Source organism: Halopseudomonas sp. Lyrl_26 (assembly GCF_051948695.1).
GTDB lineage: Bacteria > Pseudomonadota > Gammaproteobacteria > Pseudomonadales > Pseudomonadaceae > Halopseudomonas > Halopseudomonas formosensis.
Map to the genome: position 1 here is coordinate 228716 of NZ_JAYJLH010000004.1, position 57164 is coordinate 285879.

General features: G+C 64.4%; 55 protein-coding genes. 12 read left to right on the plus strand and 43 right to left on the minus strand.

What is annotated here, in order from left to right; translation table 11 throughout:
* Positions 1-3: 3 nt before the first annotated feature.
* The 5 genes from VF673_RS07965 to VF673_RS07985 all read left to right on the plus strand — a co-directional run bounded on the left by VF673_RS07965 (position 4) and on the right by VF673_RS07985 (position 3526).
* Positions 4-777 carry an OmpA family protein gene (locus VF673_RS07965; RefSeq protein WP_440291531.1) on the plus strand — a complete coding sequence of 258 codons (774 nt, stop codon included), beginning with the start codon at positions 4-6 and terminating at the stop codon, positions 775-777.
* Positions 778-798: 21 nt separating this feature from the next.
* Positions 799-1125, plus strand: coding sequence for a YgaP-like transmembrane domain (locus VF673_RS07970; protein ID WP_440291532.1), 327 nt, complete (start codon positions 799-801; stop codon positions 1123-1125).
* Positions 1126-1191: 66 nt separating this feature from the next.
* Complete coding sequence (gene dapE, locus VF673_RS07975) at positions 1192-2331, plus strand: succinyl-diaminopimelate desuccinylase (RefSeq protein ID WP_440291533.1); 1140 nt, start codon at positions 1192-1194, stop codon at positions 2329-2331.
* On the plus strand, positions 2331-3131 hold the full coding sequence (locus tag VF673_RS07980) for a putative RNA methyltransferase (protein WP_440291534.1): 801 nt from the start codon (positions 2331-2333) through the stop codon (positions 3129-3131). Before dapE ends, VF673_RS07980 begins: the two co-directional genes overlap by 1 nt.
* 11 nt (positions 3132-3142) lie before the next feature.
* Positions 3143-3526, plus strand: coding sequence for a hypothetical protein (locus VF673_RS07985; protein WP_440291535.1), 384 nt, complete (start codon positions 3143-3145; stop codon positions 3524-3526).
* A gap of 6 nt (positions 3527-3532) precedes the next feature.
* On the opposite strand, the gene VF673_RS07990 is transcribed toward VF673_RS07985, so the two are convergent.
* The 6 genes from VF673_RS07990 to VF673_RS08015 form a co-directional block, all read right to left on the minus strand.
* Entirely contained in the window at positions 3533-3829 is a 297-nt protein-coding gene (locus VF673_RS07990) for a hypothetical protein (RefSeq protein ID WP_143084127.1), read from the minus strand.
* Positions 3826-4035, minus strand: a complete 210-nt coding sequence (locus tag VF673_RS07995) for a cold-shock protein (RefSeq protein WP_090536201.1) — start codon at positions 4033-4035, stop codon at positions 3826-3828. Before VF673_RS07995 ends, VF673_RS07990 begins: the two co-directional genes overlap by 4 nt.
* Positions 4036-4329: 294 nt before the next feature.
* Positions 4330-5313: a DUF4340 domain-containing protein gene (locus VF673_RS08000; protein WP_440291536.1), complete on the minus strand. Its 984-nt coding sequence runs from the start codon at positions 5311-5313 to the stop codon at positions 4330-4332.
* Positions 5314-5323: 10 nt separating this feature from the next.
* Positions 5324-7168 carry a GldG family protein gene (locus VF673_RS08005; protein WP_440291537.1) on the minus strand — a complete coding sequence of 615 codons (1845 nt, stop codon included), beginning with the start codon at positions 7166-7168 and terminating at the stop codon, positions 5324-5326.
* A gap of 17 nt (positions 7169-7185) precedes the next feature.
* On the minus strand, positions 7186-7920 hold the full coding sequence (locus VF673_RS08010; RefSeq protein WP_090536195.1) for an ABC transporter permease subunit: 735 nt from the start codon (positions 7918-7920) through the stop codon (positions 7186-7188).
* Positions 7917-8846 (minus strand): ABC transporter ATP-binding protein, encoded by a 930-nt coding sequence (locus VF673_RS08015; RefSeq protein WP_440291538.1) that lies wholly within the window; start codon positions 8844-8846, stop codon positions 7917-7919. Before VF673_RS08015 ends, VF673_RS08010 begins: the two co-directional genes overlap by 4 nt.
* A 295-nt stretch (positions 8847-9141) precedes the next feature.
* On the opposite strand from VF673_RS08015, the gene plsB reads away from it, so the two are divergent.
* A complete protein-coding gene (gene plsB, locus VF673_RS08020) occupies positions 9142-11610 on the plus strand; it encodes a glycerol-3-phosphate 1-O-acyltransferase PlsB (protein ID WP_440291539.1) in 2469 nt (822 codons plus the stop codon).
* 19 nt (positions 11611-11629) lie between these two features.
* On the opposite strand, the gene VF673_RS08025 is transcribed toward plsB, so the two are convergent.
* The 10 genes from VF673_RS08025 to cysM all read right to left on the minus strand — a co-directional run bounded on the left by VF673_RS08025 (position 11630) and on the right by cysM (position 21668).
* Positions 11630-12457 carry a metal-dependent hydrolase gene (locus VF673_RS08025; protein ID WP_440291540.1) on the minus strand — a complete coding sequence of 276 codons (828 nt, stop codon included), beginning with the start codon at positions 12455-12457 and terminating at the stop codon, positions 11630-11632.
* A gap of 79 nt (positions 12458-12536) precedes the next feature.
* Positions 12537-13328 (minus strand): class I SAM-dependent methyltransferase, encoded by a 792-nt coding sequence (locus VF673_RS08030; RefSeq protein ID WP_320330938.1) that lies wholly within the window; start codon positions 13326-13328, stop codon positions 12537-12539.
* 54 nt (positions 13329-13382) lie between these two features.
* Positions 13383-14270, minus strand: coding sequence for a DUF72 domain-containing protein (locus VF673_RS08035; protein WP_235818538.1), 888 nt, complete (start codon positions 14268-14270; stop codon positions 13383-13385).
* A gap of 16 nt (positions 14271-14286) precedes the next feature.
* Positions 14287-14580, minus strand: coding sequence for a hypothetical protein (locus VF673_RS08040; RefSeq protein ID WP_090536185.1), 294 nt, complete (start codon positions 14578-14580; stop codon positions 14287-14289).
* Positions 14581-14662: 82 nt separating this feature from the next.
* Positions 14663-15334, minus strand: coding sequence for a tRNA (adenosine(37)-N6)-threonylcarbamoyltransferase complex dimerization subunit type 1 TsaB (tsaB, locus tag VF673_RS08045; RefSeq protein WP_440291541.1), 672 nt, complete (start codon positions 15332-15334; stop codon positions 14663-14665).
* A 93-nt stretch (positions 15335-15427) separates the two neighbouring features.
* Positions 15428-16075, minus strand: a complete 648-nt coding sequence (gene adk, locus VF673_RS08050; RefSeq protein ID WP_440291542.1) for an adenylate kinase — start codon at positions 16073-16075, stop codon at positions 15428-15430.
* Positions 16076-16352: 277 nt separating this feature from the next.
* On the minus strand, positions 16353-17171 hold the full coding sequence (mazG, locus tag VF673_RS08055; protein ID WP_440291543.1) for a nucleoside triphosphate pyrophosphohydrolase: 819 nt from the start codon (positions 17169-17171) through the stop codon (positions 16353-16355).
* Complete coding sequence (gene relA / locus VF673_RS08060) at positions 17168-19414, minus strand: GTP diphosphokinase (protein WP_440291544.1); 2247 nt, start codon at positions 19412-19414, stop codon at positions 17168-17170. The genes mazG and relA overlap by 4 nt, the downstream gene beginning before the upstream one ends.
* A complete protein-coding gene (rlmD, locus tag VF673_RS08065) occupies positions 19414-20769 on the minus strand; it encodes a 23S rRNA (uracil(1939)-C(5))-methyltransferase RlmD (RefSeq protein ID WP_440291545.1) in 1356 nt (451 codons plus the stop codon). Before rlmD ends, relA begins: the two co-directional genes overlap by 1 nt.
* On the minus strand, positions 20766-21668 hold the full coding sequence (gene cysM, locus VF673_RS08070; protein ID WP_440291546.1) for a cysteine synthase CysM: 903 nt from the start codon (positions 21666-21668) through the stop codon (positions 20766-20768). The genes rlmD and cysM overlap by 4 nt, the downstream gene beginning before the upstream one ends.
* Before the next feature lie 105 nt (positions 21669-21773).
* Here cysM and VF673_RS08075 point away from each other — a divergent pair, with 105 nt between their 5' ends.
* Positions 21774-24581, plus strand: a complete 2808-nt coding sequence (locus tag VF673_RS08075) for a response regulator (RefSeq protein WP_440291547.1) — start codon at positions 21774-21776, stop codon at positions 24579-24581.
* On the opposite strand, the gene acpS is transcribed toward VF673_RS08075, so the two are convergent.
* The 13 genes from acpS to rpoE form a co-directional block, all read right to left on the minus strand.
* Positions 24570-24944 (minus strand): holo-ACP synthase, encoded by a 375-nt coding sequence (gene acpS / locus VF673_RS08080; protein ID WP_440291548.1) that lies wholly within the window; start codon positions 24942-24944, stop codon positions 24570-24572. The genes VF673_RS08075 and acpS overlap by 12 nt on opposite strands.
* Positions 24945-24946: 2 nt before the next feature.
* Positions 24947-25690 carry a pyridoxine 5'-phosphate synthase gene (pdxJ, locus tag VF673_RS08085; protein WP_090536173.1) on the minus strand — a complete coding sequence of 248 codons (744 nt, stop codon included), beginning with the start codon at positions 25688-25690 and terminating at the stop codon, positions 24947-24949.
* Entirely contained in the window at positions 25687-26406 is a 720-nt protein-coding gene (gene recO / locus VF673_RS08090; RefSeq protein WP_440291549.1) for a DNA repair protein RecO, read from the minus strand. Before recO ends, pdxJ begins: the two co-directional genes overlap by 4 nt.
* Before the next feature lie 2 nt (positions 26407-26408).
* Positions 26409-27308 (minus strand): GTPase Era, encoded by a 900-nt coding sequence (gene era, locus VF673_RS08095; RefSeq protein WP_320330928.1) that lies wholly within the window; start codon positions 27306-27308, stop codon positions 26409-26411.
* A complete protein-coding gene (gene rnc / locus VF673_RS08100) occupies positions 27305-27991 on the minus strand; it encodes a ribonuclease III (protein WP_090536167.1) in 687 nt (228 codons plus the stop codon). Before rnc ends, era begins: the two co-directional genes overlap by 4 nt.
* Positions 27988-28344 (minus strand): DUF4845 domain-containing protein, encoded by a 357-nt coding sequence (locus VF673_RS08105; RefSeq protein WP_440291550.1) that lies wholly within the window; start codon positions 28342-28344, stop codon positions 27988-27990. Before VF673_RS08105 ends, rnc begins: the two co-directional genes overlap by 4 nt.
* 85 nt (positions 28345-28429) lie before the next feature.
* Entirely contained in the window at positions 28430-29308 is an 879-nt protein-coding gene (gene lepB / locus VF673_RS08110; RefSeq protein ID WP_440291551.1) for a signal peptidase I, read from the minus strand.
* A 28-nt stretch (positions 29309-29336) separates the two neighbouring features.
* Positions 29337-31136, minus strand: a complete 1800-nt coding sequence (gene lepA, locus VF673_RS08115) for a translation elongation factor 4 (protein ID WP_440291552.1) — start codon at positions 31134-31136, stop codon at positions 29337-29339.
* Positions 31137-31293: 157 nt separating this feature from the next.
* Positions 31294-32718 (minus strand): DegQ family serine endoprotease, encoded by a 1425-nt coding sequence (locus VF673_RS08120; RefSeq protein ID WP_090536159.1) that lies wholly within the window; start codon positions 32716-32718, stop codon positions 31294-31296.
* A 7-nt stretch (positions 32719-32725) separates the two neighbouring features.
* Positions 32726-33208, minus strand: a complete 483-nt coding sequence (locus VF673_RS08125) for a SoxR reducing system RseC family protein (protein WP_440291553.1) — start codon at positions 33206-33208, stop codon at positions 32726-32728.
* Entirely contained in the window at positions 33205-34167 is a 963-nt protein-coding gene (locus VF673_RS08130; RefSeq protein WP_440291554.1) for a MucB/RseB C-terminal domain-containing protein, read from the minus strand. The genes VF673_RS08125 and VF673_RS08130 overlap by 4 nt, the downstream gene beginning before the upstream one ends.
* On the minus strand, positions 34167-34787 hold the full coding sequence (locus tag VF673_RS08135; RefSeq protein WP_440291555.1) for a sigma-E factor negative regulatory protein: 621 nt from the start codon (positions 34785-34787) through the stop codon (positions 34167-34169). The genes VF673_RS08130 and VF673_RS08135 overlap by 1 nt, the downstream gene beginning before the upstream one ends.
* Before the next feature lie 51 nt (positions 34788-34838).
* On the minus strand, positions 34839-35414 hold the full coding sequence (gene rpoE / locus VF673_RS08140; protein ID WP_090536860.1) for an RNA polymerase sigma factor RpoE: 576 nt from the start codon (positions 35412-35414) through the stop codon (positions 34839-34841).
* Between the two features lie 316 nt (positions 35415-35730).
* On the opposite strand from rpoE, the gene nadB reads away from it, so the two are divergent.
* Positions 35731-37344, plus strand: a complete 1614-nt coding sequence (gene nadB, locus VF673_RS08145) for an L-aspartate oxidase (RefSeq protein WP_440291556.1) — start codon at positions 35731-35733, stop codon at positions 37342-37344.
* On the opposite strand, the gene VF673_RS08150 is transcribed toward nadB, so the two are convergent.
* Both VF673_RS08150 and VF673_RS08155 read right to left on the minus strand, forming a co-directional pair.
* The gene (locus tag VF673_RS08150) at positions 37313-37765 is read right to left on the minus strand and encodes a hypothetical protein (RefSeq protein WP_090536150.1); all 453 of its coding nucleotides are present in this window, start codon (positions 37763-37765) and stop codon (positions 37313-37315) included. The genes nadB and VF673_RS08150 overlap by 32 nt on opposite strands.
* Positions 37749-38003, minus strand: a complete 255-nt coding sequence (locus tag VF673_RS08155) for a succinate dehydrogenase assembly factor 2 (protein WP_273124789.1) — start codon at positions 38001-38003, stop codon at positions 37749-37751. Before VF673_RS08155 ends, VF673_RS08150 begins: the two co-directional genes overlap by 17 nt.
* A 142-nt stretch (positions 38004-38145) precedes the next feature.
* Between VF673_RS08155 and ygfZ the strand changes: the two genes are divergently transcribed.
* The 3 genes from ygfZ (at position 38146) to VF673_RS08170 (ending at position 41111) form a co-directional block, all read left to right on the plus strand.
* Positions 38146-39132: a CAF17-like 4Fe-4S cluster assembly/insertion protein YgfZ gene (gene ygfZ, locus VF673_RS08160; protein WP_440291557.1), complete on the plus strand. Its 987-nt coding sequence runs from the start codon at positions 38146-38148 to the stop codon at positions 39130-39132.
* A 15-nt stretch (positions 39133-39147) separates the two neighbouring features.
* A complete protein-coding gene (locus VF673_RS08165; protein ID WP_440291558.1) occupies positions 39148-39981 on the plus strand; it encodes an HDOD domain-containing protein in 834 nt (277 codons plus the stop codon).
* Positions 39982-40046: 65 nt separating this feature from the next.
* Positions 40047-41111 carry an NAD(P)H-dependent flavin oxidoreductase gene (locus VF673_RS08170; RefSeq protein WP_440291559.1) on the plus strand — a complete coding sequence of 355 codons (1065 nt, stop codon included), beginning with the start codon at positions 40047-40049 and terminating at the stop codon, positions 41109-41111.
* A gap of 9 nt (positions 41112-41120) precedes the next feature.
* On the opposite strand, the gene ung is transcribed toward VF673_RS08170, so the two are convergent.
* The 12 genes from ung to VF673_RS08230 form a co-directional block, all read right to left on the minus strand.
* On the minus strand, positions 41121-41807 hold the full coding sequence (ung, locus tag VF673_RS08175) for a uracil-DNA glycosylase (protein ID WP_440291560.1): 687 nt from the start codon (positions 41805-41807) through the stop codon (positions 41121-41123).
* A complete protein-coding gene (locus tag VF673_RS08180) occupies positions 41804-42142 on the minus strand; it encodes a hypothetical protein (RefSeq protein WP_090536140.1) in 339 nt (112 codons plus the stop codon). Before VF673_RS08180 ends, ung begins: the two co-directional genes overlap by 4 nt.
* A 23-nt stretch (positions 42143-42165) precedes the next feature.
* Positions 42166-43449 carry a flavohemoglobin expression-modulating QEGLA motif protein gene (locus VF673_RS08185; RefSeq protein ID WP_440291561.1) on the minus strand — a complete coding sequence of 428 codons (1284 nt, stop codon included), beginning with the start codon at positions 43447-43449 and terminating at the stop codon, positions 42166-42168.
* A gap of 29 nt (positions 43450-43478) precedes the next feature.
* Positions 43479-44978 (minus strand): lysine--tRNA ligase, encoded by a 1500-nt coding sequence (gene lysS, locus VF673_RS08190; RefSeq protein ID WP_440291562.1) that lies wholly within the window; start codon positions 44976-44978, stop codon positions 43479-43481.
* Between the two features lie 57 nt (positions 44979-45035).
* A protein-coding gene (prfB, locus tag VF673_RS08195) for a peptide chain release factor 2 (protein WP_143084126.1) occupies positions 45036-46131 on the minus strand; the annotation gives its coding sequence in 2 pieces (ribosomal slippage) (positions 45036-46058 and positions 46060-46131; 1095 coding nt in all).
* A 289-nt stretch (positions 46132-46420) separates the two neighbouring features.
* Positions 46421-48139 (minus strand): single-stranded-DNA-specific exonuclease RecJ, encoded by a 1719-nt coding sequence (recJ, locus tag VF673_RS08200; protein ID WP_440291563.1) that lies wholly within the window; start codon positions 48137-48139, stop codon positions 46421-46423.
* Between the two features lie 6 nt (positions 48140-48145).
* Positions 48146-48685: a YaeQ family protein gene (locus tag VF673_RS08205; protein ID WP_440291564.1), complete on the minus strand. Its 540-nt coding sequence runs from the start codon at positions 48683-48685 to the stop codon at positions 48146-48148.
* A 67-nt stretch (positions 48686-48752) separates the two neighbouring features.
* Entirely contained in the window at positions 48753-49241 is a 489-nt protein-coding gene (locus VF673_RS08210) for an MgtC/SapB family protein (protein ID WP_273128027.1), read from the minus strand.
* Positions 49201-51426, minus strand: a complete 2226-nt coding sequence (gene mdoH / locus VF673_RS08215) for a glucans biosynthesis glucosyltransferase MdoH (RefSeq protein WP_440291565.1) — start codon at positions 51424-51426, stop codon at positions 49201-49203. Before mdoH ends, VF673_RS08210 begins: the two co-directional genes overlap by 41 nt.
* Positions 51426-51686 (minus strand): hypothetical protein, encoded by a 261-nt coding sequence (locus VF673_RS08220; protein ID WP_090536127.1) that lies wholly within the window; start codon positions 51684-51686, stop codon positions 51426-51428. Before VF673_RS08220 ends, mdoH begins: the two co-directional genes overlap by 1 nt.
* Positions 51687-51694: 8 nt before the next feature.
* Positions 51695-53239, minus strand: a complete 1545-nt coding sequence (locus VF673_RS08225; RefSeq protein WP_440291566.1) for a glucan biosynthesis protein G — start codon at positions 53237-53239, stop codon at positions 51695-51697.
* Positions 53240-53456: 217 nt separating this feature from the next.
* Positions 53457-54623, minus strand: a complete 1167-nt coding sequence (locus VF673_RS08230; protein WP_440291567.1) for a helix-turn-helix domain-containing protein — start codon at positions 54621-54623, stop codon at positions 53457-53459.
* On the opposite strand from VF673_RS08230, the gene VF673_RS08235 reads away from it, so the two are divergent.
* On the plus strand, positions 54615-57164 hold a 2550-nt coding region (locus tag VF673_RS08235; protein ID WP_440291568.1), incomplete at its 3' end, for a two-partner secretion domain-containing protein. The genes VF673_RS08230 and VF673_RS08235 overlap by 9 nt on opposite strands.

Below are 57164 nucleotides of genomic sequence, written 5' to 3' on the forward strand. Positions count from 1 at the left end.
ACCATGCGTACTCATCTGACCTTACCCGCCTGCCTGGCCGCCGGCGTGCTGCTCACGGCCTGTGCTTCCAACAAACCCAACCCCCAGCTGGAACAGGTCCGCGCCCAGGTCACCGAACTGCAGAACCATCCCAAGGCCCAGCAGTTTGCGGCCATCGAGACCGAGGAGGCGAAGAAGGCCCTCGGACAGGCGGATTTCGCCTTCAAGGAAGGCGCCAAGGAGCCTGAGGTATCGCACCTGGCCTACCTGACCGAGCGCCGCGTGGAGCTGGCCCGCCAAACCATTGCCCTGCGCACCGCCGAGCAGGAGCTGGAAGGGGTGTCCGAGGAACGCGCCCGCACCCGCCTCGAGGCCCGTGACGAGCAGATCCGCCAGCTCCAGGAACAGCTCAACGCCAAGCAGACCGAGCGTGGCTCGGTGGTGACCTTCGGCAATGTGCTGTTCGATCTGGACAAGGCCGACCTGAAACCCGCGGCCCACAGCGAAGTGCGCAAACTGGCGCAGTTCCTGGAAGAGCACCCGGAGCGCAAGGTGCTGATCGAGGGCTTTACCGACAGTACCGGCTCTGACTCCTACAACCTGCAGCTGTCCCAGGCCCGGGCCGATTCGGTCCGCCATGCCCTGGTCCAGGCGGGGGTGGATGCCAGCCGTATTCAGACCGTGGGACTGGGCAAGGCCCACCCGGTGTCGGACAACAACAGTCCCGCTTCCCGCGCGATGAACCGCCGGGTCGAGGTAACCATTTCCCATGACGACACCAATGTGCCGCGCCGTTGAATCTGACAAGAGGAATCTGACATGCAACATTCATCGCAGAACGTCACCAGTATGGAGCGCAAGCTGTCGATCGCCGGTGGTCTCGGCCTGCTCGCCTGCGGCCTGCGGCATGGTGGCGTAGGTGGCCTGCTGGCGCTGGCCGCCGGTGGCATGGCCCTGTACCGCGGCCTGACCGGACACTGTGAGCTGAAGGAGCGGCTGTGCGAGCGGCACAGCGGCGATGATATCGCCCGCTATGCCCACATGCCCATGGACTCGGAGGTTCGCAGCCCGGACTTCCGCAATCCGGAAACCGGCCTCCCCGACAGCACCCCCATGGGCCACGAGCGCAAGCCCGACACCCCCTGATCGGGTCCGTCACGGCCGGCCACATCTGCTATCATGTGCGCCGATTCCAGATCTGGCCGGCCCCCCATGAGCACATCGCATTCCGACACCCTGACCCTCGCCTGCGAGCTGATTGCCCGCGACTCCACTACCCCGGATGATGCCGGCTGCCAGCAGCTGATGGGCCAGCGCCTGGCCGACTGCGGCTTCACGCTCGAACCCATGCGCTTTGGTGGCGTGGACAACCTCTGGGCTCGCCGTGGTCACGATGGTCCGGTGTTGTGCTTTGCCGGTCATACCGACGTGGTACCCGCCGGGCCGGGCAGCCAGTGGGACACGTCACCCTTCACGCCGGAAATACGCGACGGCATGCTGTATGGCCGCGGCGCGGCGGACATGAAAGGCAGCCTGGCCGCCATGGTGGTAGCGGTAGAGCGCTTCGTTGCGGACTACCCCGCTCATCGCGGCTCCATCGCCTTCCTGATCACCAGCGATGAGGAAGGGCCTGCAGTGGACGGTACCGTACGGGTGGTGGAGACGCTCAGAGAGCGTGGCGAGCAGGTCGACTGGTGCATCGTCGGCGAACCCTCCAGTACCGCACTGGTCGGCGACGTGGTGAAGAATGGCCGGCGCGGCTCGTTGAATGCGCGTCTGCTCATCCGTGGCAAGCAGGGCCATGTCGCCTACCCGCACCTGGCCCGCAATCCCATTCACCTGGCCGCCCCGGCACTGGCCGAGCTGGCCGCCGAGGTCTGGGACCAGGGCAACGAGTTCTTCCCGCCGACCAGCTTCCAGATTTCCAATATCCATTCCGGTACCGGCGCCACCAATGTGGTTCCCGGTGAACTGGAGGCACTGATCAACTTCCGCTTCTCCACCGAATCCACCGTGGATGGCCTGCAGGAGCGGGTGCGCGGTCTTCTCGAGCGCCATGGACTGGACTACCAGCTGGAATGGAACCTGTCGGGCCTGCCCTTCCTCACCGAGCCGGGTGATCTGCTCGACGGCGTACGCGCGGCGATACGCGAGGTGACCGGCCGGGAAACCCAGCCCTCGACCTCAGGCGGGACCTCGGATGGCCGTTTCATCGCCACCCTGGGTACCCAGGTAGTGGAACTGGGGCCGGTCAACGCGACCATCCACCAGGTCAACGAACATGTCAGCGTGGCGGATCTGGATACCCTGACCGAGATCTACTACGCGACGCTGCGCCGGTTGCTTGCCTGATGCCTCAACTGATCTGCCCGCACTGCCATCTGCCGCTGACCGCCAGCGATCGGACCTGGTCCTGCAGCAATGGCCACAGCTATGACCAGGCCCGCCAGGGCTATCTGAACCTGCTGCTGGTGCAGCACAAGAACAGTCGCCAGCCCGGCGATACCCCGACCATGCTGGCGCACCGTCAGGCCTTCCTCGACGGCGGCTACTACCAGCCGGTCAGCGACCGGGTCAACGAGCTGCTGGGGACCGAAGACCCCCGCTCCATTCTGGACATGGGTTGTGGCGAGGGTTACTACACCGACCGCCTGGCCCGCGCCATCCCCACCGCCGACTGCGCCGGGCTGGACATCAGCAAGGAAGCCATCACCAAGGCCTGCCGGCGCAACCGCGGGATCCGCTGGCTGGTGGGTTCCAGCGCCCGCCTGCCGGTTGCCGACGCCAGCGTCGATGCGGCCCTGTGCATATTCAGTCCCTGGTCCTGGCAGGAGTGCCTGCGCGTGCTGCGCCCCGGCGGGCGACTGCTGCTGGTCGGCCCCCATGCCGATCACCTGCTGAGCCTGCGCCAGCAACTGTATGACAGTGTGCATGACACCCCGGAACTGATCCGGAACTTGCCCCCCGAACTGCAGATCGTCGATGATCAGGTACTGCGCTACCCCCTGGAGCTGTCCGCCGAGGCACTGGCCGACCTGATCGGCATGACGCCGCATGGCTGGCGCAGCCGGCCGGAGCGCCAGCAGGCCCTGCTGGAGAGCGGCCTGAGCGGCCTGGAGGTGGTAATGCGTCTGGTCTTGTTGCAACGCTGAGAGGAATCCCTGTGCGCCAACCGGATATCGAGATCTACGTGAAGGAAGACTTCCTCGACGAGCTGACCAGCTGGCTGGAACAGCAGATCGGCCCGCTGCAGCTGGGCGAGTGGAAGGGCAATACCCGGCGCGGCACCCTGCAGGCGGCGCCGCCGGTTCCGCTGATGCTGGTGCGTCGCGCCGCCGGCCGCTGGGCCAGCATCTGGTTCGACAGCGATGCCACCCCCTGGGCCACTGACCTGGAGTGCGCCCGGGCCGTGGCTGCCGGCATCCAGCGGGAAGTGCGCTGTTCGGTGGGCGGCTGGGAGGAGGAACAGGGCGAGGCCGATGCCGACCGCTGGATGAAGGTGACGATCGAGGGCGAGGAAGAATTCATCTGGGCCCAGAAACCCTGATTGGAGTCAGTGCCGGGGCAGTAACCGGTCCGAGCCGATCAGCAGCTCGACCTCACCGGCATCAGGTGGGTAGCAGCGGTGAGCACCGAACTCCCTGGCCAGATCCGCCAGTGCCGGCGTGAAGAATACCGTGGTGTCGCAGTGCAGCCCCTCGAGGCGATGACGCAGGAATACGGCGGTATCCGGTGTGACCACCGGGTACCGCCGTACAAAGGCCTGCCGGATGGCGTCCAATGGCTGAGCGGCCTGCAGGCCGTCCCCCAGTGAACAGCAATACCAGCGTGCCGGGTCGTCAGCACTCAAAGTGCTGCCACGTCCTCGGCCTGCAACCCTTTCTGGCCCTGGGTCACGTTGAACTCGACCTTCTGCCCTTCCACCAGAGTGCGGTGCCCTTCGCCACGAATGGCGCGGAAGTGCACGAACACATCCGGACCCGACTCACGCTGAATGAAGCCAAAGCCCTTGGCATCGTTGAACCATTTAACCGTACCGGTTTGCCGATCAGACATTACCACCTTCTCCACATCACAAATGATTCCCCACCGCCCGGAAAGCCGGAGCGGCGATAGCGACACTCCGTGCAACGTCCATTGGATACCCGGTGCGAAACCTGATGCGGCATTGCGCCCGGCATGGGGAGCGCTGCCGGCAAGCCGGTCATACGCCCCACCTGGAATAATGTTTATAGAGGCCGTGCTTCGATTCTAGCCAAAGTGCGTGCGGCTGCAAGAGGGGGCGATGTGCATTTGCCATCGGATACCCGGTGGCCGGACCATGACCGGCCGGCCATCGGGGCAAGGATGTCAGTCGGATTCGCCGCTGCGCAGCAGGTCCTGACGACGACGGGTGAGATTTTCCATATCGGCCACACCGACCTGGTAGGCCCAGCGCGAATCAGCGTTGACCTGCAGCTCGCTGTCCGCCTCGGCGGCGGTATAGCTGTCGATCAGCAACCAGTAACGCCCCTCGAGGTTGTACAGGCTGGCCTGCAGTTCGCTGCCGGCCCAGGTATCGACCTGCATCTGCAGCATGGGCTCGGGCAGCGCCAGTTCCTCGCGCAGCGCCACGTTCTGCGCACGCAGGTTCACCAGCGCCAGCACCATGCTGTTGATCTGGCGCTCGTTGCCGCCCTGCTCCACATCCGCGCCTTCAAGCTGGAGGTTGTACTCCCCCTCGGCTGCCTTGGACAGCTCCAGGGTTTCGCCGTCGGCGTGCTGCCAGCGGGCCCGGGACACCAGGGTCAGGGGCATGTCCACCACCTGCAGTGACAGCCAGTCCTGCGGGTTGACCGACATGCCGAAGGGGCGGTTGATCAGCAGCACCTGATCGCTGCCGACAAAGCGTACCAGCTGGCCATTGCCGACCCGATTGCCATAGATCACGCCGAAGTCCTCGCCGGCGGCATGCAGTTGCACCTGCAGCGGCGGATGGCTGGCGTCGTCGGTAGCCAGTCCCAGGCGGGCGTGGTGATCGGGGTTGCTGGTCTTCTCCTCGATCACTCGGGCGCCACGCAGGGCATGCAGCAGAGCTGCCAGGCGTTCCTTCTGTACCGGGAAGCCGGCATGGCTGAGCACGCCCCAGTTCCCGTCCAGCAGGGCCAGCTCGACACTGGACTCGCCCTTGCTCAGGGTGATCCGCTCCAGCCCGGCCAGTTGCTGCTGCTGTTCAGGCGACAGCAGCTCGCGGCTGGCCAGCTCGTCGATACGTTCGCTGCTGCGCATCTGCAACGCTACCGCTGTCAGCGCCAGTATCACCAAGACCGCAACGATCAGAATCCTGTTTCGCATCTCCGTCCTCCTAGACAGTACGGCGGCGCATCCGGCCCAGCAGCCACCACAGCAGCACCGCCAGGGTCAGCAGCGCCGGAACCAGTGCAATGTTGATCACCTTCAGCCAGGTGCCCAGACGCTCGATATCCGCGTTCAGCTGGTAGCGCACGTCCCGCAGCTGCTTGCGGATCTCCAGCTTCTGATCGAGGAAGCGCTGGATCTCCTGCTCCTGCTCGGCACTGAGCTCGGTCAGCTGGGTCGGATCCTGGTTCTGCTGCAGCTCGATCAGGCGCTGTTCGGTCTGCTCCAGCTGCTGTTGCAGGCGCATCTCGCTTTCGCGGAAACGGCTTTCAGCCTGGCGCTGCAGATCCTCGACCACGGTGAACGGACGGCTGAAGTTGCCCCGCGACCGCACGCTGATCAGCGCCTCGGAACCGGACAGGTTGTCCAGCGCATTGATCAGGAAGCCACCGTTGTCCGCCCAGGGCTGGGGAATGCGCTGACCGAAGAAGTCCTGCACCTGTACCCACATGCGGTCGGTCAGCAGGTCGGTATCGGCAACCAGCACCACGTTGATGTTGTCCGCCTCGGTCAGCTCGGGCTCGCGCCCTTCCAGCCCCTCGGGGAAGGCGGTACTGGCCGGGCCCTGCAGCCGGGCGGCGAAATGGTGGATCTGCTCGTCGGCGCGGAAGCCCTGCAGCAGGGTCTCCGGATCCTCCAGACGGGTGAAGCGGCTGCCGGGGGTCAGCGCACTGTGGCGGCTGCTGGACAGCAGCGGCTCGAACCGGGTGCTGGCCTCCTCCATCGGCACCAGTGAACCGGCACTGGCCAGGGTCAGCAGCTGCAGCGGTGCGGTGACGGTATCGTCCTCGCTCATGAACTGCTTTTCCACTTCCAGCCAGCCGATGTGACGGGCCGGCAGCTGCCCCTGACCGCGACCCACGGACATGCCCAGGCGCGAATCCAGCACCACCCGCTCGGGGTCATAGGACACGCCCCAGGCCGCCAGCAGCGGAGCCAGATCCGAGGCACGGCCATCGGCCATGCCATCCATCATGGCCTCCATGCTCTGATCCGATTCGGCCACCGGATCGATGAAGGCCATCAGCTTGCCGCCGCGCAGCACGAACTGGTCGATGGCGAACAGGGCCGCCTCGCTGAGGGTCTTGGGATGCACCAGCAGCAGCACATCGATGTCCTCGGGTACGGCGTCGATATCCGCTTCCAGCTCTTCCACGCCGAATACCTGCTGCAGCTGCTCGTAGGCCACCCAGGGCGCCGTGGCCTGACCGCTGAAGGGGTTCATGCCGCCGCCCAGGGGCAGCGCGGAGATCAGGCCGATACGTGGTTTCTCCGGCCGGGCCAGGCTGTTGACCAGCCGGCTGAGCTCGTACTCGAGCAGGCCTTCCTGATCCAGCGCGAAAAAGGGAATGATCTCGCGCTGGGCCAGCTCGTTGGTGCCGGCCAGACCGAAGTACAGCTGTTCACCGGTCTGGGTCAGGGGTACCGCCTGCAGCCCGAACTCGGCGGCGCGGTCCTCGGCCTCGGAGAAGGGTTGCGGGTCGATGATGTGCAGGCGCAGCTTGCCATCGGCTACCCGCTCATACTCCTTGAGCATTTCCTCCACCCGCCGCGCGTAGTTGCGAACCATGACCAGATCCTTGCTGGCGCGCTCGGAGAAGAAGAAGTACAGGGTCACCGGCTCCTCCAGATCACGCAGGATCTTCCGCGTGCCATCGGAAATGGTGTACAGCTTCTGTTCGGTCAGATCCAGCCGTGCCCCGGGCAGCAGGGTGTTGGAGGTGATGTTGAAGGCAATGAAGGCCAGCAACAGGAGCAACAGGCCGGTACCGGAATACATCAGTCGTTTCATGTGCAGTCTCCTTTGCCTCAATCGGCCTTTTTCAGGTCGATGACAATCGCCGTAGCCACCAGCCAGGCCACCATCAGCGAGATGAAATACAACAGGTCACGCAGGTCCAGAACGCCCTTGCTGATGGCATCGAAGCGGATCAGGAAACTGAGTGAGGCAATGGCATCGAGCAGCCACTGGGGCGCCCAGCCGCGGAACAGGTCGAGCACCAGCGGAAAGCCGCTGACGATGAACACGAAGCAGGCCACCACGCTGAGGATGAAGGCGATCACCTGGTTGCGGGTCAGCGCCGACATGCACGAGCCTATGGCCAGATAGCCGCCGGCCAGCAGCCAGCTGCCCAGGTAGCCGGTGAAGATGGCGCCGTTGTCCGGATCACCCAGGTAGTTGACCGTGATGATGATCGGGAAGGTCAGCAGCAGTGCGATGCCGACGAAGACCCAGGCGGCGAGGAACTTGCCCAGCACCATGTCGGCGCGGGACACCGGCAGGGTCATCAGCAGTTCGATGGTGCCGGACTTGCGCTCCTCGGCCCACAGACGCATGGCCACCGCCGGCACCAGGAACAGGTACAGCCAGGGGTGGAAGTTGAAGAAGGGCACCAGATCCGCCTGACCGCCCTCGTAGAACCCACCCAGATAGAAGGTGAAGACGGCGGACAGCACCAGGAAGATGACGATGAAGATATAGGCCAGAGGGGTAGCGAAATAGCTGGCCAGTTCGCGTTTGAAGATCACGTTCAGACTATTCATGCGGCTTCCTCCGCAGTCAGACTGCGGAACACTTCATCCAGGCGTCCGCGCTCGACCGATAGCTCCTTGACTTGCCACTGCTGCTGGCGGGCATGCTCGCCCACTGCCGGGAAAATCACCGCGCCCGGCTCGGCCAGCACGGTCACCTCATGGCCCTCGCGGGCCACTTCCACACCGCTGACGCCGGGCAGCGCCAGCAGCGCGGCAGTGTCCACCGGCTGCTGCAGCAGCAGGGTCACCGCCTGGTGGTAGCGCGAGCGGGCTTCCAGCTCGTCGGGGGTGCCGTCGGCCAGCAGGCGGCCACGGGCAATCACCACGGCCCGGGTGCAGACCGCACTCACTTCTTCGAGGATATGCGTGGAGATCACCACTATCTTGTTGCTGTCGCTGGCCAGCTGCTGGATCAGTCCGCGTACCTGGTGCTTCTGGTTGGGGTCCAGGCCGTCGGTGGGTTCGTCCAGGATCAGGACCCGGGGATCGTGCAGGATGGCCTGGGCCAGACCGACCCGGCGCTTGAAGCCCTTGGACAGGGTATCGATGGTCTGGTGGAGCACGCCCTGAAGCTGCAGCTGCTCCACCGCCCGGTCAACCTGCCGGCGACGGTCCGCGCCGCTCAGGCCACGCACCTGAGCGATGAACTCGAGAAAACCCTTGACCCGCATGTCGCCGTAGCAGGGCGCGCCTTCGGGCAGATACCCCATCTGCCGCTGGGCCTGCAGGGTCTGGGTGCGGATATCGAAACCACAGATGGAGGCGCTGCCGCCATCCGGCGCGAGAAAGCCGGTCAGCATCTTCATGGTGGTGGACTTGCCGGCCCCGTTGGGCCCCAGAAACCCCAGCACCTCCCCCGGTCTTACTTCAAAGGACAAGTTGTCCACGGCGACGTGGTCGCCGAATCGCTTGGTCAGGCTGTTTATCTTTATCATGACCTCTTCCATATCCCCAGTTACCGACACACCGCAAAAAGGCGGTCAAAGGCTGCAAGAATACATGGATTGGCCCGGTGCAGGGAAAGACATTCAAGGCATGATTGAGCATCCATCCCTCCTCCGGCCCTGCGCTTGCCATGCCTGTCGCAAGAACATCCTTGCTGCAGTCTGATATGGGCACGGCATCGCCGGTTTCAAGTTGCCGGCGCGCAGCGGCGAATGTAACAGGGTATTAAAGTGCCTTGCTTAATGGGTAGAATTCCCCGCAAGCCCAGCCAGTCAGAGAGCGTCCATGCCGTCCTCCAACTCCTCCCTGTTCAGTCGCCTGCACTTCGGTTTGATGCGGCGCGCCCTGTACCTGTGGGCCCGGTCGGACTGCATCGGTGATCCGCTGGCGAAGGTGGCTCCCCAGCCGGACACGCCCATTCTCTATGTCCTGCCCGGGCGCTCGCTGTCCGACCTGCTGGTGCTGGACCGCGAATGTGCCCGCCTCGGACTGCCGCGGCCTACCCTGCCGCCGGGCGGTACCCTGGAGGAAGACGCCTCGCACTTTCACCTGACCAGCGAACTGCCCTGGAGCGGCCGCCCCGACCCGCGCAAGCGCTCGCCGCGTCTGCTGCGCGCCCTGACCGCAGTGGAGTTGCGGGTGACCCCGGATGTGCAGCTGGTGCCGGTCAGCGTGTTCTGGGGCCAGTCCCCGGATGTGGAGTCCTCGCCGCTGAAACTGCTGTTCGCCTACAACTGGGGCGTTGGCGGCAAGCTGCGCAAGTTCCTCGCCATCCTGTTGCATGGGCGCAAGATCCGCGTGAGCTTCGGCGAGCCGCTGTCGCTGCGCCAGCTCACCGCCGAGAACCTGGGGCACGACCGCAACCTGCGCAAGGTCAACCGGCTGCTGCGGGTGCATTTCCGCGAGCAGCGCGGTGCCGTGGTCGGCCCCGAGCTGGCGCACCGGGCGACCCTGCTCAAGGGACTGATGCATGGGCCGCTGGTGCGGGCCGCCATCGAACGCGAGGCCGCCGAGGAGAACATCAGCCTCGAACGCGCCCGGGAACGGGCCGCCCGCTACGCCAACGAGATCGCCTCGGACTTCACCTACACCATCATCCGTTTCCTCGAGGTGGTGCTGTCCTGGTTCTGGAACAAGCTGTACGACGGGGTCAAGGTCAACAACCTGGAGAACGTGCAGAACATCGCCCCGGGCAAGGAGATCATCTATGTGCCCTGCCACCGCAGCCACATCGATTACCTGCTGCTGTCCTACCTGCTGTTCCGCAACAGTCTGACGCCGCCACACATCGCCGCCGGCATCAACCTGAACATGCCGGTGATCGGCAACATCCTGCGCCGTGGCGGCGCCTTCTTCATGCGCCGCAGTTTCCGCGGCAACCAGCTGTACACGGCGGTGTTCAACGAATACCTGCACCTGCTGTTCAGCCGTGGCTTCCCGGTGGAGTACTTCATCGAGGGCGGCCGCTCGCGCACAGGTCGCCTGCTCGACCCGCGCACCGGGATGCTCGCCATCACGTTGCGCAGCTACCTGCGCTCCTCACGCCGGCCGATCGTGTTCATGCCGGTGTACATCGGTTACGAACGGGTGCTGGAGGGACGCACCTACCTGGGCGAGCTGCGGGGTCAGGCGAAGAAGAAGGAATCCATCTTCGATCTGTTCCGGGTATTGTCAGCGCTCAAGCTGAAGTTCGGTGAGGTGACGGTGAACTTCGGCGAGCCGGTGGCGCTGACCGAGTTCCTCGACCGGCACCAGCCGGCCTGGCGTCTGCAGCGCGGCGAGCCGGAATACCGCCCGGAATGGCTGCCCGAGGTGACCAACCGCCTGGCCCGCACCCTGGGCGGCTCGATCAATGCCGCAGCCGATGCCAACCCGGTGAATCTGGTCGCCCTGGTGATGCTCTCCACCCGCCGCCTGGCGCTGGACGAAGCCACCCTGGCGCGCACCATAGACACCTTCACCCGCCTGCTGCGCGATACCCCCTACAGCCCCAACGTGACCCTGGCTCCCGGCAGCGGGATGGAGCAGATACGTCACGTGGAGTCCATGGGCATGATCGGCCGGCAATCCGACGCCCTGGGCGAGATTCTCTATCTGGACGAGCCCCAGGCCGTGCTGCTGACCTGGTATCGGAACAATATCCTGCATCTGGTCGCCCTGCCGGCGCTGATCGCCAGTCTGTTCCTCAACAACGCGCGCATGAACCGGGAGCAGATCGAGCGTCTGGTCAGTGCGCTGTATCCCTATCTGCAGGGTGAGCTGTTCATGCACTGGCAGGACGAGGACCTGCCGGCGGTGATACAGCGCTATGTGGACGGGCTGATCGGCTGCGGCCTGCTGCTTGAGGAAGGCGGTCAGATCCACCGTCCGGATACCGCCTCCAGCGAATTCGTGCTGCTGACGCTGCTGGCGCGCAGCATCATCCAGATGCTCGAACGCTTCTACATGGTCGCGGCGTTGCTGCTGAACAACCCCAACGGCAGCCTGACCGCCGAGCAGCTGGAGTCGCTGTGCACCGTGATGGCCCAGCGCCTGTCGATCCTGCATGGCCTCAACGCGCCGGAGTTCTTCGACAAGACCCTGTTCCGCCAGTTCATCCAGCGCCTGCTCGATGAGCAGGTACTCAGCCCGGATGAGGAGGGCCGCCTGCACTATCTGCCGGAGCTGGAGGACATTGCCGAGAACACCGCCCGGCGGGTGCTGAGTGCGGAAATCCGCCTGTCGATACGCCAGGTGGCACGCAGCGCCGGGTAGAATCCGGCGCTGTCAGCGCTCAGCGCACCAGGGCGTCGCTGTATTCGCTGGCCACCTGGTGCATCAGGGCGGAATTGTCATGCTCCCAGGGGTGGAAATCCCTGCGGAAGAAATCCCGGTAAGCGCCCAGCAGATGCCGGAAGAAACCTCCCTTGCCCCACAGCCAGCGCATCCCGCGCCACCAGGTGCGCAGGTTGAGCTGGCCATCCCGGCGCAGCATGCTCAGGGTGCCTATGGTCACATCCCGCAGGAAGAAGAAGGTCGACAGGCGCATGGCCCGGCGCAACATGCGCCGGTCGCCGCAGACCTGCATGTAGACGTCGAAGGCCACCGACTTGTGCTCGGTCTCTTCCAGCGCGTGCCAGCGCCACAGGCGCCGCATCTCCGGATCTGCGTCCGCCAGCCAATGCGGGTGGCGCAGTACGGTATCGGCCATGATCGCGGTGAAATGCTCCAGGGCGACGGTGGCGGCCAGCTGCCGTTCGGGGGAAAAGTTCTTGTGGATCCAGCGGATGCGCTGCCTGACCGGACGCTCCAGGGCTTCGATGTCATAACCCAGGTCCCGCAGCCGCTGGTTGTACTCGATATGCTCGCGGCTGTGGTGGGCCTCCTGGCCGATGAAACCGCGGATCTGCTGTGCCAGCGCGGGGTCGGTGACCCGATCGCGGAAATGACGCACCGAGTCGATGAAGAACTGCTCCCCATCCGGGAACAGCACCGACATGGCGTTGAAGAAGTGGGTACGGAAGGGATCGTTACCCAGCCACCAGCGCGGCAGGGGGTCGGGCAGCGCAGCGTTGAGTCGGCGCGGCCGAATGTCCAGATGATCCGGCGTGGATGACAGCATGACGGGCCTCCGCAGAATAATTGTTATCGGACCTCCCCTGCATACTGGAACAGGTGTTTGAATCCTGCAACCCTGCCGGTCAGTCGGCCTCCAGCCGGCGCTTGCCGTAGATGTCATACCGACTGGATTGGCCGGTCAGCTCGGCGCTGGGCCGCGGCCCCTCGATGATCGGCGCCTTGCGCGGACGCTTGACCGCCACCCGATGACTGGCCAGCGCCAGCGCCGCCGCCAGCAGCTGGGGCGCATCCAGGTCATCCCCGGCCAGGGGCCGGAACAGGCGCATTTCCTTCTTTACCAGGGCCGATTTCTGCCGGTGCGGGAACATGGGGTCCAGGTGGATGACCTCGGGAACAGCTCCGCTCCAGGCAGCCATCAGCTCGATGGCGTCGCCCTCGAGCAGCTGCATGCGCCCGGCGATTTCCGCCACCTCGCCACCGGCCTCCCTGGCCCGCTGCAGACCGTCGGCCAGCAGCGCGGCGATCACCGGTTGGCGCTCGATCAGGGTCACCTCGCAGCCCAGGGCAGCCAGCACGAAGGCGTCCCGCCCCAACCCGGCCGTGGCATCCAGCACCCGCGGGCGTATCGACCCGCGGATACCCACCGCCCGTGCCACCATCTGCCCCGCCCCGCCGCCGTACTGGCGGCGATGGGCCAGGGCGCCTTCGACAAAATCGACCCGCACTGCACCCGGGGCGTCCTCGGCGGTGGCCAGCAGGCTGAGGCCATCGTCACCCAGCTGCAGCAGCAGATCGGCGGCGTCGCCCTCTGCGTAGGGGGGCAGATTCAGGCGGGCGGCCAGTAACCGGGCGGCGGACTCCAGATCGGGGTTGAGCCAGTGGACAGCCACGCGGCCGGGGGACGTCTCGTTCATCGCAAAACCTGACAGGGAAAAAGCCGCCAGTGTACCCCAGCCGGGGCCGGCAGATCAGAACAGACCGACCTGCCGCGGCGCCTGACGCTGTTCCTCTTCCCCCGGCCAGGCCGGCAGCGGTGCCAGGGACGGCAGTCGCTCGGCCAGCTGCTGGTGGAACAGCCGGGCCAGCTCGGGGGCCAGACGGTTGTCCGGGGTATGCATGAAGAGAATGGGGCTGCGGCCCTCTTCCAGCCATTGCCGGCACTTGTCCAGCCAGGGGGCCAGCCAGCGCAGGCTCTGCTGGTTATCCATGCCGGCAATGAAACGCACCGTGGGCCGGTCGGCCAGGGCCAGTGCGTGCACCGGCAGCCTGGGTTTGCGCCGGCGGGCATCCAGGGTAGCGGGATCCTGATCGGGACTGGCGAACAGACCGCGGCTGTCGAACATGATGCGCTCCATGCCCCGCTCGAACAACATGCGGTTGAGGCGGCGCTCGTTGTCGTCCTTGCGGAAGAAGTCCGGGTGGCGCACCTCCACGGCGTAGCGCCCGCCCTCGGGCAGGGCCTGGAGGAAGGTCGCCAGCTGGGGCAGCTGGGCCGGACCGAAGCGCGCCGGCAACTGCAGCCAGACCGGTCCCAGACGCTGCTCCAGCGGCGCCATGGTATGGAAGAAGCGGGTCAACAGCGGGTGCTGCGGATCCAGCACATCGGCATGGCTGATTTCACGGGGCAGCTTGGCGCAGAAGTGGAAATCGGCGGGCAGCAGCTCGGCCCAGCGCCGTACGGTATCCCGCTCCGGCAGCGCATAGAAGGTGGTGTTGCCTTCCACCGCGCCGAATACCTGCCCGTACTCGTGGAGCCGCCGATCGGCGTCCGCACCGGAGCTGTACAGCGCCCCGCACCAGGCCGGCTCGGCCCACAGGGGGCAGCCGAGGATGAGACGAGGCGTTGCAGTACTCACTGATCTGACAGGGCGCTCAGACAAAGAGGTCGATGCGCGAGCTCAGCTGGTCGTCGGCATCGGACAGTCGCGACATGTCCAGATAGCGGTTGAGGGCCTGACTGGCGGGGCCACTGGCCGGCAAAGGGGAACCCTGACGGGCGGGAATGTACTCGCCGGCTGCCGCGCTGCGCTCGACCACGCGCGTCTGGACCGCACGCACCTGCGCCTCCTGCACGGGAGCAGGCTGGATCGCGGGCTTCTCCACCGCAGCGGCCTGGCGCGGCGCGCGTGGCAGCAGGGGTGAGGGATGGAAACCATCCAGACGCATGGGCGACACACTCTTCTCGGGGTTCGGGAACAGCTAGATTAGCGCCACAGGGGCGCGAACGCAAAAACGCGGGACCGGCGGATCAGGCCTTGGGCGTGGCCACCTTGTCGCGCAGGTACACCGGTTGCGCCTCGGCGGCATCCAGGGTCTGGCCGGACTGCCACAGGGGCAATGCCAGTTCGATCAGATCGGCTGCATCGGGCAGCATCTGCGGCCAGCTCTGCTCGACCTGCACCGCCATGCGTCCGGCATACTGCCAGCCGGTGCCGGCGCCCGACGCCGCCGTCATGCCCCGGGGCAGCTCGACCTGTTCGGGCGCGCAGACACCTTCCAGGCCGACCAGAGTCATGCAGCCGTCCTGCAACTCGTAACAGCCCCAGTAGACCTCGTCCATGCGCGCATCGATCGCCGCGCAGACCCGGGTTGCCCCGTGCTCGCGCCAGGCGCGCTGGGCCAGCGCCGCCAGATTGGAGATGCCGATCACCGGCTTGTCACTGGCAAAGGCCAGCCCCTGCACCATACCGGTGGCAATGCGCACGCCGGTGAAGGCCCCCGGTCCGCGGCCGAACACCAGGGCATCGACCTCTGCCAGGGTGATGCCGGCCTCGGCCAGCAGCTCCTCGATCATCGGCAGCAGCAGCTGGGCGTGCAGACGGGGCGCAACCTGGGAACGGCGATACGTTCGGCCGTCATGCAGCAGGGCTGCGGAGCAGGCTTCGGTGGCGGTATCCAGGGCAAGCAGGGTGGCAGTCATGGGGGCACACTGTGGGAAAAGACGCGATTGTAACAAACAACAAGGCCCGTGCGAGGCTATCGCACGGGCCCTGACAACAGACAGACGAGCGGATCAGCTCAGCGCGGACAGCACGCGGGCAGTGATCTCTTCGACGCTGCCGACGCCCTCGACACGGGAGCACCTGGGCTCGCCGTTGGCGGCGGACAGCTTCTGGTAGAAGTCCACCAGCGGCTTGGTCTGGGTGTGGTAGACCTGCAGACGCTTGCGTACGGTCTCTTCCTTGTCGTCCTCACGCTGGATCAGCTCTTCACCGGTCACATCGTCCTTGCCGGCCTGCTTCGGCGGATTGTGTTCCAGGTGGTAGGTGCGACCGGAACCCGGGTGTACCCGGCGACCGGAAATGCGGCCGACGATCTCCTCGTCGTCCACGGCAATTTCCAGAACGTGATCGATCTTGATGCCTGCATCCACCAGTGCCTGGGCCTGGGGAATGGTGCGCGGAAAGCCGTCCAGCAGGAAGCCGTTGGCGCAATCATCCTGAGCAATACGCTCGTTGATCAGACCAATGATCAGCTCGTCGGAGACCAGGCCGCCGGTATCCATCACTTCCTTGACCTGCTTGCCCAGTTCGGTGCCGGCCTTGACTGCGGCACGCAGCATGTCGCCGGTGGAGATTTGCGGAATATCGAACCGCTGGCAGATGAACTGGGCCTGTGTGCCCTTGCCCGCGCCGGGGGCACCCAATAGGATGACGCGCATGTTGAACTCCTCAATCTGAACGGAAATCGGGCCACCGGCGACCGGCGCCGGCTGACGTGCCCCGGCAAGCAACCGGGACATAAAATCTGTTTATGCAAAGCGAAAAAGGCGTTCAACATACACTCACAACCGGCTCGGCACAAGCAGGATGAGTACTGGATTTTGGTCGTAAGCGCAGGGGAATCGCCGGCTGGAGCGCCCTGTTTCCGGGATTTTGCCGGTTATCCGCCGATTCACGGCAGCGCGGCGCGACAAGGTGTCGCGCCCGAATCAGCGACTACAACCCCTGACGTTTGGCCTCGTCCCACAGGCTGTCCAGCTCCTGCAGATCGGTCTCGGCGAACACCTTGCCCTCCTCCCGCAGACGGGTCTCGATGAAGCGCAGGCGCCGCTCGAACTTCTCGTTGCCACCGCGCAGGGCGGTTTCCGCGTCCACCTTGAGGTGGCGGGCCAGGTTGACCATGGCAAACAGCAGGTCGCCGATCTCCTCGCCAATCTGCTCCTGATCACGCCGACCGATGGCTTCGCGTACTTCCTGCAGTTCTTCACTGATCTTGTCGATAACCGGGCCGACGCTGTCCCAGTCGAAACCCTCGGCGGCTGCACGCTTCTGCAGCTTCTGCGCGCGGCTCAGGGCCGGCAGCGCCCGCGGCACATCATCCAGCAGCGAGAGCTGGCGCGGCTCCCCTGCCCGTTCGGCACGCTCCTCGGCCTTGATCTGCTCCCAGCGCTCGCTGATCTGGCCCTCGTCCAGCTTCAGGGTGCCGGGCGGGGTGCGCAGATTGCCGTCCGGAAACACATGGGGGTGGCGCCGCACCAGCTTGCGGGTGATACCATCCACCACCTCGTTCCAGCCGAACAGGCCGGCCTCCTGACCGAGCTGGGCGTAATACACCACCTGGAACAGCAGATCCCCCACCTCCCCTGCCAGCTGGGCATGGTCGCCGGCAGCGATGGCATCGGCCACCTCGTAGGCCTCCTCCAGGGTATGCGGCGCTATGCTGGCGAAGGACTGCTTCAGGTCCCAGGGACAGCCGTGCTCGGGGTCCCGCAGACGCTGCATCAGATACAGCAAGTCCTCAAGCTGGTAACTCACGCGCGACGCTCCTGACGGTTGCGCCGCGCCTCGATGACGTTGGGCAGCTGACCGATACGGGTCAGCAGGCGACCCAGCAGGTGCAGGTTGGGCACCTCCAGGGTCAGCATCATGCTGGCGTAGTTGTCGTCGCGGTTGGTACGGGTGCTGGCCTCCAGCACGTTGATCTTCTCGTTGGCCAGCAGCTGGGAGACATCCCGCAGCAGACCGGAACGGTCATAGGCCTTGATGAAGATCTCCACCGGGTAGGTCTGCACCGGCTCACCGCCCCAGCTGACCTCGATCAGCCGCTCGGACTCGCGATCCTGCAGTTGCAGCGCGGTGGCACAGTCGGCCCGGTGCACGGTCACGCCACGGCCGACGGTGATATAGCCGATGATGGGGTCACCCGGTACCGGCTGACAGCAGCCGGCCAGCTGCGTCAGCAGGTTGCCGACACCCTGGATGTGCACATCGCCGCGCCGGCCGGACTTCTGCTGGCGCCGGGGAATCAGCTCCAGCTGCTCGGCGTGCCGGTCCGGCTCGACCAGCTGGTGGGCGACGTTGACCACGTGATTGAGCCGTATGTCCCCCGAACCCAGTGCGGCGAACAGGTCCTCCTGGCTGCGGATGCCCAGGCGTTCAATCAGCTGCGCATAGTCGGTACCGGTCAGCGCCATGCGAGCCAGTTCGCGTTCGAGCATGACCTTGCCGGCCTGCACGTTCTGCTCGCGGGCCTGCTGCTTGAACCAGTGCTGCACCTTGGCCCGGGCCCGGGAGGTGTTGACGTAGCCCAGGTTGGGGTTGAGCCAGTCGCGGCTCGGCCCGCCGGTACGCCCGGTGATGATCTCCACCTGCTCCCCGGTCTGCAGTACGTAGTTGAGCGGCACTATCCGGCCGTTGACCTTGGCGCCACGGCAGTTGTGGCCGATCTCGGTATGCACCCGGTAGGCGAAGTCCAGCGGGGTCGCTCCCCGGGGCACATCCAGCACGTGACCATCGGGGGTGAACAGATAGATGCGGTCGGGTTCGAAATCGACCCGCAGCTGCTCCGCCAGGCCGCCGATGTCGCCCATTTCCTCGTGCCATTCCAGGACCTGACGCAGCCAGGCGATCTTGTCCTCGTAGGCATTGGAGTTGCTGTCGACGTCGGTCCCCTTGTAGCGCCAGTGGGCGCAGACGCCCAGCTCCGCTTCCTCATGCATGGCATGGGTACGGATCTGCACCTCCAGCACCTTGCCCTCGGGGCCTATCACCGCGGTATGCAGCGAGCGATAGCCGTTCTCCTTGGGGTTGGCGATGTAGTCGTCGAATTCGTTGGGGATATGCCGCCACAGGGTATGCACGATACCCAGTGCGGTATAACAGTCCCGGACTTCGGGTACCAGGATACGCACCGCACGCACGTCATAGATCTGGCTGAAATCCAGGCCCTTGTTCTGCATCTTGCGCCAGATCGAGTAGATATGCTTGACCCGCCCGGTGATCTCGCCATCAATGCCGGCGCCGGACAGCTCATGGCGCAGCTGGGACATCACCGCCTCGATGTACTGCTGGCGATCCAGCCGGCGCTCGTCCAGCAGACTGGCGATCTGCTTGTACTTGTGCGGTTCCAGGTAGCGGAAGGACAGGTCCTCCAGCTCCCACTTGATATGACCGATACCCAGACGGTGGGCCAGCGGCGCATAGATGTCGAACACCTCACGGGCCACCCGGTAGCGCTTTTCCTCGGGGGCATCCTTGACCGCGCGGATGGCACAGGTCCGCTCGGCCAGTTTGATCAGCACCACGCGCACGTCGTCGATCATGGTGACCAGCATCTTGCGCAGGTTCTCGACCTGGGACTGGGCATTGAACGCCTTCACCCCGGAGGGGTTGTGGGAAATGCTGATCGCCGCCATGCGCTGCACACCGTCTACCAGTTCCGCGACCTCGTCACCCAGGCGCAGGCGAACGTCCTCCGCCGTGGTCTTCTGCTCGCGCACGGCGCGGTAGATCACGGCCGCCACCAGGGATTCCTGATCGAGTTTCAGGTCAGCAAGGATTTCCGCCATTTCCAGACCGGTGCGGTAACTGCTGGCTCCATTGGCCCAGCGATGCTCGGTCTTGCTGGTGTCACGATCCAGCTGGGCAGCCCATTCGCAGGCCCGCTTGAGCTGCTGCGGTTCGGGCAGCGGCACTCGTTGCTGGATACGTTCAATCCAGGCGTCGATATCTACAGTGCCATCCTGGTTGACCGGATGCTCTGCTCTGACTTGTACCATTACTTTCTATCCTTGCCCGACACGAAGAGTGCCATGGCTTCCACATGTGCAGTCTGGGGGAACATGTCCATGATACCCGCCTGCACCAATCGATAACCCGCCGCCGACAGAATGCCTGCATCCCGTGCCAGGGTGGCAGGGTTGCAGGACACATAGAGTATCCGTTGCACCCTTTTCTGCGCCAGCATGCCGGCCATCTGTGCTGCCCCGTCACGGGGCGGGTCCAGCAGCGCGGCATCGAACTCCTGCTGCGACCAGGCGCTGTCCAGGCTGTTCGACAAGTCCGCCTGAAAAAAGTGCACGGACTCCAGACCATTCAGCCGGGCGTTGGCGGCTGCCCGTTCAACCATCTCGGCGCTGCCCTCGACACCGGTGACCAGCGCTCCGGCCCGGGCCAGCGGGAGGGTAAAATTGCCGACGCCGCAGAACAGGTCCAGCACCCGCTCGCCGGGCCGGACGTCAAGCCAGTCCAGAGCCTGATTGACCATCTGCTGGTTGATACTGGCGTTGACCTGGGTGAAGTCACCGGCGGCGAAATGGAAGGTCAGTTGCTGGTCATCCAGCCGATAGGCCGGCTGAGCGCCGTCGCCGCTGAGGCAATGCAGGATTCCTTCGCTGCCCGATTGCAGATAGCAGGCCAGCCCGTGGCGACCGGCCAGGTCCAGCAGCCGCTGCCGGTCCGCCTCGCTCAGAGGCCGCAGGTGCCGCACGATCAGACCGGGATGCAGCCCGCCCACCAGCTCCACATGACCCAGGCCGCTGCGCCCTTCGAGCAGTTGCAGTTGCTCCGACAGATCCCGCAGCACCCCTTCCAGCCGGGGGATCAGCACCGGGCAGCGACTGACCTCCACCAGTGCGCTGCTGGCACGCTGGCGATAGCCGACCTGCAGCCGGCCGCTGCGCGGGTCCTCGCGCACCGACAGCCGGGTACGCTGACGGTAACCGTACTCGGGCCCGGTGAGCGCCGGCATCCAGCGCTCGGGCTGCAGACCGGCAAAGTGTTCCAGCTGCTGACTCAGCGCCTGCTGCTTGAGCTGCAGCTGGGTGGATTGGGGAACATGCTGGAGACTGCAACCGCCACACAGGGCAATGTGCGGGCAGGCGGGTTCCTGCCGCTCGGGACTGGCGGTGCGCAGTTGCTCGAGACGCGCCTCGATCAGCTTGCTGCGCGCACGCACCACCCGCGCGACCACTTGTTCGCCGGGCAACCCGCCCTCGACGAACACGGTGCGCCCCTGCCAGCGGCCGATACCGCGGCCGTCATGGGTAAGACGCTCCAGGGAAAGCTCGATGCGCTGGCCTGTCGCTGCCGGGGCATCAGTCGCCCGTCTGGGTCGACCCCGCCCCCTATTCATGCGCGGCCATCAAACACCCCGGTGGACAGGTAGCGATCCCCCCGGTCGCAGATGATCACCACTATCACCGCATTCTCGAGTTCGGCATTGAGCCGCAGCGCCGCCGCCACGGCGCCGCCGGAGGACACGCCACAGAAGATGCCCTCTTCCCGCGCCAGACGACGCATGGTGTCCTCGGCCTCCTGCTGGCTCATGTCCACCACCAGATCCACCCGGCTGCGGTCGAAGATGCTGGGCAGGTACTCCTGCGGCCAGCGGCGGATACCCGGAATGGCAGCCCCTTCGGTCGGTTGCAGGCCAACGATCTGGATGTCCGGGTTCTGCTCCTTGAGATAGCGGGACACCCCCATGATGGTGCCGGTGGTGCCCATGGAGCTGACGAAGTGGGTCACCTGACCCTGGGTGTCGCGCCAGATCTCGGGGCCGGTGCCCTGATAATGGGCCTCGGGATTGTCCATGTTGCCGAACTGGTCGAGCACCTTGCCCTGGCCGTCACGCTGCATCTGCAGGGCCAGGTCGCGGGCGCCTTCCATGCCCTCTTCCTTGCTGACCAGGATGAGTTCGGCACCGTAGGCGGTCATGGCCCACTTGCGCTCGTCGCTGGAGTTCTCCGGCATGATCAGGATCATGCGGTAACCCATGATCGCCGCTGCCATCGCCAGGGCGATGCCGGTGTTGCCGGAGGTCGCCTCGATCAGGGTGTCGCCGGGGCGGATGTCACCACGCTGCTCGGCCAGGCGGATCATCGACAGCGCCGGACGATCCTTGACCGAACCGGCGGGGTTGTTCCCCTCGAGCTTGAGCAGAATGGTGTTGCTGGTGTCACCGGTCATGCGTTGCAGGCGGACCAGGGGGGTATTGCCGATGCAGTCGGCAATGCTCGGAAAGCTGGTTTTCATCATACATCCTTCAGCGGGGGCAAACCGGGCAGCTGCCCCGGTGGTGCTTTTCGATCTATGATAACGGCAACCGGGAAAGGGATGCACACATTGAATAAGCCAGCGATGAAACGCCAGTCGTCAATGGGGATCAACGCCCGCCTGCTGCTGATGACCCTGCTCCCCACCGGCCTGATGGCGCTGGTGATGGGCGGCTACTTCAGCTGGCAGCAGCTGCGTTACACGGAAGAACAATTGCTGCAGCGCGGCCTGATGACCATGGAATACCTGCAGCAGCCGGCCGCCAGCGCCCTGCTCAACGGTGATACCGGGCAGATCGGCAGCATCCTCTACAACGCCCTCAACTATACCGACGTCCGCGCCCTGACCCTCTACGACACCGAGATGGTCGCGCTGGAACATCGCGGCCCGAGGATGTACCCGGCGGGCCAACCCCTGCCTAACGTCGGCCTGGCCGCCGGCACCGGCCTGCAGATCCAGCGCAGCAGCCACAGCAGTCGTTTCATGATGCCCCTGCTGGCCAGTGCCGACCTGCCCTCGCGCCAGGACTATCCGCAGATCGAGGCCGACAGCCTGCTCGGCTGGCTGGAGGTGGAGCTCAGCCATGGCAACACCCAGCTGCGCCAGTACCAGGGCCTGCTGGCGACCCTGATGACCATTCTCGTCGGTCTGGGTCTGACCGCGGCGGTGGTGTCGCTCATGGGCCGTCGCATCACCCAGCCGATCCTGCGGCTCAACGCCGCTATCAACCAGATCAGCCAGGGCCGCTTCGATGTGCGTCTGACCAATCAGGGCAGTCGAGAGCTGGAGGATCTGGCCCAGGGTATCAACAACATGGCGCAGACCATGCAGAGTGCGCAGGGAGAATTGCAGCAGAACATTGATCAAGCCACCGAAGACCTGCGCCAGACGCTGGAAACCATCGAGATCCAGAACATCGAGCTGGATCTGGCGCGCAAGACCGCCCAGGAAGCCAGCCGCATCAAGTCCGAGTTCCTGGCGAACATGAGCCACGAGCTGCGCACGCCGCTCAACAGCATCCTCGGCTTCACCACCCTGCTGCAGCGCAGTGACCTCACCGCGCGTCAGCAGGAATACCTGACCACCATCAGCAAGTCCGCCGACAGCCTGCTGGCGATCATCAACGAGATTCTCGACTTCTCCAAGATCGAAGCCGGCAAGCTGGTGCTGGAGAACCTGTCCTTCAACCTGCGCGATCTGGTCGACGAAACCCTGACCATGCTGGCCCCCAGCGCCCACAGCAAGGGACTGGAGCTGGTCAGCATCATCTACCGCGACACCCCGCTGGGGCTCAGCGGCGACCCCATGCGGCTCAAGCAGATCCTCGCCAACCTGATCAGCAATGCCATCAAGTTCACCCATGAGGGCTCGGTCAGCGTCCGGGTCATGGCCGAGCAGCAGGACAGCGAACAGGTGCTGCTGCGTATCAGCGTCAGCGACACCGGCGTCGGTCTGTCGCCGACCCAGCAGAAGGCCCTGTTCAAGGCCTTCAGCCAGGCCGACAACTCCCTGGCCCGGCAGGCGGGTGGCGCCGGGCTCGGGCTGGTGATCTCCAAGCGTCTGGTTGAACAGATGCAGGGCGAGATCGGCCTGCGCAGTCAGCCCGGCGAAGGCTCCGAGTTCTGGCTGACCCTGCGCCTGAAGCGCTCGATCCACAGCGAGGACGATCTGCCCGAACGGCCGTTGCTGGGCCTGCGTGCCGCGCTGGTGGAGCCTCAGCTGCTGAGCCGGCAGATGCTGCTGCACAGCCTGGAGAACGTAGGCCTGTCGGTGCGCATGTTCGACAATCCCCGTGAGCTGCACGAGGCGCTGACCTCACCGGTACACCGGGACCACTCGCTGCAGCTGGCGCTGGTCAGCACCCGGCATACCAGCACCCCGCCCGGGGAAACCCTGGAGCTGATCCGCCAGTGGTCCGAGCTCAACATCTGCAAGAGTCTGGTACTCACCGACACCACCGAGCATTACCCCCTGCTCGACCGTCTGCCGCGCTCCATGAGCCAGACCCTGTCCAAGCCGGTCAATACCCGCAAGCTGTACCGTGCCGTACTGCAGCTGCTCGACGGCGGCCAGCCGTCCCCGGCGCTGCCGGTGCTGGCCAACCCCAGCCGTATCCCGCGGGTACTCTGCGTGGATGACCAGCCCGCCAACCTGCGCCTGCTGGAAGCCTTCCTCGCCGATATCGGCGTGGCCGCCCTGCTCGCCCACAGCGGCGAGGAGGCCCTGGACATCCTGACCGAATGCCCGGTCGATCTGATTTTCATGGACGTGCAGATGCCGGGGATGGATGGCCGCCAGGCCACCAGCGAACTGCGCCAGCGCGAAGAGATCGCCGGTTTCGACCCCGTACCCATAGTGGCGGTCACCGCCCATGCGCTGGAGAGCGAACGGCGCCAGCTGCTGCAATGCGGCATGAACGATTATCTGACCAAACCCATCACCGCCGAGCAGCTGCGCCAGACGGTGAACAAGTGGACCGGAATGCTGACCCACGAGGGCGAGCCGGTAGTACCGCCGCTGTCGACGCAGCACGATGAACTGACGGAGCCCGAAGCGACGTCACCGATGGTGCTGGATCATGAAGAGGGGCTGAGACTGGCGGCAGGCAAGGCGGATCTGGCCCGGGACATGTTGCAGATGCTGCTCAGGGACCTTCCGGAAACCGCCCGCAGCATCGCCTCCGCCCGACAGCAGGGCGATCAGGCCGCCCTGCGCGAGATCATTCACAAGCTGCACGGCGCGACCCGCTACTGCGGCGTACCGCAACTGCGCGCCTGCTGCCAGGAAGCGGAAACCCGACTGAAGCAGGGAGAGGACAGCGCGGCGGCAGTGGAGGCGGTGCTGGTGGCGATCTCGCGTCTGCGCGAAACCGCCGAAGCCTCAGTCGGTTGACCACAGGGCGAAGGCCAGCGCCTGCTCGCGCTCATCACTGAGCGACAGCAGCATGCGCCCGCCACCCCCCTGCTGCAGCCGCTCCAGCGCCGCGCCGCTGAGGGTCACCAGAGGGGCGCCATGGGCGTCGTTGTCGATCTGCATGTGCTGCCAGGACATGCCCTTGGCCAGTCCGGTCCCCAGCGCCTTGAGAATCGCCTCCTTGGCCGCGTAGCGCTTGGCCAGGTAGCGCGCCGGCTGCGAGTGCGCGAGGAAGCGCTGCAGTTCGGCGGGCGTCAGGATGCGCCGGGCAAAGCGTTCACCCTGGCGCTCCAGCACGGCCTCGATACGGCTGAGCAGCACCAGATCGGTACCTATTCCCACTATCACTGGCAGGCTTCGCCGGTGGCAATCAGGGTTCGCATCTCGGTCACTGCCGCAGCCAGTCCCGAAAACAGCGCCCGGGCGATGATCGCGTGACCTATGTTGAGCTCGTTGATGCCGGGGATGGCAGCGATCGGCTCGACGTTGTGATAGTGCAGGCCGTGTCCGGCGTTGACCACCAGACCCAGTTTGCGCGCATAGGCCACACCCTCGCGGATGCGCACCAGCTCGCGGTCCTGCTCCGCTCCACTGGCGTCGGCATAATGTCCGGTGTGCAGCTCGATGACCGGGGCGCCGGCATCGCGCGCGGCCTCGATCTGCCGCGGGTCGGCATCGATGAACAGGGACACCTCGCAGCCGTACCCGGCCAGTTGCTCCACCGCCTGCTGCACCCGTGCCAGGTTGCCGGCGACATCCAGACCGCCTTCGGTGGTCAGTTCCTCGCGCCGCTCCGGCACCAGGCACACGTGGGCCGGACGGATCTCGCCGGCGAAGGCCAGCATCTCGTCGGTGATGGCCATTTCCAGGTTCATGCGCGTCTGCAGCACTTCAGCCAGCAGGCGGATGTCGCGCTCCTGGATATGCCGGCGGTCCTCGCGCAGGTGCACCGTGATGCCGTCCGCGCCGGCCTGCTCTGCCTCGATGGCGGCCTGGACCGGATCCGGATAGCGGGTACCACGGGCCTGACGCAGGGTGGCCACATGATCGATATTGACACCTAGCAGTACACGCTGGGGATGACTCACTGTTGCTCTCCTTTGATGGAAGGGGTTTGCCGGCGGAACAGGCTGCGACTGACCAGCGGCCGGTCGCCGAGGTGGACGCTCAGGGCCTGGCGCATCAGCTGTTTGGCGGCGCGCAGGGTGGCCGGCGCGCTCCAGTCGCCGGCCGCCATGGCCAGCAGCGCGGCACCGGACAGCCCGATGGCGCCCGGCAGCGGATCATCCAGGGGTCGCAGCCCCTCGCCGGCGTACCAGGCATAGTCCCGGTGCCGATCCAGCGGCTGGCCGTGGGCGTCCTCGGTGAGGCTGAAACCATAGCCCAGAAGCTCCAGCAATTGCCACTCGAACCGCCGAAGTATGGGCTCCACCGGGTCACCGGCGGCAAGCTGTTCAAGGCTCTGCTGATAGGCGGCAAACAGGATCGGCTGGGGTTCACCGCCAACCAGCAGGCGCACCAGCAGTTCGTTGAGGTAGAGTCCGCTGAACAGGGTCTCGCCCTGCAGCAGGCTGAAACGGCCGGCAACTTCGGCCTGGGTCAGGGTTTTCAGCTCCGAGCGTCCGCCCAGCCCCACCAGCAGGGGCATGAAGGGCTGCGGCGAGACCTTGCGCCGCTGACCACGTGCGCCACGCCAGACCACCCGTTGCAGTCCATGATGCAGGGTCAGCAGGTCGACCAGGGCACTGCTGTCCCGGTAGGGGCGGCTGTGCAGCACATAGGCCGGACTCAGCGACGGGGTCATGCTCAGTCGAAACGGTAGCCCAGCGAGTTCAGTGCCCGCTCGTCATCGGACCAGCCACGCTTGACCTTGACCCAGAGGTTCAGCATCACCTTGCTGCCGAACAGCTTCTGCATGTCCAGCCGGGCCTCCTGGCCGATCTTTTTCATGCGCGCACCGCCATCACCGATGATGATCTTCTTCTGGCCCTCGCGCTCGACCAGGATCAGCGCATGGATGTGCAGCACCTTGCCGACCTTCTCGAACTGCTCGATCTCCACCGCCACCTGATAGGGCACTTCGGCGCCCAGCTGGCGCATGACCTTCTCGCGCACCAGTTCCGCGGCAAGGAAACGCGAGCTGCGGTCGGTCAGCTGATCCTCGGGATAGTAATGCTCGCTCTCCGGCAGGCGCTCGGCCACCAGCTGTTCCAGACGTTCGATGTTGCCACCATGCAGCGCCGACACCGGCACTATCTCGGCATTCGGCAGCTGGCCGGCCAGCCATTCCAGATGGGGCAGCAGCTCTGTCTTGTCCTCCAGCCGGTCAACCTTGTTGACCACCAGCAGCACCGGACACTCCAGATGCCGGACCTTGTTCCAGACCATCTCGTCCTCATCGGTCCAGCGCGTGCGGTCGACCACGAAGAGCACCACGTCGACATCGCGCAGCACCTGGGAGGCACTGCGGTTCATGAAGCGGTTGAGGGCCTTCTCGGCGTCCTTGTGCAGGCCGGGGGTATCCACGTAGATGGCCTGGACATTGTCCTCGGTCTTGATTCCCAGCAGGGTGTGCCGGGTAGTCTGGGGCTTGCGCGAGGTGATCGCCAGCTTCTGTCCCAGGATATGGTTGAGCAGCGTCGACTTGCCCACATTGGGCCGCCCGACGATTGCCACATAGCCGCAACGCGGCGCCTTATCGCTCATTCACTTTTCTCCACGCCCATGGCGATGAGGGCCAGTCTGGCGGCTTCCTGCTCGGCCAGACGGCGACTGCTGCCGACCCCCGAGGTCTTGCCGGTCATGAGTTCGACCCGGCATTCCACGCGAAAGGTCCGGCAATGGGCCTCACCGCTGATATCCACCACCTCGTAGTGGGGCAGATCGCTGTGCTGACTCTGCAGGTACTCCTGCAGGCGGGTCTTGGGATCCTTGTTGTTGTCGACCAGGGTCAGGCTCTCCATGTGCCCAGCCAGCCACAGCAGGATGCGCTCGCGGGCCGCCTGCATGCCGCCGTCCAGGTAGATGGCGCCAATGATGGCTTCGGTGGTATCGGCGAGGATGGATTCACGGCGGAAACCGCCGCTCTTGAGTTCGCCAGAGCCCAGGCGCAGGTATTCGCCCAGATCGAATCCCTTGGCCAGCTCGGCCAGGGTGACGCCCTTGACCAGCCGCGCCCGCAGGCGTGACAGCTGGCCTTCCCGGGCCTGCGGGAAGCGCTCGAAAAGCGCTTCGGCCGCTACAAAATTCAGAATCGAGTCGCCGAGAAATTCCAGCCGCTCGTTGTTGCGCCCACCCAGGCTGCGATGGGTAAGCGCCAGTACCAGCAGATCCTGATTCCTGAAACTGTATCCTATCTTTCTTTCCAGTCGGTCTAGCTTGTTGCTCACTTTAGAGGTCTGACAATATGGGTTTCATCAAAATGGACCAGCAGGTCCACGGTGTTAAGCAGCGGTGAGCGCACCTCGTACTTGATCACCACAGTATAGGTGTCGGTACCGCTGGCAGTGACGGTAATGGCTTCATCGGCCTTGATATCGCGGATACTGTTGATCTGCATGCCCTTGGTGATATGCGCCTGCATGTCGCGCAGCGAGCCGATCTTCAGGCTCGGGTCCTCGTTGACCGAGGTGACTATCTTGCGCAGCGCAAAATGGTCCAGGTAGATGGGCGTCAGCTTCATGGCGACGACAGCGCCGAATACCACCAGTGCAATGACCGCCAGCCAGCCAAAAAAAGACATGCCTTTCTGAGAATGCCGCATGGTAACCCTCGTACGTCCGTTGTTGATATCGTTGCTGCCACTGTCCCTGGCTGAGTTCACCGCATCAGTCGATCAGCCCTACTCTGGAAAAACTAGGCAGATTCTTCAGTTTAGGTTCCGGCCAGTGCATCCACACGGCAAAGGCCTTGCCGACAATATAGTTGTCCGGAACCATTCCCCACAACTCCGTCGGCATATCCGGTGAGGACCAGTAGCGACTGTCGTTGGAGTTGTCGCGGTTGTCGCCAACCATGAAGTAGTGCCCTTCGGGTACCACCCATTCCCGCGCCGGCGGTGTCTGCGAGACCTTCTTGTAACGGGCCTCGTGGACGGCATCGCCCAGCTGTTCCTGATAGATGTCAACCCGGGCCAGGGCCTGCAGCGGATGGCCAGCGGGCACTTCGTCGTCGGCCACGGTGCGCAGCAGCTCGCGCTCGACCGGTTCACCGTTGACGAACAGCTGCTTGTCGGCGTAACCGATGCGGTCACCGGGCAGGCCGACCACCCGTTTGATGTAGTTGATGCGCGGGTCGTTGGGATAGCGGAAGACCATGACATCGCCGCGCTGCGGCTCGCCTACCGGAATGATCCGGGTGTCCAGCACCGGCAGGCGGATGCCGTAGGAAAACTTGTTGACCAGGATGAAGTCGCCAACCTCCAGGGTCGGCTTCATCGAGCCGGAGGGAATCTGGAAGGGTTCCACCAGGAAGGAGCGCAGGATCAGCACCACCGCCAGCACCGGGAAGAAGGACTTGCCGTATTCGACCAGCAGCGGCTCCTTGTTCAGGCGCTGCAGGGTGCCCGGATCCACCACCGGTGCGCTGGATTCGTAGGCGTTGACGGCACGACGGCGCGCCGGCGCCAGCCACAGGAGATCGAGCAAAGCAAGAAGGCCGGTGACAGCCACGGCGATCACCAGCAACAGCGGAAAATTGATATGCATAGTCAGACTTGCAACGCCCCCCGGGACCCTAGTTGTCTACTTTCAGCACGGCAAGGAAGGCTTCCTGCGGAATCTCCACGTTGCCCACCTGTTTCATCCGCTTCTTGCCGGCCTTCTGCTTCTCCAACAGCTTCTTCTTGCGGCTGGCGTCACCGCCATAACACTTGGCCAGTACGTTCTTGCGCAGCGCCTTGACCGTGGAGCGCGCCACGATCTGACCACCCATGGCTGCCTGGATGGCAACATCGAACATCTGCCGCGGGATCAGATCCTTCATCTTCTCGACCAGCTGGCGCCCCTTGTAGGCGGCGTTGTCGCGGTGCACGATCAGCGCCAGGGCGTCGACCTTCTCGTTGTTGATCAGGACATCCAGCCGCACCAGCCTGGCCGCCTGGAAGCGGTCGAAGGCGTAATCCAAGGAAGCATAGCCGCGGCTGACCGACTTCAGTCGGTCGAAGAAGTCGAGTACCACCTCGTTCATCGGCAGATCGTAGCTGACCTGCACCTGGGTTCCGAGGAAGACCATGTCGCGCTGTACGCCACGCTTCTCGACACACAGGGTTATGACGCTGCCAAGATGGTCCTGGGGCACAAGAATATTGGCGCGCACTATCGGCTCGCGCATCTCCTCGATCACCGCCGGGTCGGGCAGGCGCGAGGGGTTGTCGACATAGATGATGTCGCCGTTCTTCTTCACCACCTCATAGACCACGGTGGGGGCGGTGGTGATCAGGTCCAGGTCGTACTCGCGCTCCAGGCGCTCCTGGATGATTTCCATGTGCAGCATGCCGAGGAAGCCGATACGAAAACCGAAGCCCAGCGCATCGGAGCTTTCCGGCTCATACTGCAGCGCGGCGTCGTTGAGGGTGAGTTTCTCCAGCGCGTCGCGGAAATCCTCGAAATCGTCGGAGCTGACCGGGAACAGACCGGCGAACACCTGGGGCTGCACCTTCTGGAAGCCGGGCAGCATTTCCACGTCGGGTGTGCTGGACAGGGTCAGGGTGTCACCCACCGGGGCGCCGTGAATGTCCTTGATGCCGGCGATGATGAAGCCCACCTCACCGGCCTTGAGGTCCACGGTTTCGGTGTGCTTGGGGTTGAATACGCCGACGCTGTCGACCTGGTGGACCTTGCCGGTGGACTTCACCTGCACCTTGTCACCCTTCTTGATCCGGCCCTGCTTGACCCGGACCAGGGACACCACGCCCAGGTAGTTGTCGAACCAGGAATCGATGATCAACGCCTGCAGCGGCGCCTCGATTTCGCCCTCGGGGGGCGGAATCACCTCGATCAGCCGCTCCAGCACATCTTCCACCCCAATGCCGCTCTTGGCACTGCAGACCACGGCATCAGTGGCATCGATGCCGATGACACTCTCGATCTCCGCCTTGACCCGGTCCGGCTCAGCCTGGGGCAGGTCGATCTTGTTCAGTACCGGCATCACCTCCAGACCCTGTTCAATGGCCGTGTAGCAGTTGGCCACCGACTGAGCCTCCACGCCCTGGGCTGCATCCACTACCAGCAGCGCGCCTTCACAGGCCGCCAGCGAGCGGCTGACCTCGTAGTGGAAGTCGACGTGACCGGGGGTGTCGATGAAGTTCAGCTGGTAGGTCTTGCCGTCACGCGCCTTGTAGTAGAGGGTAACGCTGTGGGCCTTGATGGTGATGCCGCGCTCACGCTCCAGATCCATCGAGTCCAGTACCTGGGCTGCCATCTCCCGTTCGCTCAAGCCGCCGCAGATCTGAATGAAACGGTCGGCCAGGGTCGATTTGCCGTGGTCGATGTGGGCAATGATAGAGAAATTGCGGATCAGGCTGAGGTCGCTCACTGCAGGGTTCTTCCAGAGATGGTTTGCCGGACATGGCGGTGACCGGGGCGTGTCCCCGAAAACAGCCCGCAAGTGTACCCGATTCCGCTACGGCACGCCATCTGTCCCGGTGTGTGCCCGGGCCCGGAGGCCCGGGCACACACCGGCAGAAGCAGGTTTATTCGGACAGACGGAAGGTGATGTAGCTGGCGCGTCCCTGACGGATGACGCGCATGGAGATGGAGCGGTTGACCGGCAGCTCCCGGGCAACCTTCTCGAAGTCCGCGGCGGACTGGATCGGGCGGTTGTTCAGGTTGGTGATCACATCGCCGGGACGCAGGCCGATCATGGCACCCGGACCGGCGCGCACCTCACGCACCGCCACACCGTGATTGAGATCCAGCGCCTTCTTCTGTTCGGGAGTCAGCTCGACCACCGCCAGACCCAGCCGGTTATCCGTGGCCGAAGGCGCATTGGGGGCTGCAGAGCCCGCCGCAGCCAGGGCATCGTCGTCGGGTAGCGCGCCGATTTCCACGGTCAGCTGCTCACGCTTGCCACCGCGCATGACCTGCATGGTGGCCCGCGTACCGGGACGCAGACGACCCACCGCGTGCGGCAGATCCGAGGACATGACGATGTCCTGATCATTGAGCTTGAGAATCACGTCACCCACCTGCAGGCCACCCTTGTCACCGGGACCGTCAGGCATGATCTGCGCCACCAGGGCGCCGGCCGGACGGGGCAGACCGAAGGACTCGGCCAGATCCTTGTTGACTTCCTGAATCACTACACCCAGCCAGCCGCGGCGCACCGCACCATCACTCTTGAGCTGTTCGACCACATCCATGGCCACATCCACCGGAATGGCAAAGGACAGCCCCATGAAACCACCCGAGCGGGTAAATATCTGCGAGTTGATGCCGACGACCTCACCCTTGAGGTTGAACAGCGGACCGCCGGAGTTGCCGGGGTTGATCGCCACATCGGTCTGGATGAAGGGCACGTAGCTCTCGTTGGGCAGGCTGCGACCCTTGGCACTGACGATCCCGGCGGTAACCGAGTACTCGAAGCCGAAGGGCGAGCCAATGGCCAGCACCCACTCGCCGGTCTTCAGGTCGGCGGACTTGCCCATGCGTACCACCGGCAGGTCGGCGCCGGCATCGATCTTGAGCAGGGCCAGGTCCGAGCGCGGATCAGCACCCACCAGACTGGCTTCCAGTTCGCGGCGGTCGGACAGACGCACGAAAATCTCGTCCGCTCCACTCACCACATGGTTGTTGGTCAGGACGTAACCGTCCTTGGAAATGATGAATCCCGAGCCCAGGGACTGGGCCTGACGCTGGGGAGCAGAGCGCGAGCCATCGGGAATGCTGCGTTCGAAGAACTCCCGGAAGATCGGGGGCAAGCCTTCGAGTTCGGGGATCATGGGGCCCATCCCGGCGCCGCGGGCGGGCACATTCTGTCGGGTGCTGATATTCACTACCGCCGGAGACGCCTCTTCCACCAGATCGGTGAAGTCGGGCAACTGGGCCGTTGCTGCGGATTGCCAAGCCAGCAACCACAGACCCACCACCATCAGCAACCATTGCCGTACTGCTGTCATATGGGTATCACTCCTTTACGCGTATCTCGCTGACAACGCCCGGCGCGTCGACCGCCCTGCCCAGCAGCCTCGGCACGAATGCCGGGTCACCCTGCGTGCGACGCGCGAGCCAGCCGGTAACGGCAAACCCGGCACCCAGGCCGGAGACTGCCGCGAAAACAATCCAGGGCTCAGCCGCACCACTGCTCTGCGCCAGCAGAGCCCCGGCAAAAAGCCCCAGCAGGGGAACAAGATAAACCAGTACCGAACCCCGCACCACGGCGTTTTCCTCGATACCGATCACCACTTCGTCCCCTGCCCTGTAATGACTGATGGGGGCCTCGTCGACCACCCGGATAGCCCCCTGCCGCGCGCCCAGCCCCAGCCGTTGCAGTACCGACTGGCCGCAGCCGTTACGCGCCTGACAGCTGTCGCAGGCACTGCGGCGCACCGTCTCTATCCAGAGGCAATTGCCCTCCACCGAGAGCACGCGGCCGCGCTCCTCGATCACCGCCGGGCTCCCACCACCGCTTCGCTCAGTGAGTCGGCTATGCGCTCTGCGGCACGCGGCGGAATCTCGCCGACCACCGTGGCCAGATAGAAGTCGCTGTCAGCCATGAGCCGGCGACTGACCGCAACAGTGGGCCCGAGTCGTGCACGCAGATCCTCGGCCAGCTTGTCACGCCCCAGCGGTTCGACAAAGAGGGTGAAGCTGGTCAGACCATCGCTGTAGATCTGCGAGCTGACATAAGGCCCATCACCATTGATGCTCTGGATCTGGCGCTCACCCAGAGTGAACCCCGGCGGGATCCACTGGGGCTCCCAGAACGGAACGTCCACCCCTGCCGGCGGCTCCACGACGCTGACCTCGCGACAGGATTCCCCTGGCTCAAGCCCGGTGCTGTAGTCTGCTTCATCCAAGGAGATGGTGGTGAACTGGAAACGCTCGAGCAGTTCCCGACTCTCATCGACCAGCAGCGACTTGAGCAACAGCCCGGTCTCGTGATCGATATACAGCTCATGGGCGAAGCGGAAGCCGTCCTTGGGCTGGATGCCAATGACGGTAACATCACGCGAGGCAATCCGGGTCGTGCCCAGGTTACGCATGCTGTACCACTCGAGAAGCTGTTCGGGGTCGACCCCCGCTCGCAGCGAGGCCTGTGAGCGGCCCTGGGAAAGGGAGGAGTTGGTGGCGCAGACCAGACGGCCATCCTGTCGCAGCCATTCCTGGTAGCGTCCGGCGGTCTGCAGAAGGCGCTCCCGAATACCGTCATCACCAACCTGCTTCCAGATGTCCTGGGTGGTGAAGATACCGGAACGCTCGTATACATAGGAGCCATGGTAGCTTTGTTCTCGCACTGCCTGTGCCATTCGCTCCAGCCAGAGAGTACTGTCTGCAGCCCATAGCGCAGGGGATGCAAACAGGGTGGTCGCTCCTAACCACCCGATCACGCTTTTCAGTCGTGGCACTAGTTGTTTTCCAGGCTCGCTGCACGTGCATAGGGCACCAGCTGGGGTGCACTCTGCGCATTGTTCTCCGCATGGCGACGCAGGTAGGTACCCATGCGCTGCTCCTGCCAGTCCGAGGGCTCGCTCATCTGTTCGGTCGGCTGGGGCTTCTGATCCGCATGGGACGAGAAACCTGCCAGCACCGCGCCGGCACCCACGGGCGCAATGGCCGGGGCAGCGCTTACCGGTGCACTGGTCGCAGGTACGCCATGCTCAACCGAAGCCATCTGACTGGTCACTGCCGGGTCATGGTTGACCATGCGCACACCTACCAGCACGGCGACGGTAACCGATGCCGCCACGGCGACACGCCCCAGATGGGTCTTCCAGCGCGAGGAGGTCCGGGCCTTGACCGCCAGCTGCGGCTCGTCCGCCAGCGCGGCGGCAATGCCGGCCGACAGGTCGATCCCGGTGTTCCAGGGCTCCTTGTGCATGACAGATCTTGCCAGCTGGTATCTTTCCCAACTGCGGCGTACATCCGGATCCTGTTCACTGGCATGAAGGACGCGGCGCACTTCCAGTTGCTCTGCCTCGCCGTCCATGAGCGCGGAAATGGATTCGCGCAAGGATTCGCTACTCATTGATCTACCTCTGTCATAAAAGGCCCCGCAGGGCATCACGGTTTCCCGGAGTCACGCTTCGAGCAGCGGCTTCAGGGCTTTATCGATGGCTTCACGTGCTCTGAATATCCTTGATCGCACTGTGCCCACCGGACACTCCATCACATTTGCTATGTCTTCGTAGCTCAGCCCTTCGAACTCGCGCAAGGTCAGAGCCATTCTCAAATCGCTCGGCAGCAGCTGCAGGGTACGGTTGACTACCTGCTCGATCTCGTCACGCAGGAGATCTCGCTCAGGTGAGTGGATGTCCTTGAGTGCACTGTCGCCGTCATAGTACTCGGCATCCTCGGCTGCGATATCGGAATCCGGTGGCCGACGCCCCCGTGCCACCAGGTAGTTCTTGGCCGTGTTGATCGCGATCCGGTACAGCCAGGTGTAGAACGCGCTGTCTCCTCTGAAATTCGCCAGAGCACGATAGGCCTTGATGAAAGCTTCCTGAGCCACATCCTGCGCCTCGTGCCCATCGTGTACGAAACGGGTCACCAGGGCGAGAATCTTGTGCTGATATTTCAGCACCAGCAGGTCGAACGCCCGCTTGTCTCCCTGTTGTACCCTTTCGACCAGTTGTTGGTCGGTCTGTTCAGTCATGGTGAAGACCCACCGGGGCACCCGCGCCCTGACCCGACAGACTCATTCTGTTGCGATAGACCCGCGATGTAACCAAAAGTTCTCCCCTCACTCAGGTTCAGCTCTCAGAGCCTGAAGCAAGAACAAAGTTCCGCAACAGGTGATAAATTTTGATGATATTCAGCAATGGATCCGCCCGCAACGCTGAAACGCCACGAGTGTCGGCCCGCTCCGCGCGCCACTCTCCCCTTGCAGGTAGTACTCTGTTACAACCTGCTCTTATAATTCAGCCACCAGCCTCACCGGCAGGGTCCGACACTGGCATGAAGAGACCTCAATGACCCGACAACAGCAATATGATGTACTGGTAATCGGCAGCGGCGCAGCAGGACTGACACTGGCTCTGAACCTGGCGGACCGGCTCAGTGTAGCCGTACTCAGCAAGGGCAGTCTCTCGGAAGGCTCGACCTTCTGGGCTCAGGGTGGCGTGGCGGCAGTACTCGACGACACCGATACCGTCGACGCCCACGTGCAGGATACCCTGATCGCGGGCGCCGGCCTGTGCCATGAGGATGCCGTTCGACAGATCGTCGGCGACAGCCGGGAAGCCATCGGCTGGCTGATCCAGCAGGGCGTACCCTTCACCCGTGAACGGGGCGAGGACGGCACCGAGACCGAGGACTTCCACCTGACCCGCGAAGGTGGCCACAGCCACCGTCGGATCATCCACGCCGCCGACGCCACCGGCGCCGCCATCTTCAACACCCTGCAGCGCCAGGCCCAGGCACACCCGAACATCGCCCTGCTGGAAAACCGGGTCGCCATCGACCTGATCACCAGCAGCAAGCTGGGTCTGCCGGGCCACCACTGCCTCGGCGCCTACATCCTCAACCGCGACAGCGGTCATGTGGAGACCTTCAGCGCCCGATTCACCGTACTGGCTACCGGCGGCGCGAGCAAGGTGTATCTCTACACCAGCAACCCGGACAGCGCCTCGGGGGATGGCATCGCCATGGCCTGGCGTGCAGGCTGCCGGGTGGCCAACCTGGAGTTCAACCAGTTCCATCCCACCTGCCTGTATCACCCCCAGGCCAAGAGCTTCCTGATCACCGAGGCACTGCGTGGTGAAGGGGCGGTGCTCAAGCTGCCCGACGGCACCCGCTTCATGCCCCACTTCGACGAGCGTGCCGAACTGGCGCCCCGGGACATAGTCGCCCGCGCCATCGACCACGAGATGAAGCGTCTGGGGCTGGATTGCGTGTATCTGGACATCAGCCACAAGCCGGCCGCTTTCATACGCGAGCACTTCCCCACGGTTTACGAGCGCTGCCTGAGCTTCGGCATCGACATCGCCCGCGAGCCGATCCCCGTGGTCCCGGCGGCGCATTACACCTGCGGCGGCGTCATGGTCGACAGCAACGGCCAGACCGATGTGGACCAGCTGTACGCCATCGGCGAGACCAGTTTCACCGGCCTGCATGGCGCCAACCGCATGGCCAGCAACTCACTGCTGGAATGCATCGTCTACGGCCGGGCCGCCAGCCGCCACATTCTCCAGCAATGGGACAGCGCGCCCCTGCCGGATCAGCTGCCGCCGTGGGATGAGAGTCAGGTGACCGATTCCGACGAGGATGTGATCATTTCCCACAACTGGGACGAGCTGCGGCGCTTCATGTGGGATTACGTGGGCATAGTGCGGACCACCAAGCGCCTGCAACGGGCCAAGCACCGGGTGGACATGCTGCTGGCGGAAATCCACGAGTTCTACAGCAATTACCGAGTCTCACGGGACCTGCTGGAGCTGCGCAACCTGGCGCTGGTGGCGGACCTGATCATCAGATCGGCGATGTTGCGCCGCGAAAGCCGCGGGCTGCACTACACCCTGGACTACCCGCAGCTGCTCGACGAAGCGCGGGATACTATTCTGCAGCCGCCCAGCGCTGACGGCTGAAGCGCAGGCGCAGGCGCAGGCGTCGCAGGGAATCCTCGGTGGCGGCGTCGGCGGGCAGTATCACCGACACCGGGAGCAGACGGCCGGGCTCGCGCAGGCGGACCACGGTGAGCAGGGCACTGACGAAGGTATCCGCCTGCAGCCGTGCGCCCGCTTCCGAGCCGTCACGGCGCAGCACGTGCCAGCCCTCCTGGTCAAAGCGCAACCCGGTCACCGAGTCGGCATGGCGCAGACTGACCTGCCGCGGCCAGATCCACAGGCAGTGGAACCACAGCAGCAGGCCGCAGACCAGCGCCGGCAGCGCGGGCATGGCACTCTGATACAGGGCGACGCAGCCGAGCAGCGTCAGCAGTATCAGCAGTGCGCCAAGCCAGCGCGAAGGCTGACGCCTGAGCAGCAGGGTGTCACTTGGGCTGTACACGGTCCAGTATCATCCTCACGATGCGTCGCAGATCCGGGTCCTCCGGTTCGCCACGCTGCATGAACCAGACGAACATGTCCTGGTCCTCGCATTCCAGCAGTCGGCGATAGCGCGCCTGATCCTCAGCATCCAGCGAGGGATAGGCTTCTTCAAGAAAAGGTACCAGCAGCACGTCCAGCTCGAGCATGCCGCGCCGGCTGTGCCAGTACAAACGCTTCTTTTCCACTTCTGCCGACATCCAGACCTCTCCATCAATAAAAGATTGCTTCGAAGGGCAAGTATAACCCCTGGCGAGCACACCGGCACTGACAACGGCCCGCCACAGTCCTATGATGTAGCCTCGCGTCCGTTAACCCGAGTACTGGAGACCGTCAGAGACCATGCCAGCCTTTCCCGATCTGTCCCTCCTGTTCCCCACCGAATTGCCCGACTCTTTACCCGCCACCGGCCTGGCCCTGCTCGATCAGGAGGCCGTACTGGCAGTGCAGGGCACCGACGCCACCCGTTTTCTGCAGGGTCAGCTGACCTGTGACGTGGCCGCCCTGCAACCCGGCGAACATACCCTTGGCGCCCGCTGCAATCCCCAGGGCCGCATGCAGTCGAGCTTCCGCCTGCTGAAGCTGAGCGAGCAGAGCTACCTGCTGGCCATGGCGGCCGACCTGCTCGAACCCCAGCAGCAGGACCTGAGCCGTTACGCGGTGTTCTTCAAGATACAGCTCACCGATGCCAGTCAGCAGTGGTTGCGTCTGGGCCTATGGGGCGAGGCGGCGGCGGCGGCCATCGCCGGAGCCGGCCTGGTACAGTCCGGCGACGACGAAGAGACCGGCCGGGCGCTGGCAATCGCCGAGCAGACCTGGGAGGTCTGGCTGCCCACCGCCCAGGCTGCGGACAAGGTGCGCTCCCTGAGCACACAGGCGCAGCCCCTGCCCGTCGAAGCCTGGGAGCTGCAGCAGATCCGCCTGGGTCTGGGGCAGGTGCGCGGCGGCACCCGCGAAAGCTTCATTCCGCAGATGCTCAACCTCCAGCAACTGGGCGGCGTGAGTTTTCGCAAGGGCTGCTATACCGGCCAGGAGATCGTTGCCCGCATGCAGTATCTGGGCAAGCTCAAGCGGCGCATGTATCGCCTGCTGTGGGATGGCGAGCAGGTACCGGCACCCGGCACTGCTGTCCACCGAGCCGGCCAGAGCCAGTCGGTGGGCGAGGTGGTGATGGCGGCCCGGGCCGGCGGGCAGGTCGAGCTACTTGCCGTACTGCAGAAGGACGCGGCAGAATTGCCGGATCTGACACTGGCTGACAGCACCCAGCCACTAAGGGTATCCACCCTCCCCTACGAACAACAGATGGCTGCCGACGAGGCTGCCCACTGACTCAAGGAAGACACTATGACCGATCTGGCCGAGCGCATTCAGGACGAACTGATTCAGGCAATCGAACGGGATCAGCTGGTGCTGCCCACCCTGCCCGAGGTGGCATTGCGCATCCGCGAGGCCGCCGAGGACCCGGATGTCAGCATCGGCGAGCTGGCCCGGGTGATCAGCACCGACACCGCACTGAGCGCACGGCTGATCAAGGTGGTCAACAGCCCGCTGCTGCGCTCCCGTCAGGAAATCACCGACCTGCAGATGGCGGTCAACCGCCTCGGCGTGGTCTATACCGCCAACCTGGCTACCGGGCTGGCCATGGCCCAGCTGTTCCAGGCCACCACCGACATCATCGACCAGCGCATGCGCGCGGTGTGGGCCCGCAGCACCGAAGTGGCCGGCATCAGCCATGTGCTGTGCAAGCATTACACCCGGCTCAAGTCGGATCAGGCGACCCTGGCGGGGCTGGTGCACCTGATCGGCGTGCTGCCGATCCTCAGCTACGCCGAGGAAAACAGTGAACTGCTGCAGGACTCCGCCACCCTGGACCTGGTCATCGAGCGCATCCATCCGCTGATCGGCGATAGTATCCTCGCCGCCTGGGAGTTCCCGCAGCCGCTGCGCCGCATCCCCAGCGAGCATCTGGACTTCCAGCGCCAGCCTGAGAGCGTGGATTACGCCGATATCGTCCAGGTGGCCATGCTGCAGAGCATCGCCGGAAGCGAGCACCCCTTTGCCCAGCTGGACTGGAGCCAGACTCCCTCCTTCGCACGACTGGGGCTCAATCCGGCCAGTGATCAGGAAGAGGAAGACCTGTCCGCGGAAATGGAAGCGGCCATGGCCCTGCTCGGCTAGGTCCTGTCCCGGGCTGGGGGTACAATGACGGCTCCGGATGGTCCATTTCCGCCCAAGGAGAAATCATGCCCCGCCCTGTCGACCTTCTCGCCCGCCTGGGTATTCGTCTCCCGCTGATCCAGGCGCCCATGGCCGGCGTTTCAACCCCGGCACTGGCTGCGGCGGTATCCAATGCCGGCGGTCTGGGTTCGCTGGGTATAGGGCCATCCCCGGTGGCCCAGGCCCGGCAGATGATTGAGCAGACCCGGACGCTGACCGACCGTCCCTTCAACATCAATGTGTTCTGCCACGCTCCGGCGCAGCCGGATCCGGCGCTTGAGGCGGCATGGCTGGCGCATCTGCGCCCGCTGTTCCGGGAGATCGGCGCCGCCGAACCGAGCGCGCTCAAGGTCGGCTATCCGAGCTTCGTCGAGGATGACGCCATGCTGGAGATGCTGCTGGAGCAACGCCCGGCGGTGGTCAGCTTCCACTTCGGTCTGCCCTCTGCCGACGCCATCAGGGCCCTGCAGCAGGCAGGTATCTGCCTGCTGGCCAGCGCCACCAGTCTGGAAGAGGCAAGTCTGATCGAGCAGGCCGGGCTGGACGGCATCGTTGCCCAGGGTATCGAGGCCGGCGGTCACCGTGGCATCTTCAACCCCGATGGCAACGACGAACAGCTGAGCACGGCGGTACTGGTACGCCTGCTGACCTCCCGCTGCCGACTGCCGGTAATCGCCGCCGGCGGCATCATGGATGGACAGGGCATCCGTGCCATGCTGGATCTGGGTGCAGCCGCCGCGCAGCTGGGTACGGCCTTCATCCTCTGCCCCGAGTCATCGGCCAACGAGGGTTACCGGCAGATGCTGGCCAGCCCACGCGCCGGGCATACCCGGCTGACCGCAGCCATCTCCGGCCGCCCGGCCCGGGGCCTGCTCAACCGGCTGATCGAGCACGGCAGCGCCGCCGACAGTCCATGCCCGGCGGGTTACCCCATGGCCTATGATGCGGCCAAGCAGCTGCATGCCGCCGCCAGTCAACAGGGCATTCAGGAATTCGCTGCGCACTGGGCCGGCATGGGCGCGCCCCTGGCCAGGGCGCTGCCGGCGAGCGAGCTGGTCGTCCGGCTGATGGAGGAATGCGGCTGGCCCTGACAAGCCCGCTCAGAGTGGCGGCAGCTGCCAGTCGATCGGCTCGCGCCCGTTCTTGACGAGGTAGGCATTGGCTGCGGAGAAGTGCCCGCAGCCGATGAAGCCACGGTGCGCCGACAGCGGTGAGGGATGCACGCTCTTGAGCACGCAATGGCGCGACTCATCGATATGCGCGCCCTTCTTCTGCGCATAACTGCCCCACAGCATGAACACCAGGTGCTCGCACTGCCGATCGAGGATCTCGATGATGCGCGAGGTGAAGCGTTCCCAGCCGCGATTGGCGTGGGCGCCGGCCTGGCCCTGGGTCACCGTGAGCACCGCATTGAGCAGCAGCACCCCCTGTTCGGCCCAGCTCTGCAGACAACCATGATCGGGCACTGGATGGCCCAGATCGCGCTGGATCTCCTTGAAGATGTTCTGCAGCGAGGGCGGCGGTCGCACACCGGGCTGTACCGAGAAGCACAGCCCATGGGCCTGACCCGGCCCGTGGTAGGGATCCTGGCCGATGATCACCACCTTGACCTGCTCCAGCGGCGTCGAATTGAGCGCGTTGAAGATCTGCGGGCCGGGGGGATAGACGGTCCTGCCGGCGGCCTTTTCCGCAATCAGGAACTCCCGCAGCTGCTGCATGTAGGGCTGTTCGAACTCATCGCCGAGGACCTGCTTCCAGTCCTCCGCCAGTTGCACCGGCCGACTCATGGACTGGTGGGCGCCGCCGGTACCGCCTGGGCATTACAGCGCACCACACGCTGGCGGCCATCCACCAGCAGGCCGGACAGGCCGTTGTGCCGGGTGGCATGCAGGATCATCACGCCGTCCACGCATTCGGCAACATAATCGGCCGGCCGCGCCTGCAGCTGGCCCGCCTCGCTGGAGCCCAGGGTCACCAGACCGAAGTCGGCCACCAGCAGCCCCTCCTCCTCCCGGGCAAAATTCAGGTAGCCATAGAAATGCAATATGGCCATGGTCAGGAACAGGGTGCCCAGTGCGGTCAGGATATAGGGCAACTTGTTGACTTCCTGCTGCTCGCTCACGGCGATCCTCCTCGGGAAACAGATCAGAGTATGTTGGCGTAATCGGCCTCGATACGGTCGAGGCTGAGGTTGGTGAGAAAGCCCGAGAAGCACATCCAGGCGCTCAGGGCATTGAGGTCGGCGAAGGGCTCGGGCAGATAGCGCGGCGGCACCACCAGTCCCTCTTCCACCAGCTGACCCAGGGTACGCATGTCCTCCAGGGTGGTCTTGCCACAGAACAGCAGCGGGATCTGCTGCAGCTTGCCCTGACGGACCGCCAGCTGGATGTAGTTGTAGGTCAGGATGAAGCCCTTGAGATAGGCCAGGTCCTTGGTGAAGGGCAGCCCATCGCTGCTGGAGCCACGGAATACCCGGCTGGCATTGTTGTAGCTGTCCTCCTCGCTGTACCCCTCCCCCCGATAGAAATCGAAGACGTCGAGGAAGTTGGCGCCGGACTCGGCCAGCTGGATGGCACGGGTGCGGTTGGTCAGCTTGCGCAGGCGCGAGGGGTAGGACGCGAAGGTGATGACCTCCATGAGGATCGCCAGACCTTCCTGGGTCACCGTGGAGGACGGCGGCCCCTTGGCCAGGAAGGTACAGATCGGCTGGTGCTGGCCATTGAGGCTGGTGGCCACATGCACCATGCCCTCGTGCACCGCGAGGATCTTCAGATCCCGCTGGTTGAACATGGCATCGCTGCGGATCTTGATGTAGTCGGCGCCGGCCGCGGCATCGGCGACAATGCCGTCGGACTCGAACACCCGTACCGTCTGATCATCCGGGAACACCTTGTCCATCTGCTCCTGCAGTATGGCCACCGCCTCGGGCGCGGCTATGGTCTTGGGCTCGCGCCCCAGATCGTTGCCGATATTGCTCAGCGACTCGGTGAGCATGATGCCCAGGTCGGTGATGGTCGGATCACCCGCGTGGAAGGCGTCGGAGGCAGAGCCGTACAGCTCCTGGGAGATGCGCCCGAACTCGGCGGTGCCGCGGCCCTCGATCATTCGCAGCACCATGCGGTATTCACGGCACATGCGGCGCATGATCTGGCCGACCGGATTGAAGGTACCCAGCTGCCGGGTGATATCCCGTTCGATGTCCTGGAACACCTGCAGCCGTTCGGCCGGATCGAAGCTCAGTGGCCGGCGCTTGTAGTAGTCCGGCCCGACCTCCGGCAGCTTGCGGCAGCCGTCGCGGAAGAACCGGTCGCGGATGCCGTCATCCCACTTGATGGCATCCAGCACCCGGATCGGCGCCTGCGCCTCGACAATGCGGTCGGACAGGCTGCGGATCACCAGTTGGTACTGCTCGCTCTGCTTTACCGCCATGTCTGGCTCCTTTCAGTCGGCTGTCCTCACTACTCCGGACGCATGTGCGGGAACAGGATGACGTCGCGGATCGACGGCGAGTTGGTCAGCAGCATCACCAGACGGTCGATGCCGATACCCTCGCCGGCGGTGGGCGGCATGCCGTATTCCAGCGCACGAACGAAGTCGGCATCAAAGTGCATGGCCTCGTCGTCGCCGGCGTCCTTCTCCGCCACCTGGGCGTGGAAACGCTCGGCCTGGTCCTCGGCATCGTTGAGCTCGGAATAGGCGTTGGCGATCTCGCGACCACCGATGAACAGCTCGAAACGGTCGGTAATGCTCGGATCCTGATCGTTGCGCCGGGCCAGCGGCGACACCTCGAAGGGGTACTGAGTAATGAAGGTCGGCTGTTCCAGTCTGTGCTCGACCAGCTCCTCGAAGATCATCACCTGCAGCTTGCCCAGGCCCTCGTGGCCGAGCACCTTGGCGCCGGCCCGCCTGGCGATCTCCCGGGCCCGGTCGATGTCGCGCAGATCCTCGGCGCTGATGTCGGGGTTGTACTTGAGGATGGCGTCGAACACCGACAGGCGGGCGAAGGGCTCGCCGAAATGGAACACCTTGTCGCCGTAGGGCACATCGGTGGTGCCGAGCACCGCCTGGGCCAGCTCGCGGAACAGTTCCTCGGTCAGGTCCATGTTGTCTTCGTAATCGGCATAGGCCCAGTAGAACTCGAGCATGGTGAACTCGGGGTTGTGCCGGGTGGAGACGCCCTCGTTACGGAAATTGCGGTTGATCTCGAACACCTTCTCGAAGCCACCGACCACCAGGCGCTTGAGGTACAGCTCCGGGGCGATGCGCAGGAACATCGGCAGATCCAGCGCATTATGGTGGGTTTCGAAGGGCTTGGCCGCCGCGCCGCCGGGAATGGTCTGCAGCATGGGGGTTTCCACTTCAAGGAAACCGCGCTCGCTGAGGAAGCGGCGGATATGGGCAATCACCTGGGAGCGGACGCGGAAGGTCTGCCGGGTCTCCTCGTTGACGATCAGGTCAACGTAGCGCTGGCGATAGCGCTGCTCGGTGTCGGTCAGGCCATGGTGCTTGTCCGGCAGCGGGCGCAGGGACTTGGTCAGCAGACGCACACTGGTCATGTGCACATAGAGGTCGCCCTTGCCGGAACGGGCCAGGGTCCCCTCGGCGCCGATGATGTCGCCCAGGTCCCAGGTCTTGATCGCCTCCAGGGTCTCGGCGGGCAGGCCCTTGCGGTCGACGTAGACCTGAATGCGCCCGCTCATGTCCTGGAGCACCATGAAGGCACCGCGGTTGAGCATGATGCGACCGGCAATGCTGACCTGGATACCGGCCTCGGCCAGCTCCTCCTTGCTGCTGTCGGCATACTGCTTCTGCAGATCCCCGGCCAGGCTGTCGCGGCGGAAATCGTTGGGGAAAGCCTGCCCCCTGGCGCGCTCGGCGGCCAGCTTCTCCTTGCGCAGGGCAATCAGGCGGTTCTCTTCCTCTTGCAGTGCATGCTCATTCAGCGGTTGTTCGCTCATTTCGGTGTCCTGGGTACTCAAATTCGGGGTTGCATAAACGGCGTGACGAACAGGGCCTTACAGGCCCTGTTTCAGACTGGCTTCCAGAAAATGGTTGATGTCGCCATCCAGCACGCCATCGCAGTCGCTGTCTTCGATGCCGGTGCGCAGATCCTTGATCCGCGACTGGTCCAGCACGTAGGAGCGGATCTGGTGCCCCCAGCCGATGTCGGACTTGGCATCTTCCTGCGCCTGGGAGGCAGCGGTACGCTTCTGCATTTCCAGCTCGTACAACTTGGCCCGCAGCATCTTCATGGCGGTGTCCTTGTTGGCGTGCTGGGAACGTTCGTTCTGGCAGCTGACCACGGTATTGGTCGGAATGTGGGTGATACGCACCGCCGAGTCGGTGGTGTTCACGTGCTGACCACCGGCACCGGAGGAACGGTAGGTATCGATGCGCAGGTCCGACGGATTGATCTCGATCTCGATGTTGTCATCGATCTCGGGGGAAACGAACACCGCAGTGAACGAGGTATGGCGACGATTGCCCGAGTCGAAGGGACTCTTGCGCACCAGGCGGTGCACACCGATCTCGGTACGCAGCCAACCGTAGGCATAGGGACCCTTGATATGGACGGTGGCGCCCTTGATGCCGGCCACTTCGCCCGCGGTCAGTTCCATTATGGTGGCGTCGAAACCGTTGTGGTCGGCCCAGCGCAGGTACATGCGCAGCAGCATGTTGGCCCAGTCCTGGGCCTCGGTACCGCCGGAGCCGGCCTGGATATCCAGATAGGCGTTGTTCTCGTCCATCTCGCCGCTGAACATGCGGCGGAATTCCAGCGCCTCGAGGCGGGTCTGCAGGCGTTCGAGCTCGGCCTCCACGTCTGCCACAGCCCCTGCATCATCCTCCTCAACCGCCATTTCCAGCAGTTCGGAGGCGTCCTGCAGGCCGCTGCTCAGTTCATCCAGGGTGCCTACCACTTCGGCCAGCGAGGCACGCTCACGGCCCAGATTCTGCGCCCGCTCGGGATCGTTCCAGACGCCCGGATCCTCGAGTTCGCGCTCCACTTCGGTCAGACGATCACGCTTGTGATCGTAGTCAAAGATACCCCCTGATGGTCTCGGAGCGGCCACGCAGGTCTTTGATGGTGTTCAGAATCGGATTGATTTCCATGGTGACAAGTCCCGTCAGGAAAAAGGAGCTATTGTAGCGGAAATCCTCTCCTGCGTGTGGTAAAGGCCTGCGCCCCGTCACCTGTTGCGCTGCTTCAGCCCTGTCGCGATCAGCCGGTGCCGGCGGCAATGCGATTGCGTCCGCTCAGCTTCGCCTGCGGTCGGAGGAAAACCGCGAGCCTACAGAGATGTATTCACGGCGTGTCGGCACAGCCCTGCACCTCGGACCGACCTTGCACAAGCTCCCGGCGGACACAACGGCACAAACCGCCCCGGCCGCCCACCAGGCCTCAGCAGGCCTGCAGATGCCTGACCATCAGCTGCAGACTCTGGCGCCCCCGGTATTCGTTCACATCCAGACTGTAGACCAGACGTGCGCGGCGGATATTGGGGTCGGGCCAGACCTGGGTATCCACATTGAACGCGATCGCATCCAGCACCTCGGCGCTGCCCGGCGGCTGCAGCACCAGCTTCAGATGCCGCTCGCCAACCAGCCGCTGCTGGATCAGCGTGAACTCGCCATGAAAGCCCGGCTCGGGAAAGTGCTGCCCCCAGGGACCGGCATCGCGCAGTGCCGCCGCCAGCTGCAGACTGAACTCCTCCGCCGCCAGCTCGCCGTCGCACAGCAGACGCCCGGTCAGATCCTCGGCACTCAGCTGCCGGCGCACCTCCTGATCGAAGGCCTGGCAGAAGGCCTCGAAGTGCGCCGCCGGCAGCGACAGACCGGCAGCCATGGCATGGCCGCCGAACTTGCTGATCAGCCCCGGGTTGGCCGCCGCCACGCTGTCCAGCGCGTCGCGGATATGCAAGCCGGGCACCGAACGGGCCGAGCCCTTGATCAAGCCATCACCGGCATCGGCAAAGGCGATCACCGGGCGGTGGTAGCGTTCCTTGAGGCGTGAGGCGAGAATGCCGATCACCCCCTGGTGCCAGTGCGGGTCGAACAGACACAGGCCGAAGGGCAGCTCGCTTTCCTGCAGGCTGGCACTGTCGAGCATCTGCAGAGCCTGCTGCTGCATGCCCTGCTCTATCGCCTTGCGGTCCCGGTTCAGGCTGTCCAGCTCGCCGGCCATGTCACGGGCGGCCTGCTCATCGTCGGTCAGCAGGCATTCGATTCCCAGACTCATGTCATCCAGCCGCCCGGCGGCGTTCAGGCGCGGACCTATGATGAAGCCCAGATCGGTGGAGGCCAGACGCTCGGCCGGACGCCGCGCCACCTCCAGCAGGGCCCGGATACCCGGCCGGCAGCGGCCGGCACGGATGCGCGCCAGCCCCTGATGAACCAGAATCCGGTTGTTGGCATCCAGCGGCACCACGTCAGCCACCGTCCCCAGCGCCACCAGATCCAGCAGCTCACCCAGATTCGGCTCCGGCCGCGCCGGGCTGAACCAGCCATCCTCGCGCAACGCCGCGCGCAGGGCCATGAGCACATAGAAGATGACCCCGACCCCGGCAATCGCCTTGCTCGGAAAATCGCAGCCGGGCTGGCTGGGGTTGACGATGGCATCGGCCTCGGGCAACTGGGCGCCGGGCAGGTGGTGATCGGTCACCACCACCCGCAGGCCGGCGGCCCGGGCAGCGGCCACCCCTTCGACACTGGAGATACCGTTATCCACGGTCACCAGCACATCGGGCTGGCGTTGCAGCGCCACCTCGACGATCTCCGGGGTCAGGCCGTAGCCGTATTCGAAGCGGTTGGGTACCAGATAATCGACCCGCGCCGCACCCAGCGCGCGCAGTCCCAGTACTGCCACGGCACTGGCGGTGGCACCGTCGCAGTCGAAGTCGCCGACAATCAGGATGGATTGGCGCAGCTCCAGTGCCTGACGCAGCACCTGCACCGCCCGGTCGATGTCCTTGAACAGATTCCAGGGCAGCAGAGCCCGCAGACTGCGATCCAGTTCACGTGCTGAGCGCACGCCGCGGGCCGCGTACAGGCGGGTCAGCAGCGGTGGCAGATCACCCAGATCGGGCAGCTGTGCGGGCAGGACGCGGGACTCGATACGCATGGAGACTCAACGCTCTCCCAACAGCCACTCGAGGGCGAATTCATGCTGGGTATCGGTGTCACTGACGTAGAGTACGCCGTCGCTGATCATCACGCTCCAGTCGAAGCTGCGCGGCAGCTCGCTGGCCAGCGCATCCAGCGGCGCCTGGGGCAGCACGGCGATATGCAGGTTGCGCTGCTGTTCGACCTGGGGTAACACCTTGCCCGCCCAGACCCGATTGTTGCCGTAAACCAGCAGCGAGCAGCGCTCGGCGCGACGGGAGCCGGCAATCAGACGGTCCGCGTCGGGCTGACCGACATCAATCCAGTGCTCAATGCGGTCGTCCAGGCTCTTCTGCCACAGGGCCGGCTCATCCACGTCCGACAACCCCCGGCCGAAGGCCAGGCGTTCGTGATACCACAGCGCGTAGGCCAGCACCCGGGCCGCCAGGCGCTGGCCGGTCTCGGAGGGATGCCGGGCCACGGTCAGACGCAGGTCTTCATAGACGCCACGGTCAGTATCGGTGAGGTTCAGCTGAATCTTGCAGGGAATCGATTGCAGGGCCATGGGGGTCGGACATTCTCGGACAGACGGGCCGGCAGTGTACCGCAAATGGCCCCTGCCCGCCCGCTGACTAGTCCGGATTGCGGTCCATGCGGTCGATGAAATGCGGCAACACGTTGAGGATAAACAGCATGATCAGGGTCGCCAGCACCGCCGTGGCCTCCAGTCCCAGTCCGACACAGACCCCGACAGCAGCAGTCATCCATACCCCGGCCGCGGTGGTCAGCCCCTTGACGTCATTCATGTGCTCGCCCTTGATGATGGTACCCGCCCCGAGAAATCCGATGCCGGCGACTATCCCCTGAACTACCCGGCTCATGGCGTCATCACCCCCCTCGACCATCTCCGACCCGAGCACGAACAGGGCTGCGCCGGAGCACACCAGCATGTGCGTGCGGATACCCGCCGCCTTGCCGTGGGATTCCCGTTCGAAGCCCAGCAGACCGCCGAGCAGCGCTGCCAGCATCAGTCGCAGGGCCACGCGAACCGCCTGCTCCACGTCGGTCAGATCGGAGAACTCACTGACCAGCGTAGCCAGGATAACCTGGAAGATGTCCATCGTCCGTTACCCCCTCGGTGGGTGGAGACAGTGGGTGGTCGGGCCGGTCTGCCGGCGCCGGCGCGGCAGACCCGGGCACCGGCATGCAAGGGCTGACGATCTGCCGCGCCAGCAGGCGGCCCCAGGGAGAGCGAGGCGCCGCCCGCCAGACCTGTTGGTGCAGCAGCTGCAGACTCTCCGCATCCTGCGCCAGCAGGCTGCGCTCGCTCTTGCTCAGATCCCCCGGACCGAGCTCGATGCAGCGCCGGCGCAGGGCCTGCAGCCGCTGACGACGCAAGCCGGTACGCCCCCGGCGTGCCAGGGCCACCTGCAATGCATTGTAGCCGGGGTGAATGACCGACTCGCAGAAGTCCGGCTGATGGCTGCCCGCCAGCGGGTTGTTGGACAGATCCTCCAGCAGCTGGGATCCCCGTCGTTCCTCGGCGGTCAACAGCAGCCCCCACCGCCGCAGGCGCTGACCGAGCTGAACCCGGCTGAGCATCACCGAGATGGGTGCAGCCAGGATCAGCGGGATGGCCACCGGCAGGGACCAGTAGAAGAACATCGGCTTGAGCCACAGGGCGAAGGCCGCCCAGCCGGCCCCCAGCAGCGACCCGGGCGCGTGATGCAGCAAGGCGCGCACCCAGCCGGTCTCGCTGGTGCGGTTCTGCCCGGCCCAGCGCAACTGGATATTGAGCAGCGCCTCGATCACATAGCGCGAATGGGACAGCATGCGGATCGGTGCCAGCAGGGCCGAGACCAGTATCTCCAGCAGCACGCTGGCGAACAGCCGCAGACCGCCGCCGAAATTCGCCAGTCGCCGGGTGAGGGCCGCATCGGCCACGCCGAGAAACTTGGGAATGAACAGCAGTGCCAGGGTGCAGAGCACCAGACTCAGCGCACGCAGCGGCTGCCATTGCGGCCACAGCGGGTACAGCTGATGCGGATCAGGAAAGTAGTTGATCGGCCACAGCACCAGCCGGGTGGTGGCGATGGTGGTCAGTACCAGGAAGGCCAGCCACAGGGGCGAGGCCAGATAGGCCATGATGCCGTTGAGCAGGGCCATACGGTGCGCCAGCCGCAACTTGCGGCTGCACAGCAGCAACCACAGGTGCTGCATGTTGCCCTTGGCCCAGCGGCGGTCCCGGGTCAGCTCATCCACCAGCGACGGAGGCGACTCCTCCCAGCTGTCGCCCAGCCCCGGCTCCAGCCAGACCTCATGACCGGCACGACCGAGGTAGGCGGCCTCGACGAAGTCATGGCTCATGATGGGCCCGCGGAACAGGCCCCACCCAGGCAACTTGCGCAGCCCGCAATGGGCCATGAAGGGCCGCACGCGCAGTATGGCGTTATGGCCCCAGAAGGCTGCCTCGCCCAGCTGCACCGCCGCCAGACCGGTAGCGAACAGCGGGCCGTAGAGCTGGCTGGAGAACTGCTGAACCCGGGCAAACAACGACCGCCCATTGAGCAGCCCGGGGCCGGTCTGCAGTATGCCCACCCGGGGATGACGCTGCATCAGCTGTACCATGCGCACCAGGGTGTCGCCGCCCATCAGGCTGTCGGCATCCAGAACCACCATGTATTGATAGTCCCGCCCCCAGCGGCGCAGGAAATCGCCGACGTTGCCGCTCTTGTAGTTGAGATTCAGTTGACGACGACGGTAGAACAGCCGGCCGTGCGCCCCGAGCCTCTCGACCAGCTGCGCCCAGGCCGCCTGCTCCTGCAGCCAGATGTCCGGGTCGCGGCTGTCCGACAGTATGTAGAAATCGAAATGCTCCAGCTGCCCGGTGCGCTCCAGGCTCCGGTACACGGCACTGAGCCCGCCCAGACTGCGCTCGATCGGCTCGTGATAGACCGGCATGACGACGGCAGTGCGCGCCAGAGGCGTGGCGGCCAGGACTGCGCCATCCTGGCGGCGCAGCAATGAGTGGGGATCACCACCAAAACGGCGCAGTACAAAGCCGGCCAGGGCAATCCAGAAGCCGAAGGAGATCCAGCAGAACAGCAGGGCGAAGAGCACTAGCATGCCCAGCTCCAGGGCATTGCCACCGCGATAGGGCAGCACCGAGAGCATGAACCAGGTGGCCAGGCCGGTCTGACCGATGACCAGCATCAGCAGCAGCGTGCGCCGCCACAGGGCAGCAAGGCGCCAGCGGTGCACCCGGGGGGCGCTGACGCTGCTCTCCAGCTCCTCGATGGCCGCCATCAGTAACTCCCGTAGCCGATACTGCTCCGGTGCAGCGGCGGCGAGATCATGGGTACCCGGACCGGACCCGGCCGGGTGACCAGCCCCCGTTCCTGCAGGGTGCACAGGCAGACACCGAACAGGTCCTGCGCCCCGGCCTCAACCGCCTCTGCCAGCGTCTGCAATATGGCCTGTTCCAGCTCCGGCGTCAGCTCCTGACCGCTCCAGCGCAGCCAGGCGAACAGCCGGCGCAGGGTCTGTTCGGATCGGGTTGCGCGCATGCCGCCTCCTACCTGATGGCCTGAAGAATGTCACTGCCCGGCAGCAACTGGTAGGTCCAGGTCTCGCTCAGGGCCTCCTCCCCTTCCCGCAGCAGGGCACGCACCGACAACGCCCGATCAGTCGCCGGTCGAACCAGCATGGACAGGCGCCAGCGCTGCAGCGGCGGCAGATACTCGACAAAGTGTTCGAGCAGCTCACCGTCTTCCAGCGCCGCCACCTGGCTGGTTACCGGCGCGTCAGCGTCCAGTTCATCCAGCGGACCACCGGCAAAATCGACAATGATCCGCACCGCGCCCTCGGCATCACCGCCGCCGACGCGCTGACCATCACCGAGAAAGCTGTCTCGCGCCCGGGCCAGGGGCTCCCGCGCCAGGTCGGCATTGCCGAAGCGCACCCGGTAGTCGAACCGGTAGGAATGCTTGCCCTGCAGTGGCGATTCCGGCGCCCAGAAGGCGACTATGTTGTCGTTGGTTTCATCCGGGGTGGGCAGCTGGGTCAGCACCACGTGCCCCGGCCCCCAGTCATCCTCCGGCTCGACCCAGGCACTGGGACGGGTGTCGTACCCGGCCTCGGCATCCATGTAGCTGCGAAAGTCCGCGTCGCGCTGCAGCAAACCGAAGCCCCTGACCTGACCCACGGAAAAGTAGTCCATGCTCAGGGCCGCCGGGTTGTTCAGCGGTCGCCACAGCCATTCGTCGGTGGCACCATCATGCACCAGCAGGCCGTCGGAATCGTGTACCTCGGGGCGCCATTCCCCATCGGGTCGCAGGGTGTTCTCGCCGTAATAGAACATGCTGGTCAGGGGGGCCACACCCGCCAGCTGGATGTCCTGTCGGGGGAACAGCACCGAGCTGACCTCGAGCCCGGTCTCATCCCCCGGCTTCACCTCAAAACGATAGGCGCCGGTCAGACTGCGGCCGTCCAGCAGACCATAGAAGGTCAGACTGTCAGCGTCGGCGTCCGGTTTTTCCAGCCAGAACTCGACGAAGGCGGGAAACTCCTCGCCGCTGGGCAGCCCGGTGTTGACCGCGATACCGCGCCCGGACAGACCGAAATTGTTGTCCCGGCCCACGGCCCGGTAGTAGCTGGCACCGGCAAACACCAGAAATTGGTTGGCCGCATCCGGCTCGGTGAAGGGGAAGGTCAGCTTGAAGCCGGCATAACCCAGATCCGCCGGCACCAGCTTCTCCAGCTCGGCGTTGGGGTAATCGAACAGACTCTTGTCGAAGTTCAAGGGCTCGGTCTGATCGCCGTCGATGACGTTGATGCGCACCGCATGGTGATAGAACAGGCCCGGCGGGATCAGCATGACGCCGAACTGGCTTTCCCCATCCAGCCAGAGCGTGCGCTCGGGCTTGAAGCGGATGCCCTGATAATCGTGGTAGCTGAGCTCCTGCAGAAAACGCGGTACCTGCGGCGGGGCCTGCCAGTCGCTGCCCGCCAGTTTCTCGGCCTTGTCGACCACCGTCTGGAAGTCGAACGGCGCAGCCCCGGCCGTCAATGGCAACAGGCACAGCAGGGGATACACCAGGCGCTTCAGATCCATCGTCATTCTGCAATCTCCACAGGCGGTGAACAGTGGCGGTCGTTACGTAACGGCACTGAGTATTTAGTGTCACCAGGCGTGAAGACAGTTCCACCTAACGATCATGCAGCCACCGACAGCCCGTCGATACCGAGCGTGGCAGCGCCGACGGCCAGCCACACCGCAACGCCATACTGCCTTGCGGCCGGGGCACACCGTCGTCGAGCAGGCGCAGGGCACGCCTCTAAAGGGTTTTTGTCAGCCCCCGCCGCAGGGTTCTTGCCGGAGTTTCACCAAACCGGGCGCGGTAGGCGCGGGAAAAGTTGCTGACGTGGTTGTAGCCGATCCTGGCGGCAACATCTTTGACCGACAGCTTGCTGCTTTCCAGCCAGCGGTGGGCAGCGGCCATTCTTTCGTTGCGCACGTAATCGGCACAGCTCAGCTGGAACTTCTGGCGAAACAGCTGATCCAGGCGGCTTTCAGACAGACCAGCCATGGTCGCCAGATGGACGATGGTCAGGGCACCATCCAGATGGGTTTCGATATAGCTAATGATGTCCGCCAGCGCCTGTTGTTCCCAGACGATAATGCGGTCTTCCCCGGCATCTTCATTGCAGAAAAGCTCAATGATTTCAGCCATGAACAGATTGGCAATGCCTTCCAGCTTCAGCAGCCTGGCACTGCCGCGCGCATGGCCGTCGAACAGGTTGCTGGCCAATTGCCGCAAACGCTGGCTGGGCGAGAAGGACTGGGCCAGCTGAAATTCGCCGAAGGGGGCGTCGCTGAATAACGCGAGCCGCTCAGGCAGCTCCTCTCCGAAGCGGGCTTTCAGGGCCGCCAGTGGCGATGCGATTTCAATATGCCGAACCAGTTGCCCCCCGGAGAGATGAACCTGCTTGCCGGACGTATCCACCCGCTTCAGCATCGCTGACTCCGGCGTCAGCGTATAGGTTCTGCCGCAGGGATGGGAAAACGCCAACTGCCCCTGCAGCGGCATGGCCGCCCCCAGCCAGGGTTCGCTCAAGCTGTGCTGCACGGGTACCGAGCAATCCTCCCGGGTTTCGTATTCCATACGGTACAGCACCATGCCGCTGGCAAACTCCAGACACTCCATGCGACCGCGAATACCGGGCAGATCAAGGGTCTGCCCGCCATCCATGTCAGATGGAATTGCAAGAGCGGGATTGTCGATGGGGGATGCGTCTTTCATGGTGAGATCCGGCCTTGAATCATTGAGCTGCCATGCGGTATTCGAAAATGATAATAAACCAGAAAATGATATAAGTGTGATGTGGTTCTCGAAGTGCCTGATCTCTACCCTTGCAGTCTGGATGACATAACAAGCAAGGGGACATGTCGCTGCCCAGCCCGGGCCTGAGACATCCTGGAGGGAAGCAGGATCATGAACCACATCTTCAAAACCGTCTTCAACGCTGCGCTGGGCACCTGGCAGGCCGTGTCGGAACTGGCCAAGGGGCGACACAAGGGCCAGGGCGCAACCCGCCGCCAGGCGCGACGCCTGCATGGCCCCCTCATTACCCTCCTGTGTGTCGGTTTGCCCGGGCTACCCGGCACCCTCTGGGCCGCCGATCTACCGCAGAACGGCCAGGTCATCGCCGGCAATGCCAGCATCACCCTGCCCAACGGCCACACCCTGAACGTCGAGCAGCTCTCCGATAAAGCCATTATCGACTGGCAGTCGTTCAACATCGGCAAGGGCAATACCGTCAACTTCGAGCAGAACAACACTAAATCAGTGGCGCTCAACCGCGTCACCGGCAATGACCCCAGCGCCATCTATGGCAACCTCAATGCCAACGGCAAGGTGTTTCTGGTCAACCAGAACGGTGTGCTGTTTGCCGAAGGGGCCAACGTCAACGTCGGTGGCCTGGTCGCCTCCACCCTGGATATCGACAACCAGGACTTTCTCGACGGCAACTACCGCTTCCAGGGCAACGGCAATCAGGCGGTGATCAACCGCGGCAACATCCACGCCGATGGTGGCGCGGTCGCGCTGCTGGGTGGCCATGTCAGCAATGAAGGCATCATCCACGCCAACCTCGGCAGCGTGGCCATGGCCGCCGGTGAAAAAATCACCCTGGATTTTGCCGGTGACGGCCTGATCAACCTGACCATCGACCAGGGCCAACTGGATGCCCTGGTGGAAAACCACGGCGCCATCCAGGCCGACGGCGGCAGCGTCTACCTCACTACCCACGCCGCCGACCAGGTGCTCGACTCGGTGGTCAACAACACCGGCCAGATTCGCGCCCATACCGTGGAGCAGCGCGAGGGCAAGATCATCCTGCTGGCGGATATGCAGAGCGGCACCGCCAGCATCAGCGGCACATTGGCTGCCAGTGCGCCGGAAAGTGCCAACCCCAATGGCGGCAACGGTGGCTTTATCGAAACCTCCGGTGCCACCGTCAGAGTCGCCGAAAACACCCGCGTCACCACCCGCGCCGATAACGGCAACACCGGCACCTGGCTGATTGATCCGCAGGACTTCACCATTGCCGACAGCGGCGGCGACATCACCGGTGCCACCCTGAGCAGCCAGCTTGCCAATAACAACGTCGAAATCGAAAGCGTCAACGGTGCCACCGCAGGCAACGGCGATATTTTCGTCAACGACACCCTAAGCTGGAGCGAGAACACCCTCACTCTCAACGCCGAGCGCGATATTCACATTAACGAAGCCTTGCACGCCAGCGGCACTGCCGGCCTGGCGCTGAAGTATGGTCAGGGCAGCAGCGATGGCGTGATCGACGGTAACCAGGCCAGCTACCACATCAACGCCCCGGTCAACCTCTCCAACCAAGGCAGCTTCAGCACCCAACTGGGCAGCGCGGGCGCTGTGATCAATTACGACATTATTACCGACCTTAACGCCCTGCAAGGCATCAACGATAACCTGGGTGGCAACTATGTGCTGGGCAGCAATATCGACGCCAGCGCCACCGCAGGCTGGAATAGCGGCGCAGGCTTTGCGCCCATTGGCGACAACAGAACCAACAACAACGCTTCCCGCTTCACTGGCACCTTCGATGGCCTAGGCCATGTTATCAGCGATCTGTTTATTGACCGTGCAACTACCGACCACATCGGGCTGTTTGGCTACACCGTGAACGCCACCCTGCGCCATATCGGACTGGAAAATACCGATATTACCGGGCAGAGCCGGGTCGGCGGCCTGGTCGGTTATCAGGGTGGTGGCAGCATCAGCCAGTCCTATGCCACCGGTGTGGTGAATGGAACTTGGTTTGTCGGCGGCCTGGTCAGTCAGCAGTATGGCGGCAACATCAGCCAGTCCTATGCCACCGGTGAGGTGAATGGAAACTACAGTGTCGGCGGCCTGGTCGGTGGTCAGTGGAGCGGCAGCAGTATCAGCCAATCCTATGCCGCCGGTGCAGTGAATGGAACCGGCTATGTCGGCGGCCTGGTCGGTGCTCAGTGGGGCGGCAGCAGTATCAGCCAATCCTATGCCACCGGTGAGGTGAATGGAAACTACAGTGTCGGCGGCCTGGTCGGTTATCAATGGAGCGGCAACATCAGCCAGTCCTATGCCTCCGGCACGGTGAATGGAACCAGCGAAGTCGGCGGCCTGGTCGGTTATCAGGTGTACGGCGGTATCACCAACAGCTTTTACGCCACCACCAACAGCGATAACAACAGTATCACCGGGGATCACACCCACAGCGACTACGGCACAGGCCGCACCTTGGCTGAGCTGATGAACCGGGACACCTTCACCGGCTGGGATGATGCCGTCTGGGGCTTTGTGGATGGCGCAGAGTACGAAGGCTACGCCCTGGGCGGGCTGCCATACCTGATCGGCGTCACCCGTAACGAGGATATTGTCGTCAGCGATGACACCCTGTTTAACGGCGGCTGGGGCACCGACCTCGACCCCTGGACCATCACCAACTGGCAGCAGTTGCAGAGCATCAAC

Bases quoted from the DNA above. Each gene is read 5' to 3' on its own strand.
- VF673_RS08185 (WP_440291561.1), bottom strand. From the start codon at position 43,449: ATGGCGGTAAAGCAGAGCGAGCAGTACCAACTGGTGATCCGCAGCCTG.
- VF673_RS08120 (WP_090536159.1), bottom strand. From the start codon at position 32,718: ATGACAGCAGTACGGCAATGGTTGCTGATGGTGGTGGGTCTGTGGTTG.
- VF673_RS08165 (WP_440291558.1), top strand. From the start codon at position 39,148: ATGACCGATCTGGCCGAGCGCATTCAGGACGAACTGATTCAGGCAATC.
- ygfZ (WP_440291557.1), top strand. From the start codon at position 38,146: ATGCCAGCCTTTCCCGATCTGTCCCTCCTGTTCCCCACCGAATTGCCC.
- VF673_RS08210 (WP_273128027.1), bottom strand. From the start codon at position 49,241: ATGGACATCTTCCAGGTTATCCTGGCTACGCTGGTCAGTGAGTTCTCC.
- relA (WP_440291544.1), bottom strand. From the start codon at position 19,414: ATGGTACAAGTCAGAGCAGAGCATCCGGTCAACCAGGATGGCACTGTA.
- recJ (WP_440291563.1), bottom strand. From the start codon at position 48,139: ATGCGTATCGAGTCCCGCGTCCTGCCCGCACAGCTGCCCGATCTGGGT.
- rlmD (WP_440291545.1), bottom strand. From the start codon at position 20,769: ATGAATAGGGGGCGGGGTCGACCCAGACGGGCGACTGATGCCCCGGCA.
- mdoH (WP_440291565.1), bottom strand. From the start codon at position 51,426: ATGGCGGCCATCGAGGAGCTGGAGAGCAGCGTCAGCGCCCCCCGGGTG.
- VF673_RS07980 (WP_440291534.1), top strand. From the start codon at position 2,331: ATGCCTCAACTGATCTGCCCGCACTGCCATCTGCCGCTGACCGCCAGC.
- dapE (WP_440291533.1), top strand. From the start codon at position 1,192: ATGAGCACATCGCATTCCGACACCCTGACCCTCGCCTGCGAGCTGATT.
- VF673_RS08015 (WP_440291538.1), bottom strand. From the start codon at position 8,846: ATGATAAAGATAAACAGCCTGACCAAGCGATTCGGCGACCACGTCGCC.
- era (WP_320330928.1), bottom strand. From the start codon at position 27,308: ATGAGCGATAAGGCGCCGCGTTGCGGCTATGTGGCAATCGTCGGGCGG.
- VF673_RS08135 (WP_440291555.1), bottom strand. From the start codon at position 34,787: ATGAGTAGCGAATCCTTGCGCGAATCCATTTCCGCGCTCATGGACGGC.
- VF673_RS07995 (WP_090536201.1), bottom strand. From the start codon at position 4,035: ATGTCTGATCGGCAAACCGGTACGGTTAAATGGTTCAACGATGCCAAG.
- adk (WP_440291542.1), bottom strand. From the start codon at position 16,075: ATGCGCGTCATCCTATTGGGTGCCCCCGGCGCGGGCAAGGGCACACAG.
- VF673_RS08005 (WP_440291537.1), bottom strand. From the start codon at position 7,168: ATGAAACGACTGATGTATTCCGGTACCGGCCTGTTGCTCCTGTTGCTG.
- VF673_RS08155 (WP_273124789.1), bottom strand. From the start codon at position 38,003: ATGTCGGCAGAAGTGGAAAAGAAGCGTTTGTACTGGCACAGCCGGCGC.
- VF673_RS08000 (WP_440291536.1), bottom strand. From the start codon at position 5,313: ATGCGAAACAGGATTCTGATCGTTGCGGTCTTGGTGATACTGGCGCTG.
- VF673_RS08040 (WP_090536185.1), bottom strand. From the start codon at position 14,580: ATGCGTCTGGATGGTTTCCATCCCTCACCCCTGCTGCCACGCGCGCCG.
- VF673_RS08205 (WP_440291564.1), bottom strand. From the start codon at position 48,685: ATGGCCCTGCAATCGATTCCCTGCAAGATTCAGCTGAACCTCACCGAT.
- VF673_RS08170 (WP_440291559.1), top strand. From the start codon at position 40,047: ATGCCCCGCCCTGTCGACCTTCTCGCCCGCCTGGGTATTCGTCTCCCG.
- plsB (WP_440291539.1), top strand. From the start codon at position 9,142: ATGCCGTCCTCCAACTCCTCCCTGTTCAGTCGCCTGCACTTCGGTTTG.
- recO (WP_440291549.1), bottom strand. From the start codon at position 26,406: ATGACCCCGTCGCTGAGTCCGGCCTATGTGCTGCACAGCCGCCCCTAC.
- VF673_RS08105 (WP_440291550.1), bottom strand. From the start codon at position 28,344: ATGTCTTTTTTTGGCTGGCTGGCGGTCATTGCACTGGTGGTATTCGGC.
- lepB (WP_440291551.1), bottom strand. From the start codon at position 29,308: ATGCATATCAATTTTCCGCTGTTGCTGGTGATCGCCGTGGCTGTCACC.
- nadB (WP_440291556.1), top strand. From the start codon at position 35,731: ATGACCCGACAACAGCAATATGATGTACTGGTAATCGGCAGCGGCGCA.
- rpoE (WP_090536860.1), bottom strand. From the start codon at position 35,414: ATGACTGAACAGACCGACCAACAACTGGTCGAAAGGGTACAACAGGGA.
- VF673_RS08220 (WP_090536127.1), bottom strand. From the start codon at position 51,686: ATGCGCGCAACCCGATCCGAACAGACCCTGCGCCGGCTGTTCGCCTGG.
- cysM (WP_440291546.1), bottom strand. From the start codon at position 21,668: ATGAAAACCAGCTTTCCGAGCATTGCCGACTGCATCGGCAATACCCCC.
- lysS (WP_440291562.1), bottom strand. From the start codon at position 44,978: ATGAGCGAACAACCGCTGAATGAGCATGCACTGCAAGAGGAAGAGAAC.
- VF673_RS08030 (WP_320330938.1), bottom strand. From the start codon at position 13,328: ATGAACGAGACGTCCCCCGGCCGCGTGGCTGTCCACTGGCTCAACCCC.
- ung (WP_440291560.1), bottom strand. From the start codon at position 41,807: ATGAGTCGGCCGGTGCAACTGGCGGAGGACTGGAAGCAGGTCCTCGGC.
- VF673_RS07970 (WP_440291532.1), top strand. From the start codon at position 799: ATGCAACATTCATCGCAGAACGTCACCAGTATGGAGCGCAAGCTGTCG.
- VF673_RS08010 (WP_090536195.1), bottom strand. From the start codon at position 7,920: ATGAATAGTCTGAACGTGATCTTCAAACGCGAACTGGCCAGCTATTTC.
- VF673_RS08025 (WP_440291540.1), bottom strand. From the start codon at position 12,457: ATGCTGTCATCCACGCCGGATCATCTGGACATTCGGCCGCGCCGACTC.
- tsaB (WP_440291541.1), bottom strand. From the start codon at position 15,334: ATGACTGCCACCCTGCTTGCCCTGGATACCGCCACCGAAGCCTGCTCC.
- VF673_RS08075 (WP_440291547.1), top strand. From the start codon at position 21,774: ATGAAACGCCAGTCGTCAATGGGGATCAACGCCCGCCTGCTGCTGATG.
- VF673_RS07965 (WP_440291531.1), top strand. From the start codon at position 4: ATGCGTACTCATCTGACCTTACCCGCCTGCCTGGCCGCCGGCGTGCTG.
- VF673_RS08225 (WP_440291566.1), bottom strand. From the start codon at position 53,239: ATGACGATGGATCTGAAGCGCCTGGTGTATCCCCTGCTGTGCCTGTTG.